A 54,585-nucleotide genomic window follows, 5' to 3' on the forward strand; every position below is an offset into this window, starting at 1 on the left:
GCGTGCGCTTGCGCGTCATCTCTACGAGCCCCAGCTGCGTGAAGCCGCCGACAGTGACCTTGGTGCGGTCACGCGCCAGCTGCTTCTTGAACTCGGCCAGCACGGCGGCCTTGTGCTCCTCGCGCGTCATGTCGATGAAGTCGACGATGATGATGCCGCCCAGGTTGCGCAACCGCAGCTGGCGGGCAATCGCGCCGGCCGCCTCCAGGTTGGTCTTGAAGATGGTGTCGTCGAAGTTCTTGGCGCCGACGAAGCCGCCGGTGTTGACGTCGATGGTCGTCATCGCCTCGGTCTGGTCGAACACCAGCGAGCCGCCGGACTTCAGCTCCACCTTGCGCGCCAGCGCGCGGGCGATCTCGGCGTCGACGTTGCACAGGTCGAAGATGGGCCGCTCGCCGCGGTAGTGCTCCAGCTTGGCCGTCGCCGCCGGCATGAAGGTCTCGCCGAACGCGCGCAGCACGTCGTACTGCATGCGCGAGTCGATGCGGATGTGGCCGGTGCGATCATTCGTCAGGTCGCGCAGCACGCGCTCGACGAGGCTGAGGTCCTGGTGCAGCAGGCTGGCCGGGGGCGTGGTCAGCGCCTTCTCGCGGATCTGCTGCCAGGTCTTGCGCAGGTAGGCGATGTCGGCGGCGAGCTCCGCGTCGCTCGCGTCTTCGGCGTTCGTGCGCAGGATGAAGCCACCGCCGCCGCCCGCCTCCTTGCTGCCCACCAGCGCGACCATGCGGGCCCGCAAGGCCTCGCGGGTCTCGGGCGAACCGATCTTCTGGCTGATGCCGATGTGCTCGTCCTGCGGCAGGTAGACCAGCATGCGGCCGGCGATGCTGATCTGGCTGGACAGGCGCGCGCCCTTGGTGCCGATCGGGTCCTTGATGACCTGCACCGTCAGCGGCTGGCCCTCGAAGACCAGGCGCTCGATGGGCGTCGGCGGTACCTCGGCGCCATGGGCGTTCTGGTGCCGGCCATGGCCGAACTGCGAGGCGCTGTGCAGGTCCGCCACATGCAGGAAGGCGGCGCGCTCCAGGCCGATGTCGATGAAGGCCGACTGCATGCCTGGCAGCACGCGCACGACCTTGCCGAGATAGACGTTGCCGACGAGGCCCCGCTCCAACGTGCGCTCGACGTGCAGCTCCTGCACGGCGCCGTTCTCGACCACGGCCACCCGCGTCTCCTGCGGGGACCAGTTGATCAGGATGTCTTCCATCTCTAATCCTTGAATGCTGATGCGTGCCGCCGCCCCCAGCGGCATGCATCAAAACTCAAAGCCGAATTTCTCCAACAGCTGCGCCGTCTCAAAGAGGGGCAACCCCATGATGCCCGAGTAGCTGCCGGCAATGTTCACGATCCAGGCGGCAGCCTGGCTCTGGATGGCATAAGCCCCCGCCTTGCCGAAGGGCTCGCGACTGATGATGTAACCGTCAATCTGCGCGGCAGTCAGCGGCGCGAACTCGACCTGCGACACACTCAGTGCCGCCACGCGCTGGCTTGCGTCAGCCACGGCGACGGCCGTGATGACGCGGTGCGTGCGGCCAGAGAGCAGCGACAGGATGCGCCGCGCATCGGCATCGTCCTCGGGCTTGCCGAGGATGAGATCGTCGACGGCCACCGTCGTGTCCGCGCACAGGATGGGCGCCGGTGGCAGGCCGCGCCCAGCAAGCCGCGCCAACGCGGCATCGAGCTTGGCGGCGGTCACGCGGGCGCAGTAGACCTCGGGCAACTCGCCGGGCCGGACGATCTCCAGCGCCTCGGCATCCTCGTCCGCGCCGGGCAGCAGCAACTCGTGGCGCACGCCGATCTGCGCCAGCAGCTGGCGGCGGCGCGGGCTTTGTGAGGCGAGGTAGACGTAAGCGGAAGCGGTCATTCGCGGTGGTAGGGATGGCCGGTCGTCACGGTCCAGGCGCGGTACAGGCCTTCGGCCAGCAGCACGCGGGCGAAGGCATGGGGCAGCGTGAGGTCGGACAGGCGCAGCGTCTCGTCGGCCGTGGCCTTGAGGTCGGGATGCAGTCCATCCGGTCCGCCGATGACGAGCGCCGCGTCGCGGCCCTCGCCCATCCACAGCTTCAGGCGCTCGGCGAGTTGGACGGACGTGCGACGCTCGCCGCGCTCGTCCAGGATGATGCGGCGCACGCCTTTTGGCAGCGCGGCCTCGATGCGCGCGGCTTCGGCGGCCATCAGCTGCTCGGCCGTCTTGCTACCGCGCGTCTCGGCCTTGATGGCCTTCAGCTCGAGCTTGAGCTCGGGCGGAAAGCGCTTGGCGAAGTCTTCGTACGCGGTATCCGCCCAGGCCGGCTGGCGCTGGCCCACGGCGACAAGGAAGAGGCGCATCAGCCCTTCTTGGCCGCCGTCTTCTTGGCCGGCGCTTTCTTGGCGACGGTCTTCTTCGCGGCGGGCTTTGCCGCGGCCGTCTTGGCCGGCGCCGCCTTCTTCACGCCAACCGTGCTCTTCACTGCGGCCTTCTTGGCCGCGGGCTTCTTCGCCGCCGGCTTCACGGCGCCGACCTTGATGGTCTTGGCTGCGGGCGTCTTGGCATCGACGACGCGCGCGGGGGTCTTCTTCGCTGCGGGCTTCTTGGCCGCAGGCGCCGCCTTCTTGGCCGGCGCTGCAGGCTTCACGCCGACCGGCCCCAGCGGCTTGGCCGACTTCTTCGCCGGCTTGGCGGGCGCTTCCTCGGAGGCCTTGACGAGCTTGGTCTCGCCGCTGGCGACCTTGAGCTTGACGGGCTTGTCGCCCCAGATCTCTTCAAGGTGGTAGTAGTCGCGGATGGCCGGCTGCATCACGTGCACGACGGCCGCGCCGCAGTCCACGATGATCCATTCACCGTTGTCCTCGCCCTCGGTGCGCATGACCTGCATACCGCGGCCCTTGACCGTTTCACGCACGCTGGAGGCCAGCGCCTTGGTCTGCCGGTTGCTGGTGCCGGACGCGATGATGACGCGCTCGAACAGCGGCGACAGGTGCTCGGTGTTGAACACGACGATGTTCTGGGCCTTGACGTCTTCCAGACCATCGACGATGGCGCGTTGCAGCTTGCGAATGTCCATTCAGGGCTTCTTCTCGTAAAGGCGGTGCGAGTCAATATAGCTCGCCACGTCGGGGCCCACCAAGGGGCGGATGTCGTCGCCGCGGGCGAGAGCCTCGCGCACGGCGGTGGAGGAAATGGGGATCTCCGGCAGCTCCAGCACCTGCAGGCGGTGCTGGGGCATGCCGGGCGGCGTGACGACGGCCTCGCCGGCACGCGGCACGACGACCAGCGTCGCCAGCGACGCGACGGTCTCGGCACGGTACCAGGTCGGCAGCCGCGCGTACTGGTCCTGGCCGATGAGGAACATCAGTTCCGCGTCCGGGTTCTGCCGCTTGAACTCGTTCAGCGTGTCGGCCGTGAAGCTGGGGCCGCGGCGGTGCAGTTCCCGGTCGTCGACGGAGAAGCGCGGCTCGTCGGCGGTCAGCCGCTTGAGCATCTGCACGCGGTGCACGCCGGCGGCCATGACCTGGTCGGGCTTCTGCCACTGACGGCCGGCCGGCAGCCACAGCAGACGGTCCGGCGCCAGCGCGTCCAGCGCGAAGCGTGCGAACGCCAGGTGGCCCAGGTGGGGCGGGTCGAAGCTGCCGCCGAAAAGCGCCAGCTTCATAGCCACAGTGCCGTGGGTGTTTCGTGCACCCAGTCGCGCGGGCGCAGGAAGTCGGTGTAGAGCCGCGCCTCGGGCGTGCCCGGCTCGGGCGCCCAGTCGTACCGCCACTTCACCTGCGGCGGCATGGACATCAGGATGGATTCGGTGCGCCCGCCGGACTGCAGGCCGAACAGCGTGCCGCGGTCGAAGACGAGGTTGAACTCGACGTAGCGGCCACGACGGTAGGCCTGGAAGTCACGCTCGCGCTCGCCATAGGCATAGCCGTGGCGGCGCTCGACGATGGGCAGATAGGCCGCGAGGAAGGCGTCGCCCACCGACTGGATCAGCGCAAAACCCCGGTCGAAGCCGCCTTCGGCATAGTCGTCGAAGAAAATGCCGCCGACGCCCCGCGGCTCATTGCGGTGCTTCAGGAAGAAATAGTCGTCGCACCAGGCCTTGAACTTCGGGTGCAAATCCTCGCCGTGCGGCTGCAGCGCGTCGCGGCAGACGCGGTGGAAATGCTGGGCGTCGCGCTCGTAGCCGTAGTAAGGCGTCAGGTCCATGCCGCCGCCGAACCAGGTGACGGCGGGGCCGTCCGCCGGCAGCGCGGCGAACATGCGCACGTTCATGTGCACCGTCGGCACGAAGGGGTTGTGCGGGTGGAGGACCAGCGACACGCCCATGGCCTCGAACGGCGCACCAGCCAGTTCGGGGCGGTGCTGCGTGGCCGAAGGTGGCAGCACGCGGCCCTTGACGTGCGAGAAGTTGACGCCACCACGCTCGAACACCGAGCCGCCTTCGATGAGGCGCGACAGACCGTCGCCCTCCAGCCGGCCGCCGGGCTCGCGGCTCCAGCCGTCGCTGACGAAGGCATTGCCATCGACGCCCTCCAGCGCGCTGACGATGCGCTGCTGCAGGCCGAGCAGATAGTCGCGGACGGCTTGAGAGTTCATGGGTGGCGGCTCTGGGGCTGGATGGGGCTGGCCAGCGCGGGGCGCTTGCCCACGCGATGGCCGAGGTAGTCGGCAAAGGCGGCGAAGTCGGTCTGGACATCGCCGGTCAGTTTGAGGAAGCGGGTCAGCGACACGATACGCCGCTCGAAGTCGAAGTAAGCCAACCCCACCGGCACGCCGGCCTGCACGGCTACCTGGTAAGCGCCGGTGCGCCAGCCGGTGGTCAGCGAGCGCGTCCCCTCCGGGGCGACGGCCAGCCAGAAACGCTCGCCGCGCGCAGCGGCGGCCTGCATCTGCGCCACCGTGTCGGCCACGATGCCGTGGCGGCTGCGGCGGTCGACGGCGACGCCGCCGACGTAGCGCATCCAGCGCCCGATCAGCGGCAGGCTGAACAGGCTGTCCTTGGCCCAGAAGCGCAGCTGCAGCCCCAGCGTCCACTTGGCCAGCAGGCCGACGACAAAGTCCCAGTTGGACGTGTGCGGGTAGACCAGGATGACGCCCTGCTCCGCCGGCAGGCCCGGCGCATCCACCGTCCAGCCGAACAGGCCCAGCACCCCACGGGCCAGCCGGCTCTCGCGGCCGGTGGGGTGCAACGGCCCGGTCAGGACGGTGGGGCTGCGGGTCAACGCTTGATGGCGCGGTGGCCGATGTCGCTGCGGTACTGGCGGCCGGCGAACTGGATGCCCGATGCAAGGTCGTAGGCGCTCTGCGCGGCCGTGCGGGCCGACTCGCCCAACGCCGTCACGCACAGCACGCGGCCGCCGCTGGTCAGCAGCTTGCCGTCCTGCTCCGTCGTGCCGGCGTGGAAGACCATGGCCTCGGCCTCGTCGGCGGGCAGGCCGGTGATGGCGTCGCCCTTGCGCGGGTTCAGCGGGTAGCCCTCGGCGGCGAGCACGACGCCCAGCGCCACACGGCGATCCCACTGCAGCTCGACCTGCTCCAGCGTGCCGTCCGTGGCGTGCATCAGCAGCTCGAACAGGTCGCTCTTCATCCGCATCATGATGGGCTGCGTCTCGGGGTCGCCCATGCGGGTGTTGAACTCGACGGTGCGCGGCTGGCCCAGCTCGTCGATCATCAGCCCGGCGTACAGGAAACCGGTGAACGGATGACCGTCCTTGGCCATGCCCGCGATGGTCGGCTGGATGATCTCGTGCATGACCTTGGCATGCACGTTGGGCGTGACGACCGGCGCGGGCGAGTAGGCGCCCATGCCGCCGGTGTTGGGGCCTTCGTCGTTGTCGAGCAGGCGCTTGTGGTCCTGGCTGGTGGCCAGCGACACGACATGCTTGCCGTCGCAGACGACGATGAAGCTGGCCTCCTCGCCGGCCAGGAAGTCCTCGATGACGACGCGAGCGCCACCGGCGTTGTGCGTCACGCCGAGCTTGTTGTCCTCAAGAATCCACGAGATGGCCTCGTGAGCCTCGGCCAGCGTCATCGCGACGACGACACCCTTGCCCGCCGCCAAGCCATCAGCCTTGATGACGATGGGCGCGCCGCGGCCATCCACGTAGGCGTGGGCGGCGGCCGGGTCGGAGAAGGTCTCGTAGGCCGCCGTCGGGATGCCGTGGCGCTTCATGAAGTCCTTGGCGAAGGCCTTGGAGCTTTCGAGCTGGGCGGCAGCCTTGGTCGGGCCGAAGATGCGCAGCCCGCGGGCGCGGAATTCGTCCACGACGCCGACGGCCAGCGAGGCCTCGGGGCCGACGACGGTGAGGGCGATCTTCTGATCCGCCGCGAAATCGGCCAGCGCCTTCGCGTCGGTGGCGGAGATGGCCACGTTCTCCAGCCGCTCGTCGCGCGCAGTGCCGCCGTTGCCGGGGGCGACGAAAACCTGGCTGACGCGCTCGCTCTGCGCCAGCTTCCAGGCCAGGGCGTGTTCACGGCCGCCGTTGCCGATGACAAGGACTTTCATGGATCAGCCCAGTTCGGCGTTGTGATAGACGGCCTGGGTGTCGTCGAGGTCTTCGATGACGTCCAGCAGCTTCTGCATGCGCTCGGCGTCTTCGCCGGTCAGCTCGATGGTGTTCTCGGGGCGCATCGTCACCTCGGCCAGCTCCGGCACCAGGCCGGCGGCTTCCAGCGCGGCCTTGACGACCTCGTAGTCGGCGGGCGACGTCAGCACCTCGATGGCGCCGTCGTCACCGGTCACGACGTCTTCGGCGCCGGCGTCCAGCGCCACCTCCATGACCTTGTCTTCCGACGTACCCGGCGCGAACAGCAGCTGGCCCACGTGCTTGAACTGGAAGGCCACCGAGCCGTCCGTGCCCATGTTGCCGCCGTACTTGCTGAAGGCGTGGCGCACCTCGGCGACGGTGCGGACGCGGTTGTCCGTCATCGTGTCGATCATGATGGCCGCGCCGCCGATGCCGTAGCCCTCGTAGCGGATTTCCTCGTACGTCAGGCCATCGATGTTGCCGCTGGCCTTGTCGATGTTGTACTTGATGCGGTCGGCCGGCATGTTGGCGGCCTTGGCCTTGTCGACGGCCAGCCGCAGGCGCGGGTTGTCCTTGATGTCCGGGCCACCCTGGCGAGCGGCGACCGTGATCTCACGGATGATGCGCGTCCAGATCTTGCCGCGCTTCTCGTCCTGGCGGCCTTTGCGATGTTGGATGTTGGCCCATTTGGAATGTCCGGCCATAAGGTTTGGCTCCCGGCGGCTGACGGTGCAGCGGCCTGATTTATCGTTGGCAGAAGAGTGATTTTAGAGGAGCGTCCATGACCGACCCGATCCTGCTGGCCCGCCATGGCGATATCGAGTGCCTGCTGCTGCCCGCGCTGGCCAACCGCCACGGCCTCATCACCGGTGCCACGGGCACCGGCAAGACCATCAGCCTGCAGAAGCTGGCGGAGAGTTTTTCCAGGCTGGGCGTGCCCGTCTTCATGGCCGACGTGAAGGGCGACCTGACCGGCATCAGCCAGGCCGGCGCGCCCGGCGAGAAGCTGCTCGCCACGCTGAAGGACCGCGGCCTGGACGCGCCCGAGACGCTGGCCTGCCCGACGACGCTGTGGGACGTCTTCGGCGAGCAGGGCCACCCGGTACGGGCCACCATCTCCCACATGGGCCCGCTGCTGCTGGCCCGCATGCTGGCGCTCAACGAGACGCAGGCCGGCGTGCTGCAGATGGTGTTCAAGATCGCCGACGACCAGGGCCTGCTGCTGCTGGACCTGAAGGACCTGCGCGCCATGCTGCAGTACGTGGGCGACAACGCCAGCCAGTTCACGACGCAGTACGGCAACGTGTCGGCCGCCAGCATCGGCGCCATCCAGCGCGGGTTGCTGCAGATCGAGGCCCAGGGTGGCGACAAATTCTTCGGCGAGCCCATGCTCAACATCGCCGACTTCATGCAAACCGACTCGGGGTTGGGTGTCATCAACATCCTGGCCGCCGACAAGCTGATGAACGCGCCGCGGCTGTACGCGACCTTCCTGCTGTGGATGCTGAGCGAGCTGTTCGAGACGCTGCCCGAGGTGGGCGACCTGGACAAGCCGAAGCTGGTGTTCTTCTTCGACGAGGCCCACCTGTTGTTCAAGGACGCACCGGACGCGCTCATCGAGCGCATCGAGCTGGTCGTGCGCCTGGTGCGCTCCAAGGGCGTGGGCGTGTACTTCGTGACGCAGAACCCGCTGGACATTCCCGATGCCGTGCTCGGCCAGCTCGGCAACCGCGTGCAGCACGCGCTGCGCGCCTTCACGCCGCGCGACCAGAAGGCCGTCAAGTCGGCCGCCGAGACGATGCGCGGCAAGCCGGGGCTGGACATTGCCGGCGCCATCACGGAGCTGGCGGTCGGCGAGGCGCTGGTCAGCCTGCTCGACGACAAGGGCCGCCCCAGCATCACCGAGCGCGTGTTCGTGCTGCCGCCGGGCAGCCAGATCGGGCCCATCACGCCGCCGCAGCGCCAGCAGCTCATCACCAGCTCGCTGGTGGCCGGCGTCTACGAGAAGCAACTGGACCGCGAATCGGCCTACGAGAAGCTGAGCGGCAAGGCGGCAACACCTGGCCCGTCCGCTGGTGGCGGCCTGGCGGCCGAGGCCGGCCAGGTCTTCAGAGGCGGGCCCGCCACACCGGCGCCGACCGAGGCGGGCGGCGGCATGCTCGACGGGCTCAAGGACATCGTCTTCGGCAGCACCGGCCCGCGCGGCGCGCACCACCCTGGCCTGGCCGAGCAGGCCGCGCGCTCGGCCGTGCGCAGCATCGGCTCCGCCGTGGGCCGCGAGATCATCCGCGGCGTGCTGGGCAGTATCCTCGGCGGCAGCAACAGCCGCCGCCGCTGACGCCGGCATCGTGATGCCTGCACAAGCGCTTCTCGCGCTCGGCCTGGGGGCCAAGGCGCCTCACTGGCATCGCTGAGCTACCTCTCTACTCGCAGGGTTTCCACGTCGACGCCACCAGTGGCGTTGCGGCAGACTGCACACACACCCTGAGAAGTCGAAGAGGAGACCCCATGAACGCTTTGAAGCAGTTGCGCATCGGGAACCGGCTCGCCGTCGCCTTCGCGATCGTGCTGGCGCTGATGCTGGTGGTGTCGGTCGTCGGCGTGCGCGGCATCTATCGCGTCGCCGCGGGGCTGGAGACGGTCTACAAAGACCGCACCGTGCCACTGGCGCAGCTCGGCGAGCTGAACAACCTGGCCACCCGCAACCGGCTCATCATTGTGGAGATGCTGCGCGCGCCGGGCTTCGACGAGATCAAGCGGCGCAGCGACGAGCTGAGCGCCAACCTCAAGCGCGGCCAGCAGTTGCTGGACAACTACCTCTCCACCCAGCTCAGCGCCGACGAAAAAATGCTGGCGGAGCGCTTCGCCGCCGCGCGCAAGGCCTACGTCGACGAGGGCCTGCTGCCGGTCAGCACGGCGCTGAGCACCGGCGGCATGAGCACGGCGCTGCAGATCTACGAGGAGAAGACGCTGCCGCTGGCGGCAAAGGCCAGCGAGCTGGCCAACCAGCTCGTCAAGCTGCAGGTCGATGTGGCCGCCGCCGAGTACGAGCAAAGCCAGGTGACGCGCACCATGGCCGTCGCCACGTCCGTGGGGTTGACGGCCGTGGCGCTCGCACTGGGCCTGGCGATGGCCTGGATGATCACCCGCTCCATCACCGTGCCGGTGCGCCAGGCCGCCGGCTTCGCCCAGGCGGTGGCCGGCGGCGATCTGACCGCCGACATCCGCACCCAGGGCCGCGACGAGATCGCCGAGCTGCTGGCCGCGCTGTCGGGCATGCGCGATGGCCTCGTGCAGATCGTGCAGCAGGTGCGCAGCGGCGCGGACTCCATCCTGACCGGCGCCGGCGAGATCGCAAATGGCAACGCCGACCTGTCGCAGCGAACGGAGCAGCAGGCAGCCAACCTCGAGGAGACGGCCGCGTCCATGGAGCAGATGAACGCCACCGTGCGCCAGAACGCCGACACGGCGCAGACGGCCACGCAGCTCGCCACATCCGCCAGCAGCGTGGCCGTGCGCGGCGGCGACGTCGTGCAGCAGGTCATCACGACGATGGGCGACATCTCGGCCAGCTCGAAGAAGATCGCCGACATCATCGGCACCATCGACGGCATCGCGTTCCAGACCAACATCCTGGCGCTGAACGCCGCCGTCGAGGCCGCCCGCGCGGGCGAGCAGGGTCGCGGCTTCGCGGTCGTGGCCGGCGAGGTGCGAGCGCTGGCGCAGCGCAGCGCACAGGCGGCGCGGGAGATCAAGGCGTTGATCGGCACCAGCGTGGACAACGTCGACGCCGGCTCCCGCCTCGTCGGCGAAGCCGGCGAGACGATGACCGAGATCGTGTCCCAGGTGAAACGCGTGGCCGACCTGATCGGTGAGATCGGCTCTGCCACGCACGAGCAGACCACCGGCATCGGCCAGGTCAGCGAGGCGATCTCGCAGCTCGACCGCGTCACGCAACAGAACGCGGCGCTGGTGGAAGAGGCCGCCGCGGCCGCGGACAGCCTGCGCGGCCAGGCGCAGCGCATGAACGAGGCGGTCAGCGTCTTCCGGCTCTCCGGCCGCGAGCGCTGAGCGCCGTTCGCGCCGCGACGATCCCGCCCGTCGCACCGCGCTGGCACACGGCGCGGCGCGGCATGATGCTGGCCCCATGAAACCGCTGCGTTCGCAATACAACTGGCGCGTCCACCTCGGCGGAACGGTCGGCATCTGCGTCGTCGTCGGCCTGCTGAACTACCTGTTCCGCGGCGAGGCCTTCTGGCTGGGCATGCTGTATTCGTTCGCCATCGGCGTGCAGATCTCGGTCTACGTGGCGTTGCTGCAGACCGCGGTGGCGTGGCTGCTGGTGCGCCGGTATGGCGACGTGTCCATCCTGCGCAGCGTCTGGGTCTCGTGGGGCTTGATGCTGCCCTGCCTGATGGTCGCATCCGTGATTGGCTACACGGGGGGCATCTGGCTGGCCGACTGGGTCAGCGGCCAGCAGTCGCTGGCGCCGTGGGAGCTTGCCGACCACCGCGTCACCCGCTCCATCGCCTTCACGCTGCTGGCGTCGGTGCTCGGCTCGATGGTCTTCGTCTGGACGTTCAAGCTCAACGCGCTGAAGCTCGACCAGGCCGAGGCCCTGCGCCAGGCCGCCGAGGCTCGGCTCGCGCTGCTGCAAAGCCAGCTCGAGCCGCACATGCTGTTCAACACGCTGGCCCATCTGCGCGTGCTGATCAAGCGGCAGCCCGACGAGGCGCAGCGCATGCTGGACCGCCTCATCGACTACCTGCGCGCCACGCTGCAGGCCAGCCGCGCGACCGAGCACGCGCTGGCCGACGAGTTCGAGCGGCTGTCGGACTACCTCGCGCTGATGCAGTTGCGCATGGGACAGCGCCTGCACGTGCGGCTGGACCTGCCGGCCGGCGTGGTCGGCACTGCCATCCCACCACTGCTGCTGCAGCCGCTGGTGGAGAACGCCATCAAGCACGGGCTGGAGCCACACGAGGCCGGCGGCGAGCTGCGCGTGTCGGCGGCGCGCGACGGCGAGCGGCTGGTGCTGGAGGTGGCGGACAGCGGCGCCGGGCTTGGCGACACCAGCGCGCTGGCCGACGTCGGCACCGGCTTCGGCCTGGCCCAGGTGCGCGAGCGCCTGGCGCACCGCTACGGCGACACGGCACGGTTCGAGCTGAAACCCAAGCCGGGCGGTGGCAGCGTCGCCCGCATCGAGATTCCACTGACATGACCACCGCCCTGATCGCCGAAGACGAACCACTGCTGGCCGACAACCTGCGCGCCGAGCTGACCACCGCGTGGCCGGCGCTGCGCCTCGTGGCGCAGGCGGGCAGCGGCACGGCGGCCGTGGAGCTGACGCTGCGGCACCGGCCGCAGGTCTGCTTCCTGGACATCCGCATGCCGGGCCTCACCGGGCTGGAAGCCGCCCAGGCCATCGCCGAGGACTGGCCGGCCGATGCCGGCGCCCTGCCCCTGTTCGTCTTCGTGACGGCCTACGACCAGTACGCGCTGCAGGCCTTCGATGCCGCGGCGGCCGACTACCTGCTCAAGCCCGTCACGCCCGAGCGGCTCGCTCAGAGCGTGGCTCGGCTGCAAGCCCGGCTCGCGCAGCCCGTGTCTCTGGCTGAAGGCGACGCGACGCTGTCCACGCTGCGTCAGCTGCTGAGCCAGGCTGCGCCCGCGCCGCAGCTGCGCCACCTGCAGGCGGCCGTGGGCGACGCCATCGAACTGGTGCCGGTGGACGATCTCGTCTACCTGGAGGCCGCCGACAAATACGTGCGCGCCGTGACGGCGACGCGCGACTACTGGGTGCGCGTGCCGCTGCGCGAGCTGGCACCGCAGCTGGACCCGACCCGCTTCTGGCAGGTGCACCGGGCCACCGTCGTCAACGTCGACGCCGTGGCCCGCGCGCTGCGTCAGGAGAACGGCACCGTGCTGCTGGAACTGCGTCAGCGTGCGGAAAAGTTGACCGTCAGCCGCGTGCACGCCTGCCGTTTCAAAGCCTTGTAGCTCCAAAACGATGGAAACTGTATAAACGGTTTTCATCGTTATGAGCCACAAACCCAAACCCGCCCCCGTCGAACGCGCCAGGCTCGTGCGCGACGGCTTCACTATGCCCGAGGCGGACTACGCCTTGATCGCCGAGCTGAAGCACCGCCTGCACGACGTCAAGCGCGAGGCCAAGAAGAGCGAGCTGCTGCGCGCCGGGTTGCAGGCGCTCGCCTTGCTGGACGCCAAGGGTCTGGCAGCCGCGCTGGACCGCCTGGAGCCCGTCAAGACTGGTCGCCCGCGCAAGACCGGCTGAGGAGACATCCATGAACGACGCAACCTACTGGTGGCACCTGCTGTGCGCCATCGCCGGCCTCAACCTCGTGGCCTGGACGGCTTCGACCGCCTGGCTGCACCGCAACCGGCCGGACGGCACGACCTGGCCCCACCAGCGCCTGCAGCTGCTGCTGTCGGCGCTCTACGTGCTGGGTTGCGGCTACCGGTCCTTCCTGCCGGTGTTCGACGTGCCGCGCGTCGTCATGGTGGACTCCTTCGCATCCAGCGTCATCGTCGGCCGCACGGTGGCCACCATCGCCGAGCTGAGCTTCGCCGCCCAGTGGGCGCTGCTGCTGCGCGGGGCGGCGCTGACGACCGGCCACCGCTTCAGCCTGCGGGTGGCGCACGCCATCGTGCCGCTGATCGCCATCGCCGAGATCAACTCCTGGAACGCCGTGCTGACCACGCGCAACATCGGCCACGTGGCCGAGGAGACGCTGTGGGGCACGGTCGCCGTGCTCAGCGTGCTGGCCATGCTGGCCATGTGGCCGCTGGCCACGGCGCGCGGGCGGCGCTGGCTGGGCATGGCCATCGTGGCCGGCGCCCTGTACGCGACCTACATGTTCACGGTCGACGTGCCGATGTACTGGGCGCGCTGGGTAGCCGACGAAGCCGCCGGCCGGGCCTACCCCACGCTGGCCGCCGGCATCATCGATGCGTCAGACCGCTGGACCGTCTCGCACGACTGGGCACACTGGCGCAGCGAGGTGGTGTGGATGACGCTGTACTTCAGCGTCGCCGTCTGGATCAGCATCGCGCTGGCGCATGTGCGGCTGCCGCTGCGGGTGGAGCGGCGCCCGCATCCTTAGAATCGGCGGCATCGCGGGCCTGGGACACGGCCCGCTTCCATTTCACAGCCGACGATGAGCAACAACGCCGCCGCCCCCGCGCCCGCCCCTGCGACGAACTTCCTGCGCCAGCGCATCGAGCACGACCTCGAGACCGGTGCCTTTGCCGGCCGCCACTTCGCCGGCACGCCGGGCGACGCCAGTCATCACGCCGCCGGACCGCTGGACGAGGCGCGCGTGCGCACCCGCTTCCCGCCCGAGCCCAACGGCTACCTGCACATCGGCCACGCCAAGAGCATCTGCTTGAACTTCGGCCTGGCGCGCGACTACGGCGGCGCCTGCCACCTGCGCTTCGACGACACCAACCCCGAGAAGGAGGAGCTGGAGTACGTCAACGCCATCAAGGAGATGGTGCAGTGGCTGGGCTGGAGCTGGGGCGACAATCTCTACGAGGCCAGCAGCTACTTCGACTTCATGTACCAGGCCGCCGAGGCGCTGATCACCGCCGGCCATGCCTACGTCGACGAGCAGAGCGCCGAGGAGATGCGCGCCAACCGCGGCGACTTCGGCAAGCCCGGCATCAACAGCCCCTTCCGCGGCCGCACGCCCGCCGAGAACCTGGCGCGCTTCCGAGAGATGCGCGACGGCAAGCACGCCGACGGCGCGATGGTGCTGCGCGCCAAGATCGACATGGCGTCGCCCAACATCAACCTGCGCGATCCGACGCTGTACCGCATCAAGCACGCCGAGCACCACGCGACGGGCAACAAGTGGTGCATCTACCCGATGTACACCTACGCGCACCCGATCGAGGACGCGCTGGAACGCATCACGCACAGCATCTGCACGCTGGAGTTCGAGGACCAGCGCCCGTTCTACGACTGGCTGCTGAACCAGCTCGCCGACCTGGGCCTGCTGGCCCGACCGCTGCCGCAGCAGATCGAATTCGGCCGTCTGAACCTGAACTACGTCGTCACCAGCAAGCGCAAGCTGCGCCAACTGGTCGAAGAGAACCACGTCAGCGGCTGGGACGACCCACGCATGCCCACCCTCGTCGGCCTGCGCCGCCGCGGCTTCACGCCCGCCAGCCTGCGCGCGATGGTGGAGGCCACCGGTGCCAGCAAGCAGAACGCGTGGATCGACGACACCGTGCTCGACCAGGCCTTGCGCGCCGACCTGGAGCCCCAGGCGCCACGCGCCTTCGCCGTGCTGCAGCCGCTCAGGCTCAAGCTGACGAACTACGCCGACGTGTTCGGCTCCGCCGACCACCGTGAGCCCTGCGAGACTGCGGCCCACCCGCACAAGCCGGAACTGGGCCTGCGCAAGTTCTCGCTGGGCCCCGAGCTGTGGATCGAGGCCGAGGACTTCGTCGAAGTGCCGCCCAAGGGCTATTTCCGGCTGTACCCGCCACAACGGCAGCCTGACGGCAGCCTCAGCCCGGGCAACAAGGTGCGCCTGAAGGCCGGCTACATCATCGAATGCACGGGCGCCGAGAAGGACGCCGACGGCAAGGTCACGGCCGTGCTGGCCACCGTCATCCCCGACACCAAGAGCGGCACGCCGGGTGCGGACGCCGTCAAGGTCAAGGGCACCATCGGCTGGGTCGGCGCGCACGAGGCCGTCGCGGCCGAGGTGCGCCTGTACGAGCGGCTCTTCGCCGAACCGCAGCCGGACGCCGGCGGCCGCGACTTCATCGAGTTCCTCAACCCCCACTCGCTGCGCGTCGTGCAGGGCTTCGTCGAGCCCTCGCTGGCCGGCGCCACCGCCGACCAGCGCTGGCAGTTCGAGCGCCACGGCTACTTCGTGACCGACCGCGTGGACCACCGCGCGGACAAGCCGGTGTTCAACAAGATCACCGGGCTGAAGGACAGCTTCGCCAAGTAGGACTCAGCTGTGCAGCACCGCCGACGTTTCGTCGGCGGCGCAGACCACCGGGCTGGCGTAGTCCCGTCCCACGACGGTACGCGCGAAGAAATAGTTCTCGCGCGCCTTGTCGCTCAGATCGTCGAGTTGCACGGCGCCCTGCGCATCGCAGGGGAAGGACAGCGCCCGGCCGCTCCGGAACAGCGACCTGAAGCGCAATTCGAAGTGGGAGGCGTTCATGTCTGTACCTCGTCGAAACCTGCTCCGACACCTTGAAAACGGGTGAAGGCGCAGGGGCGATGACCGTGGCACGGGTAAGTCTTGTATCGACAGCATCTGCCTCTGGGTTGAGGGGCGGTCGCTTCAGAAGCGCCGGGAAAACACGGCAATCCAGACCGCGCCGGCCGGCCCCCACCGGTCCGAAGGACAGCTTCTCCTGCTGATCAGACGGGCATGCGGTCATCGCCGAACTCTTCCAGCGCACGCTGGTAGAGCCGGGTGATGCTGCCATCACGGTGCAGGCTGTCGACCGCCTTCGTCAGCCGTTCGATCAACGCCGGCGTGGCGCTGCGCCGCGACAGGTGCAGCCAGAAGGTCTGCCGCTCCACGACCAGCGGGCGGGCGAACTCCTGCATGCGCAGGCCCACCCCCCGCGCGGCACCGAACAGTCCGAGGTTGCTGCCGTAGGCGGCGTCCACGCGCCGGCCCATCAGCATCTGGATGGCATGCTCGTTGCTGTTCACCCACTGCACGCGCAGGTACGGCACGCGGGCCAGGCTTTCGGGCATGGGGAAGCTGCGCGGCACGGCCAGAGAGAGGTGCGACAGATCCTCCAGCCGTTGCAGCGGCGCCTCCCGGCGGCTCACCAGCACGGTCGGCAACGGCAGCACCGGCGCTACCTGGTGGGCGACAGCCTTGATCTCGTCGTTGGTGAAGCGCAGCACCATGTCGGTACTGCCGTCCTGCAGGCTCAGCACCGTGCGGGCGTAGGGAACGACGCGGTTCTCCGCCGCCAGGCCGGCACGCTGGGCGATCAGCAGCCCGATCTCAACCATCAGCCCACTGGGGCCCTGGGGACCGACGCGCCCGAAAGGCTCGGACTGGATGGTATCGATGCGCAGCACGACCGGCTCGGCCGCCTGGGCGCTGCCGACCGGCAGGCAGGCGAACAGACTCGCCACGCACACGCTGCGCCGACGATCAGACATCACCTCGCGGGTCGGCCCTCCCATTCTTCTTGGCATGGGGAGATTGCATCACGGCCAGGCTCCCGGGCCGTTGACTTGCGACAACGCAGCAACTTCGGCGGAGGCTCAATCTCGAGCCCCGCCGCAACGCAGCACGATGGGCGTGGCGAATTCACGCCCGACGACGGCGCGGGCGAACAGGTAGTTCTGCCGCGCCCGGTCGCTCAGCGCGTCGAGCCTGACGCCGCCCTGCGCATCGCAGGGGAAGGCCAGCGCTCGGCCGGCCTGGAACAGGGACTCGAAACGCAGCTCGTAGTCGTCGCACATCAGGGGTAGGGGGCGTGAGTTCATGGCGGCACCTCGTCTGATTGCAGACTAGGCGCCGCCCCGCCCCCCTGCCCGTGAATACGTCGCAGCCGGCGCCCTCACCCCCCGCGGTTGACCGCCCGGGCGCCAAGATGTCACGCCATCAACGACCGCCTGGGCGCAGCAGGTCGACCTGGAACGGCCGGTCGTTCATCTCGACCCGGGCGGGACCGGGTGTCTGCAGCGTGATGAGGCGGCGCTGCGGCAGCCTCAACCGGGCCAGCGACGGCTGCAGGTAGCGGCGCAGCAGTGCCTGCAGCGAGCCGTCGGCAAACGCCAGCTTCAGGCCGCGCTCGACGCGGGCGATGGCCTCGCGGTTGTCCGGGTGGGTGTAGAGGTATTGCGGCAGGTCGTAGGACAGCAGCAGGCTGTCGTCGACGGCCAGGCCCTTCATGCCCGCGTGCGCACTGATCTCCTGTCCGATCTCCAGCACGCTGCGGCAGAACAGGTCGGCGCGACCCACGGCCACCAGCTCGAACAGCGCCTCGTAGGTCCCTACCTCGGCGACGGTGAAGCCGTTGGCGCGCATGACGGCCACATCGGCCCAGTCGCGTCCCTGCACGTGGCGCAGCCGCGCGACGTCGGCCAGGCTGCCGGCCGCGCGCACGGCCGCCTGCCTCGGCGCGTGCACGAAGCAGACTCGGTAGCGGTTGACGCCCAGATGGATGGGAAACAGCACCGGCACCAGCCCCGCGTCACGGCCCGTCTCGGGGCTGGTGACGAGCAGGAAATTGGGCACAGTGCGCTGCGCCGCCTCCAGCAGCGCGCGGCGCTTGTTCATCGCGGTGGACACCTGCAGCCGGTAGGGCCCGTCGGAGGGGCGGGTCTTGTCCAGCGCCAGCTGCACCGCGTCGTGGACGTAGGCGTTGCGCATGTCCGCATCGCTGTCGGGCGAACGCAGCGTGACGACCAGCTCCGCAGCGCGCGCAGGCACGGCCGCGAGCAACGCGGGCAGGCCCGTCAGCAGGCGGCGTCTGTTCAGCGTAGGTGAGGCAGACACCGGCGCAATGTAGCCCTGCCCCACGCGCCGGGGAAGCGCGCTTACTCGGCCAGGTCCGCCAGGCGCCGGACCTTGACCTTGCGGCCCTTGAGCTTGCCGGCCGACAGGCGCTTCACGGCCTCGACGGCGATGCTGCGCTGCACCGCAACATAACTATGGAAATCGGTGACATTGATCTTGCCGATCTGTGCCGCCGTGAAGCCGGCCTCGCCGGTCAGCGCGCCGAGGATGTCGCCGGGACGGATCTTCTCCTTGCGGCCACCGAGGATCTGCAGCGTGTCCATCGCCGGCAGCAACGGGCCGCCCGGGGCGTCCTTGAGGCTGTCCAGCGGCTGCCACTTGAACTCGGCCCCCTGCAGCAGCTCGATGCGGCCGATGCGGCCCATCTCGTCCAGGCTGGCCAGGCTCAGCGCCAGCCCTTCCGCGCCCGCACGGCCGGTGCGGCCGATGCGGTGCACGTGCTGCTCCACGTCGGCGCTGATGTCCACGTTGATGACGCAGGCGAGGTTGGCGATGTCCAGCCCGCGCGCGGCCACGTCGGTGGCAACCAGCACCGACGCGCTGCGGTTGGCGAACTGGATCAGCACCTGATCGCGGTCGCGCTGCTCCAGGTCGCCGTGCAGCGCCAGCGCGACGAAGCCCTGCGCGGCCAGCACGGCCTCCAGGTCGCGGCACTGCTGCTTGGTGTTGCAGAAGGCGATCGTCGACTCGGGCCGGAAGGCGCGCAGCAGCCGCGGCACGGCGTCCAGGCGCTGGTCTTCGGTCACCTCGTAGGCGATCTGGCGGATCGTCGACGCGGCAGCACTTGTCGCGCCGGCCACCTTCACGGTCTGCGGATCACGCATGAACCTGGCGGCGATGTCCTTCACGCCGTCCGGGAACGTGGCGGAGAACAGCAGCGTCTGCCGGTTGGCCGGCGCGCGCTTGGCGATCGCCTTGATGTCGTCCAGGAAGCCCATGTCCAGCATGCGGTCGGCCTCGTCCAGCACCAGCGTGTTCAGGGCCGACAGGTCCAGCGTGTCGCGCTCCAGGTGGTCCAGCAGGCGGCCCGGCGTGCCGACGGCGATGTGGGCGCCGAAGGACAGGCTTTCGATCTGCGGCTTCATGGGGTTGCCGCCGCACAGGCTCAGCACCTTGATGTTGTCGGCCGCGCGGGCCAGGCGGCGGATCTCCTGCATGACCTGGTCGGCCAGCTCGCGCGTGGGGCACAGCACCAGCGCCTGCACGCGCGTCAGCTCGGGCTTGAGCCGGTGCAGCAACGCCAGCGCGAAGGCCGCCGTCTTGCCGGAGCCGGTCTGCGCCTCGCCGATGACATCCTTGCCAGCGAGGGCCAGCGGCAGGCTGGCCGCCTGGATGGGCGTCATCTGCGCGTAGCCGAGCTGGTCGAGGTTGGCCAGCATGGCGGGGCTCAGCGGCAGTTGTGAAAAAGCGGTATCGGTCATGCGGTGATTGTCGAGGGTGTGACTTCCTTCTCGCTTCCGACCGCCTGTCGGCCGAGGTTTGCATTTGGTCACGGGTTCGCCGAACCTCGATCCTTAGCATCCTGGCTGGGCTCCAAAGCAGTCGCCCTAACTCAATGCCTACCGACACCCGATCGTTCCCGAAGACCCAGCCCATCGACCCGCCCACATCGGCGCGGCCGCGGGTGCTGGAAGGCGGGTCCACCCGGCTCGGGTCGGTACGAAAGACGGAGGCCGTCGAGGCCGCCACGGCGCGACGCCAGGCCACCGGCCCGCGCGCCCAGGGCGCCGCCACCAAGCCCGGCGCCCTGCCCCGCTGGGCCAAGGGCGTCGTCATCGGCGGTGTGCTGCTGGCGGTGGCCATGCCGGCGGCGGTGCTGTTGTCTCGTTCCATGCTCGTGCAGGAGGCCTTGGCCGCCGAGAGCGGCTCCAAGGCCGCGATGGTGTGCACCGCCGGCGAAGGCCGTGCGATCGACGACTCCAGCCTCACGGGCTGGCTGTTCGGCGGTTCCTACTTCCGCTGCGGCGACTGGGAGACCCGCGAGGCCCGTGTGCAGCGCGAGCGCACCCAGTACGAGGCCAACTACCTGGCCCGCGAGAAGGCCCGCCAGCAGGCTCAATAGCCCAGCAGCCTCCGGGCCGCCACCATCTCGGTGTCGACACCGGCCACGGCGTCGGCCCACCGCGGCACGACAAGCACGTCGGGCTGCACACCGGCATCCGGCGGATTCCCCGGCGGCAGGTGCGCCAACAACGGGATGTCCACCGCCACGCCCGACGCCGGCAGCGTGATCCAGGCCAGCTGCCCGCCGTTGAGCCCGCGCTGGTTGCCGCCCGTGGGCTGGCCGATCAACGTGGCCGCACGCGCAGCCTGCAGGTCGCGGGCGGTCAGGTAGCCCGCCGAGCTGTTCTGTGGCCCCACCAGCGCCACCACCCGCCCGGCGAAATGCGGGGCTGCTGGCTCGACACGCTGGGACGGGCTGTCCGGCAGCTGCCAGCGGCCGTTCGGCCCTCGCGTGACTCGGCCGGTACGGTCGAAGAAGGAGAAATCCCAGGTGTCGAGGTAGCGCGCCAGCGCGTAGGGCACACGCTCGTAGGCCGACTCGCGCCGGCCGCCCGGTGTCTCATAGGGCTCGGTGATCAGGTGCGCGAGCAGCGCCCGGCCCAGTGCATCGTCGCCACCCTCGTTGCGGCGCAGGTCGATGATGAGGCGCCGGATGCCGCGTGCCGCCAGCTCGGCGAACGCCCGGTCCAGGAAGGCCCGGCCGTCGAAGCCGTCCCGCCAGAAGCTGAAGGTGGGCAGCGTCAGCACCGCCACCTCGCCGTCGACGTGCAGCTGCCAGGCAGCATCGGGCGGCAGCCAGCCCGCCGCCAGCGCCCGCTCGCGCGCTTCGGCGCTCAACACGGGCACGACGACCTCGCGACCACCGGCCAGCCGCAGCCGCCAGCCGGCCTCGGAGGGCGGGAACAACAACGGGAACAGCCGCTGCATCGCGCCGCCGTTCTCGTCGTCGTCCAGTTGGGCCAGGCGCTTGCCGTCGGTGCTGCCGTCGGCGCGCAGGTAGGGCAGCAAGGCCTGGGCGATCCGGGCCGGCGACTGGCCCTCGATGGCCAGCAGCTCGCTGCCGGCCGGCACAGTGGGCGCGGCGCTGGCCCGCACGAGCAGCCGCCCCTCGACGAAGCGCAGCACCAGCGGCAGGGTCTGCCGGCCCGTCAGGGCCTGCACCGCGGGCGTCTGGTTGGCCGGGTTGGTCCAGGTGTGGCCGCAGCGCACGGTAGCTGCCAGCCGCGTGGCCAGCAGGTAGAGCTGGGCACGGCTGGCGCCGCCCGCCACCTCGGCGCGGGCGGTGTCGAAGGCCGCGTCGAGCTGCGCGGGCGTGGTGTAGCGGTACAGCCCCGGGTGCAGCGCCACCAGCGCCCGCTGCAGCAGGCGCAGGTCGCGCTGGGCCGCCTCGGCGCTCAGCTCGGGCGGCGGTGCGGCACCGGCCGCGGCAAAGGTGACGGACAGGGCGAGACCGAAGGCGATAAGCAGGTTTTTCATGCCCCGCAGCGTGACCGCAGGATGCTGGCCGCGCGACCCAGATTCCGGCAAACGCTTGCTGCAGAACGGATTTTCAGGATCTGGCACGCCGCCAGGCAGACGGCGTCTGCCCGGTCTGGGCCTTGAAGACGCGGTTGAAGCTGGTCTTGGAGCTGAAGCCCGCCAGCAGCGCGAGGTCGAGCAGGTCTTCGGCGCTGCCGGCTTCCAGGCGCTGCTGCACCCAGGCCACGCGCAGGCCGCCGATGACCTCGGCGAAGCCCTGGCCCAGCCCCTCGTTGAAGGCGCGTGACAGGTAGCTGCTGTTGGTGCCCAGGCGCCGCGCCAGGCCGTCCAGGGCCAGCTCGGGGTCGCGGAACCAGCCCTCGGCCTCGGTGCGCGCACGCCACGCGGCGCCCTGCGCGGCCCAGTCCGGCGCCGGCCGGGGCGCGGGCGGCTCCACAGGGCGGGCCGCCGGCTGCAGCGGATGGCGCTGCCCCGCGTGGCGCCAGGCCTCCAACCCGAGCGCGAAGACGAGGACGGTCAGCGCCAGGTAGAGGCCGAAGCGATCGAAGTAGTCCAGCCGCCAGATCGCCGTCGCCGCCTCGTAGGGCAGGCTCACGGCCAGCAGCAGGCCCAGCGCGACCAGCGTGCCGGCCAGCCCGCCGTAGCGGTGCTCCGCGGCGTTGCTGACGTGCTGGGCCAGCCAGGCCTGGAACTCGCAGTGCCGCCGCCAGGCCAGGGCCAGGTAGACGCCCAGCGAGATCAGCCCGGCCCAGGTCAGCACGGGGTCGACGAAGCGGGCATGCACCGTCTCGTCCCAATGGTTCTTCCACGCCAGCGGTTGCAGGAAGCAGGCCGTGTCGTACAGCGCCACCGCCGCAGCCGGCAGCAGGTGCCAGGCCCAGCGGGGCGGCAGCGCGGTGCGCGTGCGCTGCTGCACATGCAGCCACAGCAGCGGGCCGATGGCCAGCGCGTGGTCGAAGGGCGCGAAGCTCAGCCAGGGGTAGGCGTCGTAGAAGCCGGCGTAGCCGATCACGTAGGGCACCATCCGCAGCGCGATGACGGCCAGCAGCGCCGCCACCCAGCGGTTGGCGCGGCGCTGGGCCGGGTCGGCCAGCAGCGCCGCGGCCACGGCCAGCGCGAACAGCGCGCCCAGGCCCAGCGTGGTGCTCCAGGGGCCGAAGCGCACCATGCGCTCAGCCGCCAGCGCGCTTCACCGTCCAGCCCTCGGGCCGCGCCTGCAGCCAGGCCATCACCTTCTCGAGGTGGTCGCCCTGGATCTCGATCACACCGTCCTTGGCCGTGCCACCCGTGCCGCACAGCGCCTTGAGCTGCTTGGCCAGCGCCGTCAGCGCAGCATCGTCCAGCGGCAGGCCGTGGATGGCCGTCACGCCCTTGCCCTTGCGGCCCGCCGTCTCGCGGCGCACCCGCACGATGCCGTCGCCGGCCGGCCGCGCCTTGGCCTTGCAGGCGCACTGCGCGGCGGGTTGGCCGCAGCCGGGGCAGGCGCGGCCAAAGTCGGTGGAGTAGACGAGGCTCATGGCGCGGGCTTCAGGTGGCGCTCGAAGAATGCGTCCATCGTGCGGTACAGGTGCAGCCGCGCGGCACGGCCGGCAATGCCGTGGGCCTTGCCAGGGTAGATCTGCAGGTCGAAGGTCTTGCCGGCCGTCTGCAGCGCTTCGACGAGGCGCAGCGTGTGCTCGAACAGCACGTTGTCGTCGGCGGTGCCGTGAACGAGCAACAGCGGCTTGCTCAACAGCCCGGCGCGCGACGGCAGGTTGGCGCTCGCGTAGGTCGCGGCCTTGCCGCCGTCCGGCATGCCGAGATAACGCTCCGTGTAGGCGGTGTCGTAGAGCGTCCAGTCCGTCACCGGCGCCACGGCGACCGAGGCCGCGAACGGCGTGTCCGCGTCCAGCACGGCGCGTGCGCCGAGGAAGCCGCCGTAGCTCCAGCCGAAGAAGCCGATGCGCGCCGGGTCCACCACCGGCACGCGGGCCGGCAGCTGGCGCACAGCGGCGAACAGGTCGGCCACCTCGGTCTTGCCGAAGGCTCGGCTGTGAGCGCGCGTGAACTCACGGTCGCGGTGGGCCATGCCGCGCGTGTCCACGGTCAGCACGCCGTAGCCGCGCTGCTGCCAGTAGGCGATCAGCGGCAGATCGCGCCCCCAGCCCCAGTTGACGGTCGCGGCGCCCGGGCCGCCGTAGGCCATGACGATGACGGGCTTCTTGCCAGCGCGGCCGTCCAGCGCCGGGAAGAAGAACGCGTTCAGCGGCGTGCGGCCATCAGCGGCGGTGATGTCCAGCACCTGCGGCGCCGTCGTGATCTGGCGCAGCAGCGGGTCGGGCGCGTCGCCGGCCAGCGCGATGGCCGTGCCGTCGTTCACGCCGCGCAGCTCCAGCTGCGGCGGCTCGCCCCAGGCCGAGCGCGTGACGAGCAGCCGGCCGCAGCCGGCATCCGCTTTGGCGTCGCGCCACTGGCGGGCCGCCGCACCAGCCAGCGGCCGGGCCTTGCCGCCGGCCAGTGGCATGACGAACAGCTCCTGGGCCTTGCCCAGGTCGGCAAAGGCCGCGAAGACCAGCTGCTGCGCATTGGCGCAGACGACATGGGCCACCGGCTCGGCTGCCTGCGTCAGCGGCGTGCGACGGCCGCTGGCGCGGTCGATCAGCAGCAGCTGGCGCCGGCCCGTGGCCTCGCTGGACCACAGCAGGCCGCGTGGCGTCTCGACGAGGTCGTCGTGCACCTCGACCCAGGCCGGGTCGGTCTCGACGGTGATGTCGTGCGGCGCAGCGCCCGCCTTGAACTCGGTCAGCGTCAGCCGCGTCTGGTCGCGCGTGAACGACTGCAACCAGGGCGTGCCGTCTGCAAACCAGCCGGCACGGGCGATGTATTCGGCGTCCTTCGGCAGCGGCAGCTCGCGGCGCTGGCCGGTCACCGCATCGACGACGAAGGCCGTCACCTTGGCATTGGCCGCGCCGGCGGCCGGGTAGCGCTGCTGCGTCATGTCCGTGCGGTCGGCAAAGATCTGCGCACGCGTCTTCACGGCCACGCCGGACTCGTCCACCCGCAAGGCCAGCAGCGACTTGCCGTCCTTGCTCCACCAGTAGCCACGCTGGCGCGACAGCTCCTCGGCGGCGATGAATTCGGCCAGGCCCGAGCTGACGGTATCGCTGCCGTCGGTCGTCAGCTGGCGCGGCTGGGCGCCGGCGGTCAGCGCCAGCGTGAAGAGGTTGCCGCCCTGCACGTAGGCCAGGCTCTTGCCATCAGGTGTGCAGCGCGGGTCGAGCTTGGGCGCGCCGGGCGCCAGCGCGAGCTTCTGTGCCTGCGGGCCGGCGGCCGTCAGGCGCACGAGGTAGAGGTCGCCCGACAGCGGGAACAGCAGCGCGCTGTCGTCGCTGCCACACCACTGATAGCCCGTGATGCCGCGCTGCGAAATGCGCTGGCGCTCCAGCGCCATCTTCTCGGCCTCGCTGAGCTTCTGCTCGGCCCCACCCAGCAGGTCGGCCGCGGCGACCAGCTTGCGCGGCTCGCCGCCGGCGGCGGGCTGGGCCCACAGCTCCAGCACCTCGCTGTCGGCCTGCGAGGGCCGCAGGAAGCTGACCCACTGCCCGCCGGGCGAGACTTCCGCCTGTCGCGGCAGGCGGCCGGCCAGCGGCGGGTCGGCGGTGATGCGTTCGAGGGTGAGAGCGGGTGTCTGGGCCAGGGCAGCGCTTGTGGCGCAGGCACCGACCACCAGGGTCAGAAGGGTTTTCATGCGCGGATGCTAGGGCCTGTTTGACCCGGCAGCCGCCGCGCGCGTTCAGGCACTCCAGCGCATCAGGCCCACGGGCCGTCGGCCGTACAGGCGCAGCAGGCCCTGGCCGATGCGCTCCAGCTTCTCGGTGTCGCTCAGGCCGCGGTCGGCGGCCGGCGGCACCCAGAGGCCGGCCCGATGGGCGGCATGGGCCGCGAGGGCCTCCTCGACAGTGGCGGGGATCTTGTGGTGGTTCTCGTACCAAAGCTGGCCCAGCGAGCTGACGGTACTGACGACCGCCTGCAGTTCCAGCTCCTCCCGGCTCAGGCCGACGCTGACCTGCTCGGGGCCAAGGTTGGGCTGGGCTGGGTCCTGGATCAGGAAGGCGCGGTAGTCCAGGGCGTGTCCCTCGCGGTCGCTGAGCGGCTTGCCGGCCACGCCGAGGGCATGCCGTACGGTTGCGAGGATGGAGGTGTGGTCGTAGTCCGGCCCGGCACCGGGGCCGAAGCCGGGCGTGCCCACGGTGCCCGGGGCGATGCGTGGGGAGATCAGCAGCGTGGGCACGCGCACGCCGTAGCGGTCGAAGGCGAAAGACGGCACGCGGCCGTCCCAGCAGTCGGGCGTGCAGGCGGGCGGCATCACCGGGTCGAAGCAGCCACCGTGCTCGTCGTAGGTGACGATGAGCAGCGTCTTCTGGAACAGCGCCGGGTCGGCCCGCAGCGTGTTGTAGACCTCGGCCAGCAAGTACTCGCCCAGGTTGATGTCATGGGGCGGGTGGTTGTCCGTCGGGAACAGCTGGTAGGCCGGCTCGATCCAGCTGTAGCTGGGCAGCTGGCCCGCCGCCACGTCGGCCTTGAAGCGGTCGAAGAAATGGAAATGCTCCGGGTGCAGCCAGGTGTCGGCCATCAGCGCGGTCAGCGGGAAGTCGTTGAAGTAAACCTTCCAGCTCAGGCCCGGCGTCTCGCCGATCTGGTTGAAGATGGTCGGCGCGAAGTACGGCGCGTTGCTGACGGACTGGTTGTAGTCGCCCTCCGGGTAGCTGTCGTTGTTGACGTAGCCCATCGCCGTGCCGAGCTGGGCGAAGCAGCGGTTGGGCATCGTCTGGCAGGGGGCCGACGCGAAATGCCGGTCCACCACCGCGAAGGCCTGGGCCAGCGCCGTCGTCACCGGCATCTGCTCGGCCGAGTAGCCGTTCATGATGAGGGGCGTCAGCACGGTGGGGTAGTCGTAGTCCTGCAGCGTGCGGTGGTAGTTCTGCACGAAGCCGCCCATGGCCCCAAGCGGGCCGGGCTCCGTCGGGCTGGGTGCGTTCACCGGTGGCGGCTCCAGCAGGCCGAAGATCTGCTGGTTCATGGACTGCCACCACTCGCCGGGGTCGGGCGTCGGGATGGAGGACACCAGCACATTGCGCCCCGGCAGGTTGAAGCCCGGCACCGGGATCGGCACAAGGTGTTCCCAGCTGGGGAAGTAGCCGTTGACGCGCTTCGCGTGCGGCTCGAAGGTGCGGCCGAGGACGTTGTCGAAGGAACGGTTCTCCAGCATCAGCACGACGATGTGCTCGATGCCGTCGAAGCTGGGCGCGGTGGTGCTCATGTCGGTTCTCCCTGTGGCGTTTCGCCGGGTTCGACTCTGACATCCACCTGCCCCGCGTCAAGCGGTTAGCACCGGGCCCGTCCTACCGCGGTAGGGGCGCGTTCGCGAGCGCGAATCCCTCGTCCAGCCAGCCGGTGATGCCGCCGGCCATGATCTTCACCGGCCGCCCCAGCTTGGCGAGCCGCAGCGCGCCGCGGGCGGCACCGTTGCAATGCGGGCCGGCGCAGTAGGTGACGAACAGCGTGTCCATCGGCCACGCGGCGAGCTTGCTCTCGACCAGCTTGCCGTGCGGAAAGTGGATGGCGCCGGGCACGTGGCCGCGGGCGTAGAGCTCGGCCGAGCGCACGTCCAGCAGCACGAAGTCGGTCGCGCCGTGGCTGAGGCTGTCGTGGACGTCCCAGCAGTCGGTCTCGAACTGGAACTCGGCGGCGAAGTGGGCTTCAGCCTCGGCGGACGGGGCGGCGGGGATGGTGGCGACGGCTGACGGCATGACGGGTTCCCGTTGGTGGTTTGAAGATGAGCCATCGTCGGCGCACCCGCCCTCCGCCACAATTGGCGCCAATGACCAACATCGACAAGATCACGCCAACCACGACCGGGCCACTGGTCGTGACACTGGTCTACGACGGCCTGTGCACCTTCGAGTTCGCCATCGCCGCCGAGATCTTCGGCCTGGCGCGGCCGGAGATGGGCCCTGGCTGGTACCGCTTCGCCAGTGCAGCCATCGAGCCCGGCCCGCTGCGCGCGCACGGCGGGCTGACCGTGATGAGCGACGGCGGCATCGAGTTGCTGGACGAGGCCGACGTCATCGTCATGGCCGGCTGGAAGGGTGCCGACGTGCCGGTGCCCGATGCCCTGGCCCGCCACCTGAAGCGCGCCTGGCAGCGCGGCGCACGGCTGGCGTCGATCTGCTCCGGCGCCTTCGTGCTGGCCGCCACCGGCCTGCTGGACGGCCGCCGTGCCGCCACGCACTGGCGCTACGCCGACAAGCTGCGCCGGCGCCACCAGGCCATCGATGTCGACGCTGGCGTGCTCTACGTCGAGGAAGACCGCGTCTTCACGTCGGCCGGCAGCACGGCGGGCATCGACCTGATGCTGCACCTCGTGCGGCAGGACTTCGGCGTCGAGGCCGCCAACAGCGTCGCGCGCCGCCTCGTCATGCCGGCACACCGCAGCGGCGGCCAGGCACAGTTCATCGAGCGGCCCATGCCGCGCGACCGAACCCACCGCCTCGCCGGCCTGATGGAACAGGTGCGCGCCGACCTGGCCGCGCCGTGGACGCTGGAGCGCATGGCCGAGGCGGCTGCCATGAGCCCGCGCACGCTGCTGCGCCGCTTCACCGAGGCCACCAGCCAGCCGCCCGGCGACTGGCTCATCGCCGAGCGCGTGGCCGAGGCGCAGCGGCTGCTGGAGGCCAGCGCCCTGCCCGTCGAGCGCGTCGCGGCCGAGGCCGGCTTCGGCAGCGTGCAGGCGCTGCGCCACCACTTCCAGGCGCGGCTGGGGCTGGCGCCGCGTGCCTATCGCGCGTCATTCGGCCACCGCTCGACATAGACACTTTCCGAGCAAGCACATGCGGGACACGGTGCGTTCGCCTTCCTATCATCGACACCACCTTCCCTGCCCCTCCAAGGAGACACCCCATGTCCCTGCGCATCAACGACATCGCCCCCGACTTCACCGCCCAGACCACGCAAGGCGAAGTCAGGTTCCACGACTTCATCGGCGACCACTGGGTCGTGCTGTTCTCGCACCCCAAGGACTTCACGCCCGTCTGCACGACCGAGCTGGGCTACCTGGCCAAGATCGAGCCCGAGTTCACCAAGCGCAACACCAAGCTGATCGGCCTGTCCGTCGACCCGGTGGACAACCACCACAAGTGGGCCGCCGACATCGAGGAGACACAGGGCCACCTGCCCAAGTACCCGCTGATCGGTGACCACGACCTCAACGTCGCCAAGCTCTACAACATGCTGCCGGCCGACATCAGCGGAACGTCCGAAGGCCGCACCGCCGCGACCAACGCCACCGTGCGCTCGGTCTTCATCGTCGGCCCGGACAAGCGCATCAAGCTCATCCTGACCTACCCGATGACGACCGGCCGCAACTTCGACGAGATCGTGCGCGTGCTCGACTCGCTGCAGCTGACCGCCAGGCACAAGGTCGCCACGCCGGCGAACTGGAAGCAGGGCGAGGACGTCATCATCGCCGGCTCGGTGTCGGACGAAGACGCCAAGGCGCTGTTCCCGGCCGGCTGGAAGGCGCCCAAGCCCTACCTGCGCATCACGAAGCAGCCGGGCTGACCCGCCTGGCGCGTGACGACTTCTCGTCACGTTCCCAGGGCGGTACGCCACCGATCTTCTCGGCCATGAAGTCGACGAAGGCCGTCACGCGCGCCGGCACCAGCCGGCGCTGCGGCATCACGGCGTGGATGCCTGTCGCGGGCAGCTTGCAATCCGGCAGCACGACGGCCAGCCGCCCGGCGCGCAGGTCGTCGGCCACATGCCAGGTCGAGTGGATGGCGATGCCCATCCCGGCCACGGCCGCATCCCGCAGCACCTCGCCCTGGCTGCTGTCCAGCGGACCGTCCACGCGCACCGCGACCTCGCGGCCGCGCTTGTCCTTCATGCGCCACACATCCGCCCTGCCCCCGGTGCCAACGAGGATCAGGCAGTCGTGCTGCGCCAGCTCGTCGGGCCGCTGCGGGCTGCCGCGGCGGCGCAGGTAGTCCGGCGACGCGCACAGCACGCGGCGGTTCACGGCCAGCTGGCGCGCGACGAGGCTGGAGTCCTCCAGCGCGCCGATGCGCAACGCCAGATCGAATCCGGACGTGACGAGATCGTGCATCTGGTCCGACAGGTCCACACTGAGCCGCAGCTGCGGGTGCCGCTGCATGAACTCAGGCAGGTGCGGAGACACGTACTGCCGCGCGAACGTGGCCGACGTCGTCAGCCTCAGCGTGCCGCTGACCTGCGTGCCGGCCTGGCGCAGGCCCGACATCAGCGTCTGCAGGTCGTGCACCAGCGGCCGGCCCTGGTCGGCCAGCGCCTCGCCCTCGGGCGTCGGCGTCAGGCTGCGCGTCGTGCGGTGGAACAGCCGCACGCCCAGCGACTGCTCCAGCGCCCGCAACCGCTGGCTGGCCACGGCCACCGACAGGTCCAGGCTGCGCGCGGCGGCGCTGATCGAGCCCGAGTCGAACACGCGCAGGAACAGGTTCAGGTCGTCGACTCGGCTCATGCGTCCCGCTCGCTTTCAATGCTTTGTTGAATCTGATTGGTCGTTTCAGTGGTTTTTACATCGAATGCAAATCTCCACACTGCGGCCAACGTTCAACCGACTCCCGAAAGCACCACCATGCAAGCCTCACCTGCCGCCCCACCGGGCGCTTCTCCCAACCGCTCGCCGATGGCGCTGTACGCGCTGACCGTCGGCGCGTTCGGCATCGGCACGACCGAGTTCGTCATCATGGGCCTGCTGCTGCAGCTGGCCGGCGACCTGCAGGTCAGCGTCGCCACGGCCGGGCTGCTGATCTCCGGCTACGCGCTGGGCGTGTTCGTCGGCGCGCCGCTGCTGACGGCGGCCACCAGCCGCGTGCCGCGCAAGACCGCGCTGCTCGCGCTGATGGCCATCTTCACGCTGGGCAACATCGCCTGTGCGCTGGCACCGAGCTACGGGGTGCTGATGGCGGCACGCGTCATCACGTCGCTGGCGCACGGCACGTTCTTCGGCGTCGGCACCGTCGTCGCCACCAGCGTCGTGCCGGCCGACCGCAAGGCCTCGGCCATCTCGACGATGTTCACGGGCCTGACGGTCGCCACGCTGCTGGGCGTGCCGGCCGGCGCCTGGCTGGGCCTGCACCATGGCTGGCGCTCGACGTTCTGGGCCGTCAGCGCCATCGGCGTCATCGCGATGGCCGTCATCGCTCTGTTCGTGTCGGCCAAGGACGCCGGCAGCGGCAGCGCCGTCTCGCTGCGAGAGGAGTTCAAGGTGCTCAAGCGCGGCCATGTGCTGCTGGGCCTGGCGGCCACGGTGCTGGGCTTTGCCGGCGTGTTCGTCGTCTTCACCTTCGTGCAGCCGCTGCTGACGCGCGTCAGCGGTTTCAGCGACGCCGGTGTGTCGGCCGTGCTGCTGGTGTTCGGCGTCGGCATGATCGTCGGCAACATCGTCGGCGGCCGCTGGGCCGACCGGGCACCGGTGCGCGCACTGCTGGGCACGCTGGCCGTGCTGGCCGGCGTGCTGGTGGCGATGGGCTTCGCGATGCAGAGCCAGGTGCTGGCGGTGCTGTTCATCGGCCTGCTGGGCGCGGCCGGCTTCGCCACCGTCGCGCCTCTGCAGCTGCGGGTGCTGAGCAAGGCCGAAGGCGCGGGCCAGAGCATGGCGTCCAGCCTCAACATCGCGGCTTTCAACCTCGGCAATGCACTGGGCGCGTGGCTGGGCGGTGCCGTCATCGAGCACGGCCCCGGCCTGGGCGCCCTGCCCTGGGCCGCTGCGGTGCTGACCGTGGGTGGCCTGGCGGTGGCCTGGGTGAGCGTACGCCGGGACCGCCGTGCGGCACCGGCCGTGCCGCAAGCCGCGGCAGCCTGCGCCTGAGGGTCGGCCCCTCAGGCCTCGGCCGTCACCGGGTCGATGATGCGGCGCACCTGGGCCACCGAGTCCGCCGGGAAGCCGCCCAGCCGCGCGTGCTCGCGGATCTTGGCTTCGTCGGGCGCGTTGTAGACGCAGTAGATCTTGTCGTCGGTCACGTAGCTGTGCACCCACTGGATGCCGGGCCCCAGGTCGCGCAGCACGCCGCAGGACGTGGCCGAGATGCCTTGCAGCTGCTCGGCCGTCAGCTGGCCGGCGCCAGGGATGTTTCTCTCGATGACGAACTTGGGCATGACACTCTCCTTGGATGATAGCCGCCCGGGGATCGGGAGGCCTGGCGCCATGCTCGTTTCTGGGGGTGGGAGGCGTCCTTCAGGCGGGATGAAATCTGCATAAATTCCGCCTGCAATGTCCACGCCCCACTACCGCTTCGGCGACTTCAAGCTGCTGCCGGCCGAACGCCTGCTGTTCCGCCGCGGCAGCGAGGTGGCGCTGACGGCGCGCGCCTTCGAGCTGCTGGTGGCGTTCGTCGAGCGCGCCGGCCAGCTGCTGGCCAAGGACGAACTGCTCAAGCGCGTCTGGGCCGGCGTCGTCGTCGAGGAGAACAACCTCGCCGTGCAGGTCGGCACGCTGCGCAAGCTGCTGGGCGCGGACGCGATCACCACCATCCCCGGCTTCGGCTACCGCTTCGCGCTGCCGGTGCTGGACGTGGCTGCCGCCCCCGAGCCCACGCCGCACGGCCGCCTGCCCGTGCGGCTGCCGCCGCTCATCGGCCGCGAGGACGAGTTGCGCGAGCTGCAGGCCCTGCTGCGCGAGCACCCGGCCGTGACGTTGTGCGGCGGCCCCGGCGTGGGCAAGACGCGGCTGGCGCAGGAGCTGGCGTTGCGCCAGCGCGCCGAGCACGCCGACGGCACTTGGTGGGTGGACCTCACGCTGCTGCGCGACGATGAGCCCGTCGCCGCCGGCGTGGCGCGCGCGCTGGGCCTGCCGCCCGGCCCCGACCCGCTGGCCCTGCTGGCGGCCAAGCTGTCGGCCGTCGCGATGCTGATCGTGCTGGACAACGCCGAGCACCGCGCCGCCGACGTGGCCGAGGTCGTCACCACGCTCGTGCAGCACACCGAGCGCGTCAGCCTGCTCATCACCAGCCAGTTGCCGCTGCACGCGCAGGGCGAGCGTGTCCTCCGCCTCGCGCCGCTGCCGCTGCCCGACGCCGTGCGGCTGCTGGCCACGCGCAGCGGCGAAGCGGACGCGACGCGGGCCGAGGAGATCTGCGCGGCGCTGGACTGCAACCCGCTGGCCATCGAGTTGGCCGCGTCGCGCGTGGACGTGCTGGGGCTGGACGGCCTCGCCGCGCGGCTGAACGAGCGGCTCACGCTGCTGGCACCGGCCGACGCGCGCAGCCCGTCGCGCCGCAACGCGCTGGCCGAGGCGCTGAGCTGGTCGCACGAGCTGCTGGCCGAGCGCGAACGCCGCGTGCTGCGGCGGCTGGCCGTCTTCCCCGGCAGCTTCTCGCTGGAGGGAGCGGCGCTGGTGCTGTCGAACGACGAACTGCCAGCCGCCGCGGCCGTCGCGTCGGTGCTGGCCCTCGTCGAGCGCTCGCTCGTCAGCGTGGACCGTGGCACCGCGCAGCGCCGCTACCGCCTGCTGGAGACGATGCGACTGTTCGCGCTCGACAAGCTCGCCGCCGCCGACGAGACGGCGCTTGCCCAGGCGCGCCACTGCGACGGGCTGGGCTGGCTGTTCGACGACGCTTACGAGGAGTCCTGGCGCCTGCCCCACACCGCGTGGAAGGCTCGCTACGAGCCGGAGCTGCCGGGGCTGTGGGCGGCACTGGCATGGGGCCAGGAGCACGATCTCGCCAGCGCTACCGCGCTGTTCGGCGCTGCCGCGCCGCTGTGGATGCCGCGGGCCTTCCAGGCCCGGCCGCACGCGCTGGCGCTAGCCGCGCGGCTGGCCGACACCACCGCGAACATCCCCACGCCCGTGCTGGCACGCTTCTGGTGGGCCTGCGCGCGCTGCCACAGCGTCGTCCACCCCGGCCTGGCCCGCGAGGCCGCCGAGTGCGCCGCGCGGCTGTACCGCGCGCTGGGCGACGAACGCGGCGAGTACCTGGCCCTCGTCGAGTACGCCTTCAACTGGCGCGTGGACGGCCCCGAGGCGCGTGCCGCGCTGGCCGGCGCACGCATGCTGGAGAACCCCGCCTGGCCGGCCGCCGTGCTGGAGCGCGGCCTGACGACCGAGGCCGTGCTGCACCTGACGTCGGGCCGGCACGACGACGCACGGCGCTGCTACCAGACAGCGCTGGAGGTCTGCCGGCGCGGCGGTTACGACGCGGGCATGGCGCGGGCCCGGCTCAACCTGGCCGACGGCGCCCGCGCCGCTGGCAACCTGGCACTGGCCGTCGAGCTGGGCGAGACGCTGCTGGCCGAACCGGTCGATGCCAGCGACCTCATCGGCCAGTCGACGCTGATGAGCAACCTGATCGGTGCCCTCGTCGCGCAGGGCAACCTCGATCGCGCGCGCGAGGTGGCGCGGGAGTGCCCCAGGCGGCTGGGCCGGCTGGCGCTGGACGATCTGTGGGTGGGGCTGGACTCGCTGGCCCTGCTGCACCTGCACGGCGGCAACGCGGCATTGGCGGCCTGCCTGGCGGGCGTTGCCGACCGCGAGTTCGAGGCCCACGGCCAGATGCAGCGCCAACCCAACGAAGCGGCGGATCGAGCTGCACTCGCTGCAGGGCTGGCCCTTGTGCTGCCCGCCACGGAGATCGAGCGCCTGGCGCGCGACGGGCGGCGCATGAGCCTGGCGGACGCGATGCGGGCAGCGTTCGAGCTGTAACCACCTGAACCGATTCCGGCGCGCGTCGCAGCGCGTCGAAGCCTTGGTTGGCTTACAGCGCGAACGCGGGCGTAACAGTCCGGCCAGCACGCCTCGAATACGATGAGCCGCTCCTCCATCGGCAAAGGCGCAGCCCATGCGATGCCTCGGCATCATGATCATGCTCACCCTTGTGGCCACTGCTCATGCGGGCGCCCAGGAGTGCCAGCGACTCCGCAACACGCAGGCCCGGACCTCGCTCGCCCAGGACGGCAAGCCATGACCCCGATTCAGCAATGGCATGCCACCCGCAGCCTGCGCCTGCTGCTGCAGACGCTGCGCGACATGATGGTCTCGATGGGGCCGCTGCTGCTGCTTGGCGGAGGCCTGCTGGTCGCGGCCTACTGGTGGCTGGACCCGCAGCCCCCACGCCACGTGCGACTGGCCACCGGGCCGGCAGGAAGTGCCTACGCCGGCTTTGGTGAGGGCTATGCGAAGGCGCTGGCGCGTGAGCGCATCCAGGTGGACCTGATCGCCAGCGAGGGCGCGCAGGACGATCTGGCCCATCTGCGCGCGGGCACGGCGGATGTGGGCTTCGTCCGCGGCGGCATGGCCGATCCGGTGGCCGATACCGAGGCCGGCATCGTCTCGCTGGGCAGCCTGTTCTACGAGCCGATCTGGATCTTCTATCGCCGCGATCTCGGCATCGCGCGCCGCCAGCCCGGCGGCGAGCTGCAGCGCCTGACCCAGCTGCGCGGCCTGCGAGTCAACGTGGATCAGGACGGCAGCGGCGTACCGCAGATCGTCGAGAAGCTGCTGGCGCTGAACCAGCTGAAGCCGACCGACCTGCGGCTGTCCAACCTGGCACCAGACGACGCCGGTGCGGCCCTGCGCCAGGGCCGGCTGGACGCCGCGGTGCTGATCTCGGCGCCGCAGGCCGGCCTGATCCGCGCGCTGCTGCGCGACCCGGCCATCGCGCTGATGGCCTTCGAGCAGGATGAGGCCTATTCGCGCCACCTGCCCTTCCTGTCCACCGTGAGGCTGCCGCGCGGTGTGGTGGACCTGGCGGCCGATCTGCCGCCTCACGACGTGCCGCTGCTGGCCACCACCACCGCCCTGCTGGCGCGCGAGCAGACGCACCCTGCGCTGCGCCAGTTGTTCGCGCAGGCGGCCATTGGCCAGCACAGCGAGGCCGGCTGGTTCAATGGCGCACGCGACTTCCCCAACACCCGCACCAGCGAGCTGCCGGTCAGCGCCGAGGGCGACCGCGCGATCAACGGCACGCCGCCGGCCTGGGCGCGCTACCTGCCGTTCTGGGCCGGCAATCTGCTGGAACGCATGTGGCTGGTGGTCGGCGGCCTGCTGGTGCTGATGCTGCCGCTGTCGCGCGTGGTACCGCCGCTCTACACCTTCCGCGTGCGCTCGCGGGTGTTCCGCTGGTACGCGCGGCTGCGCGAGGTGGAAGCCCGGATGGAAACCGGCACGGGCGAGCGCGATGCCTTGCTCGACGAGCTGGATGAGCTCGACCGGGTCACCCACCGCATTGCGGTACCGCTTTCCTATGCCGAAGAGCTTTACGCGCTGCGCAACAACATCCATGCGGTGCGCAGGCGCCTGCTGGCGCAGCGGCCCCGGCCAACAGACGGACCGACCGACTGATTGGCGAGCGGCGCGGAGGCGTGCTGCCTGTCCATTCAACCATCTTGACCACCGGCTGGGCATGACCCGCCATATGCCGGCCCGCGCGATCCGCGTCGGACGCTCCGACCCGGGTGATTACGCTGCCGGCTCCTCGGCGCGCCGCGCCATCTGCACGGCCACGGCGGCCAGCACGGCCGGCACGGCGAGCAGCGAGACGATGGCGCCGAAGCCCCAGCCCAGCGACAGCAGCACGCCGCCGACCATCGAGCCGGTAATGCTGCCGAAGCGGCCCATGCCCAGCATCCAGCTGACACCCGTGGCGCGGGCCCGCGTCGGATAGCAGTTCGGTGCGAAGGCGTTCAGGCCGGTCTGTGCGCCGCTCATGAAGAAGCCGGCCACCGTCACCAGCAGGGCCAGCGAGCCCGACAGCGCGCCGCCCAGGCCCAGCGCCAGGATGACCACGGCGCCCAGCGCGTAGGCCGCGCCGATGACGCGTGTGGGCGCCTTGCGGTCCATCGCCCAGCCGACTAGCACCGCGCCGACGGTACCGCCGATCTGGAACATCGCGGTGATCGTGGCGGCCTGCGAGATCGGCAGGCCGGCGTCCTTGATCAGCGTGGGCAGCCAGCCGGTCAGCAGGTAGATGACCAGCAGGCCCATGAAGTAGGTCACCCACAGCGCGCCGGTCATCAGCCCATAGCCCTTGGCAAACAGCACACCGATGGACTGCTTGGCCTGCACCGGCGGTTCCGGCGCGAAGAACTCCGTGCCGGGCTCGAAGGTGGTGCCGCCGATGCGGCCCAGCACGCGGCCGATCTGGTCAGCGGCCATCCGGCGCACGACCATGAAGCGTGCCGACTCCGGCAGCAGCGCGATGAGCACCGGCACCAGCACCAGCGGCAGCACGCCGCCCAGCATCAGCACCGAACGCCAGCCATGCAGCGGGATCAGCGCGGCGGCAATGAAGCCGACGACGCCCGAACCCAGGTTGAAGCCCGTGAACATGACCGCGATCAACAGCGAGCGCGAACGCTGCGGCACGTACTCGGACAGCAGCGTCGTCGAGTTCGGCATCGCCGCGCCGAGGCCCACGCCCGTCAGCAGCCGCAGCACGGCCATCTGGCTCAGGTTCTCGGCGTAGGCCGTCGCGACCGTGAAGAGGCCGAACAGCAGTACCGAGGCGGTCAGCACGGTCTTGCGGCCGATGCGGTCCGAGGCCGGGCCGGCCAGCAGCGCGCCGATGACCAGGCCGAACGGCGCCGCGCTCATCACGACGCCGAAGGCAGCACGTGACGCGTTCCATTCCTGCAGGATGGACGGCGCCAGGAAGCCCATGATGGCCACGTCCATGCCGTCGAGGGCGACGATGGCGAAGCACAGCGCCAGCAGCAGCCATTGCATGCGGCCCATCGGGCGTTCGTCGATGAAGGCCTTGACGTCGACCTTCGTTGTTTCTGCACGGCTCACGGCAGTCTCCAATGTCATTGTTCGATGCGGGTGGTGGGAAGGCGGAGCCCGGGTCAGAAGCTGTGGCGAACGCCCAGGGCCAGGCCGGTCTGCCCACCACCTGCCGCGGGGCCATTGCCCGCCGCGCCGTTGGAGACGCCCAGTGCCAGCGTGCCCGAGTTGTCGATGCGGCCGGCCGTGGCGTAGACCGCGGTGCGCTTGGACAACGTGTAGACGCCGCGCACGGCGAACAGCGTGGCCTGGTTGGCGGAGCCCTTGTAGTCGAGCTTGAAGACCTCGCCGTCCAGCGTGAAGGCCTGCGTGACGGGATAGCTGGCGCCCAGGTACCAGAGCTGGCTCTTGGGCGTCGTGGCGCTGCCTTCGTTCCTGCGGTCGATGACGCCGGCGCCGAGCTTCACGTCGCCGAACCGGGCCCAGCCGGCCACCGTGGCGCGGCGGTCGGTCAGCGAGCTGTTGGTCAGGCCGGCGAAGGTGGCGGAGCTGCCGCCGCGCAGCTCGTCGACGGCGGCGGACACGCCCCAGGTCGCCGTGTCGTACTTGGCCAGCACGGACCACTGGCGGCAGGCCTTGGCGTCGCTGCTTTCGCCGGGGCAGTTGGTGGCGGACGGCGTGGCGGTCGCGACGCTGGTGGCGTCACGGCCGAAACTGTAGGTGGCGCCGACGGTCAGGCCGTTGAACGTGCCCTTGTAGGCGATCGAGTTGTCGACGCGCGAGTTGGGCAGGTAGCTGTCCAGCGAGCCGGAGCCGAACATGGCCGGGCCGAGGATGTCGGCCTCCAGCTGCGACCAGAACAGCATGGAGTACTGGCGGCCCAGCGAGACCATGCCCCAGCTGCCCTGCAGGCCGACGAAGGCCTGGCGGCCCCAGGCACGGCCGCCCTGGTTCAGCGTGCCGGTGTCGACGCCGAAGCCCTGCTCCAGCGTGAACACGGCCTTGAGGCCGTCGCCGAGGTCTTCGTTGCCGCGCAAGCCGATGCGCGACGGCGAGATGCCACCGGTGAGGCCGGGCATGCGCTTGATGCTGTCGCCGTTGGCACCGACGCCGTTCAAGGCCTCGACCGAAGCGTCGAGGATGCCGTAGATGGTGACGTTGCTCTGGGCGTGGGCGCCGGTCGCGGCGAGTGCGGCGGCGAGCACGGCGGGTGCGAAGGGGTTCTTGGTCATGCGTGTGTCTCCTCGGGAGGTATGTTTTTGAGAGGTGGGAACGGGATCAGGTGGCAGGCGGCGGATTCCAGTCCAGCGGGCCGGCGTCCCTGCCGGCCACTGAATAGAGGGCCCGGGTGTTGCGGGTGCGCTGGAAGTCCTCCAGCGTCTGGCCGCGCATCGCGGCGTAGATGTGCAGGTTGGACACGCCGATGACGGCGCCCAGCTTTTCCAGCATGAAGAAGATCGCGCCGTAGTGGATGAGGCCACGCCAGTCGCGCCGGCGCACGAGGTCGCGCTCGGTCTGGGTCAGCCCCCCAAGCTCGTAGGCAACCTCCTCGTCGGCGAGGAAGGCGGCGCGCACGTCGGGCCTCACGAGGCCGTGCAGGAAGCGGTTCAGCCGGTAGCCCTTGACGCTGCGCTCCAGCGTGAACGGGTAGGTGCCGGGCAGGTGCTCGGCACCGGCCAGCTGTGCGGCCATGTGCGAACGGTGGCGGGCCACCACCGACGCGGGCAGCGCCTGCTGCACGGGTTCGTAGATGGCGGTGGCGATGCCGGTCATGGACGGCAGGTAGTAGTCGCGGTGCAGGCAGTTCACCTGCGCCGCCAGCGCGCCGCGCATGACCAGCCACATGATGACCTCCGCGCCTTCGAAGCCGCCCAGTTCGGCGTACTCGGCGTGCGTCATGTCGGCCAGCGCCTCGGGGTCGTTCTGGAACAGGTCCATGAAGCGCGCGTCCCACCCGGTGTTGTTGAAGCCGGCGCGCTCGCCATGCACCTGGTGCGACAGGCCACCGGTGGCGACGATGGCGACCTTCAGGTCCTCGGGGTAGCTCTCGATGGCGCGGCGCAGCGCCTGGCCCAGCCGGTAGCAGCGCCGCGCGCTCGGGATGGGGAACTGCAGCACGCCCATTTGCAGCGGCACCATCTGCACGGGCCACTGCGGCTCGTGGGGGCACATGACGGAGAGTGGCGAGAAGCAGCCGTGGTCCAGCCCGCGGTCCTGGAAGAAGGACATGTCGAACTCGTCGGCCATCAGCGACTGGCCGATGTGCGCCGCCAACGCCGGGTGGCCCTGCACGGCCGGCAGGTCGCGCGCGCCGCCGCCCTCGTCGGCCACGGCCCATCGCTCGCCCACGCCTAGGGCAAAGGCCGAGTAGTGGTCGAAGAAGAACGACGTGACGTGGTCGTTGTAGATCAGCAGCAGCACATCCGGCTTGCGCTCGGCGATCCACTGCTGCACCGGCTCGAAGGCCTTGAAGATGGGCGACCAGGCCGGGTCGTCGCGCTTGTCGCGATCGAAGGCGAAGCCGATGGTCGGCGTGTGGGAGGCGGCGATGCCGCCGATGATCTGGGCCATGGGTCTACTGCTCGAAGCCGACGACGGACCCCGGCCCGTCGACGCGTTGTGGGGAGCCGCCAGGGACAGGCGGAATGAGGGGCGCGAGGCAGGCTCGGCGGACGGCGATGGCGTCGCCGTGCAGCCCGGGACGGCGCATCGATGGCTGCGCGCCGGCATCAGGTCGGTCCAACAAAAAGTCTCCTCGCGTGGCCGCTGCGTCGGCGGCTGAATCCCGTGGACTTGATTCAGGTCAAGTCATGCGGCGGCAGTCTAGGAATCGACCTGAAGGCCCAAAAGATGCTGCGCGCGGGGTCGCGATAACCGGTCGTTATCATCAAGCCATGAAGCTGACCAACCTTCGTGCGCTGGTCGCCGCCATCGAGCAGGGCAGCCTGCGGGCAGCGGCCCGCCAGATCGGCGTCTCCCAGCCGGCGCTGACGAAGATGATTCGCGAACTGGAACGCGAGCTCGCCACCACGCTGCTGATCCGCTCGACGACCGGGGTGCTGGCCACGGCGCAGGGCATGGTCCTCTACGAGAGAGCCCTCGCCGCGGACCGTGAGCTGACACAGGCGGTCGACCAGATCCAGCAGCTCGGCGGCCGCATGACGGGCACGCTATCCATCGGCGCCGTGCCGCTGGCCGTCATGCTGCTGGTGCCCGAAACGCTGCGCACCTTCGGCCGCGAGTTTCCCGACATCCAGCTGCGCATCAGCGAGGAGCTCTACATCGCGCAACTCACGCGGCTGCGCAAGGGCGAGGTGGACATCGCGCTGGGCCCGTTGCCCGAGCATCTGCCGGCGGGCGAGTTCGCCGTCGAGGAGCTGATGCCCATCGACATGGTCATCGTCGTGCGCCGCGGCAACCCGGCGGCACGCGCGCGGCGCCTGGCCGACCTGGCCGAGCTGCCCTGGGTCTACACCGGCGCCACGGCCGACGCGGGCTACGCCAAGACGCTGTACGAAGCCCACGGCATGAAGCCGCCGCCGGCCGGCGCCCTCGTCAACTCGACGCTGGGGCTGCTGTCCATCGTCGCCAGCGGCAACTGCATCGGCCTGCTGCCACGCCAGATCGCCGTGCATGCCTTCGCCAGCCAGCATCTGGAAATCGTGCCTGTCGAGGAAGGCCCGCTGAAGCTGACGCTGGTGGCGCTGGCCCGGGCGGACACCGCCATCAAGCCCAGCGTGCGCCACTTCCTGGCCCACCTGCACCGCGCGGCCCATCACCTGACGACGGGCGCCAACAGCGGGTGAACCCCAACGGAAATGCCGGCATCGAATAGCAGCTAGACGACGCATCGCGTGGCCTGCGGAACACACCGGGCTCGCCAAGACCGGCCTCCGCGAACGCGCCGCCGAATCAGCCCATCGCGCCGATGCGATCCACCGGGCCAAAGGGCCCAAACAGCCGCGCCTCCAGCTCGTCTGCCGAGTTGACGGTGCGCAGCTCGGCGTACGCTGCGTCGGCCTCCGGGTAGGCGCGCTTCAGGTAGTGCAGCCACTGCTTGAGCCGCCCGCCCTGGTGGCGCGGCGCGACGGTGGCGCGCACCTGCGCGAAGAAGACCTGCATCAGCGGCAGCAGTTCGGCCCAAGGCAGCGGCGTCTCGCGCCGGCGGGCCACGCGCAGCGCGAGCCCCGGGTCGGCCACCATGCCGCGGCCCAGCATCAGGTGCTCGCAGCCACTGCGCTCGCGCGCCAGCTCTGCGTGCTCCACGGTCCAGATCTCGCCGTTGGCGATGACGGTGAGGGGAACGGCCTCGCGCACCGCGGCGATGCGCTCCCAGTAGGCCGGCGGCTTGTAGCCATCAGCCTTGGTGCGGGCGTGCACGACGATCTCGCTGCCGCCCGCCGTGTGGATGGCGCGGGCCACGTCCAGCGTGCGGTGGCTGTCCATGTAGCCCAGCCGCATCTTGGCGGAGACCATCACGTCGGCCGGCACCGCGCGGCGCACGGCCGCGACGATGTCGTGGATCAGCTCCGGCTCGTCCAGCAGCACGGCACCGCCGCGGTGGCGGTTCACGCACTTGGCCGGGCAGCCGAAGTTCAGATCGATCCCCTCGGGCTTCAGCTCGGCCAGCCGTGCGGCGTTCTCGGCCAGGCAGCTCACATCGGAGCCCAGCAGCTGCGGGTGCACCGGCACGCCGGCCCGCGTGCGGCCGCCGTTCTTCAGCTCCGGCACGATGCGCGTGAACACGCGGGGGGGCAGCAACTGGTCGGTCACGCGGATGAACTCGCTGACGCAGCGGTCCACACCGCCGACGCGGGTCAGCACGTCGCGCAGGATGTGGTCCAGCAGGCCTTCCATCGGGGCGAGAAGGATCACTTCTGCTCCTCTTGATTCATGAGGTACAGCCGCAGATCAAACTCAAGCTGGAAGTAGTCCGGCTCCATGTGCTGGCACAGCTTGTAGAACGGCTTGTTGTGCTCCAGCTCGCGCAGGTGGGCCAGCTCATGCACGACGATCATGCGCAGCAGCGCGGCCGGCGCCTCCTTGAACAGCGTCGCGACGCGGATCTCGCGGCGCATCTTCAGCTTCGATCCCTGCACCTGCGTGCGCCGCGTGTGCGTGCCCAATGCATGCTGCAGCACGCGCAGCTTGGCGTCGTAACCGACGAAGTTCAGCGGCTCGGCGTTGCGCAGGTGGCGGGTCTTCAGCTCCTGCACGTAGGCGAACAGCGCGGAGTCGCTGCGCACGTCGTGGCGCTCGGGCAGGCGGCGCGCGAGGTGGTCGGCGAGGCGACCATCCAGGCGCAGCTGTTCGGCCTGTTGGATGAGTTCGGGCGGATAGCCGGCGAGGTAGCGGGCGGCGAGCATGGAAGGAGTCAAAAGGCGCGGCGCGCTCGCCAGGGAGCGCGCCGCGCCGGGGTCAGGTGGCCAGCGCTTCGAGCCGGCTCAGGCTCTCGATTGTCGCCACGCAGGCGCGCGCCACCTCCACGCCCTTGGTGACGAAGTGCTCGGCGAAGAAGCGCTTGTGCTCGCCATGCTCGTGGAACTGGTGCGGCGTCAGCACGGCGGAGAACACCGGCACGTCGGTCTCCAGCTGTACCTGCATCAGCGCGCTGATGACGGCCTGGCCGACGAAATCATGCCGGTAGATGCCGCCATCGACGACGAGACCGCAGGCAATGATGGCGTCGAAGCGGCCGGTGCGCGCGAGGCGCCTGGCATGCAGCGGGATCTCGAACGCGCCGGGAACGTCGATGACGGTGACCTGCTCGGCGGTGATCCGACATCGGTCGAACTCGTGCCGGATGGCCGACACGGCGACGCCGACGATGTCCTTGTGCCAGCTGGCGGCAACGATGGCCACGCGAGGCGGCCTGGCGAGAGGAGGAAGGGTCTGATTCATGGTGTCCTCTTGAAAGACGGTTTTTCCAGAATCAGGGCAAGCGCACGCAGCAGCGGCGCACCTGCTCGACGCGGGTACGCCACGGCAAACGCCGGACAAGCCCGCAAAGGCTGCCCGGCGTTTCCGCCACGCGATCTCTTTCATCCGGACTGTGACCGTCGGCCCTGGCATCGCACCAGGTCTGCTGACCCTTTGCCACTGGCGTGGCGAAGGCGCTCGCGGGCTCGTGCTTGCGCACATACCGCCGGTGGGGAATTCCGCCCCGCCCTGAGAACGCTGCCGGCTTCTCGGCCGGCGGGGTGCATCCTAGGGCCTGTTAACGCTACGGCAGCAGACCGCGTTGGAGCCCGAAAGCCCGCGGGCAAGGCGCAAACCGCAGCCGGGTTGGGCACCCGGCGAGGATTTGCAACGCCGCGCGCGGGCTTTTTGGTTACAACCCTACGGGAAGGCCATTCGCCAGGGGGCACTCCGCGTTGCACCGCTGGCCCGCATATCAATGCGGGCTGCGCGTTGCGCCTTGATTGCCCCCTGGCGAATGGCCTTCGCGGCCTACTGCCGTAGCGTTAACAGGCCCTAGCGCGGGCGGCATGATGGCGGTCATGTCCGAGACAGCCCCGATTCCGCTGTACCGCGTCACGCTGCTGCCCGGCGGCGAGACGTTCAACTGCGCAGCCGACCAGCCGCTGCTGCTGGCGGGGCTGGCCGCCGGCGTCACGCTGCCGTGGTCCTGCCGCAACGGCACCTGCCGCAGCTGCATCTCGCAGCTCGTAGACGGCCGCATCGAGCATCGCATCCCGTGGCCGGGCCTGTCGGCCGAGGAAAAGGCCGAGGGCTGGGTGCTGCCCTGCGTGGCCGAGCCGCGCAGCGACGTGACGCTGCGCGTATCAGCCGTCTAGAGCTTGCGCGGCATCACCAGCGTCTGGCCGCCCTGCGTCAGCGTCGCCGAGCCGGCCTTGCCCTCCTCGGCACCGAAGTCCAGCTGCGCCCCGACCTGCGGCACATGGACCTGGCGCGGCGTCGTGGCCAGCAGCTCGAACGCAGGCTGCCCCGGCGCCTGGCCCATCAGGCGGCCCTTGTCGTTGATGAAGACCTTGATCGAGAACTGCGGCGCGCTGTACTCGCCCACCAGCGCCCCCATCTGCGCGGCACTCAGCTGGATGAACTCGCGCTCGGGCGGCAGCTCGCCGCTGCGCGTCCAGCGCTCGCCCTGCTTCTCGCCGTTGTTGAAGACTGTCAGCGCCGAGACCTTGCCGTCAGCGCCGCGCTCCAGCTGCAGCTGGGCCACCGATTCAGGGAAGGCGAAACGATCACCCCCCAACGGGACCAACGGCACGACTGGGCCCCCGCTGCGCTGGCTCTGCAACACGCCATCCTTGACCCGCAGCGTCCGTGTCTGATTGCCTTCGCGACCGAAGAGTCCCTCGGCGACCCTGAGTTGCTCGACCGGCACGGCGACGGGCACGGTGTCCGGGAACGGCTCGCCGATCGCAAACGCCGCCAGCTTCTGCGCCACCATGTCTTGGGCGAAGCCGCCGCTGTCGCTGTTGCGCAGGATGACGACGGTGGTCTGGCTGGCCGGCAGGTAGTTCAACAGCGACGAGAAGCCAGGGATGCCGCCGTTGTGGGCCAGCACGACCTGGTCGCGCAGCCTGACGCTGGCGATGCCGAAGCCGTAGCTGTGCGGCTTGGCGGCGCCTTCGGGCGTCGTCATGCGTTGGTAGCTGGCCTGGCTGATGAGCTTGCCGCCGTGCAGCGCCTGGTTCCAGCGCCACAGCCCTTCCGTGTTGGCGATCAGCGCGCCGGCCGCGTGCGGCTGCGTCATGCTGAGCATGCTGGCCGGCGCCACCTCGCCCGAGCCGTTCAGCGTGTAGCCACGCGCCATGCCCTTGAAGAGCTTGTCGCCGGCCTCGTAGGTCACGTTCGTGATGCCGGCCGGCTTCAGCAGCAGCTCGTCCACGCTCTGGTACCAGCGCTTGCCGGAGATGGCCTCGACGACGGCGCCGACCAGCACGTAGCCGGAGTTGTTGTAGGCCCACTTCTCGCCGGGCGCGAAGTCGACGGGCAGGTCCTTGAACTCCTTGATCAGCTCCGCCGTGCTCAGGTCGCGCTTGATGGGCTCGGCCATGTAGCCGGGGATGCCGGTGTAGCTCTTCACGCCGGACGTGTGGTTGAGCAGCTGCGCCAGCGTGATCTTGCTGCCGTTGGGATAGTCCGGCAGGAACCTGGACAGCGGGTCGTCCAGCTTCGCCTTGCCCTCGTCGATCTGCTTGAGCAGCGCCGCGGCGGCGAACTGCTTCGTGATGGAGCCGATGCGCAGCAGGTTGTCCGGCTGCATGGGCACACCCAGCTCGATGCTGGCCGCGCCACGGGCGCCCTTGTAGAGCAGCTGGTCGCCACGTGCGACAAGCACGGTGACACCGGGGCCGTCGCGGCTGACCTTCTGCTCGTCGAGCAGTTTGTCAGCGTAGGCCGCCATCGTTGCGGGCGTGGCGGGCTGGCCGGCGTGGGCTGCGCCGATCAACAGGGACAGCAGGACGGCGACGGGCATCTGGACTTGGCGCATGGGTGCAAACGGGTGGGTTGAACGGCGCGCAGCATCGCGGCGGTGTGGCGCGAAAGCATGCGCCATGCGACGGACTGCAGGAACACAGGCATGAGCCGCTCGGACCATCCACAGCGCCTGTGGACAAACCCGTGAACAGCCTGCGGGCGGAGTCGCCAAGTGCTTGGTGCCACAAGGCTTTTCCTACCCTGCCTCACTTTGAGGCAGTTCCGTGACAGGGAAACCCACAGCACGGGAACCGCCATCCACAGCATCTGTGGACAAACCCGTGAACACCCTGCGGGCGAAAGCGGCAAGTGCTTGGCACGAAAGGCGTTTTCTTGCGCTGCCTCAGATTGAGGCAGCAGCGTGACACGGGACAATCGCGGCCATGCACCGCACCATCTTCACGACGCCCGTCGTCAGTACCTTGTTGCGCGGCTTCTCACTCGCCTGGCTCAAGGCAGCCGGCTGGACGGTCCAGGGCGAACTGCTGCCCGAAGCGCGCAAGAGCGTCTTCATCGCCGCGCCGCACACCAGCAACTGGGACCTGCCGTACACCCTCTTCGCCGCCTTCGCGCTGCGGCTCACGCCGTACTGGATGGGCAAGGCGTCGATCTTCAAGTTCCCGTTCGGCGGCCTGATGCGCTGGCTGGGCGGCATCGCCGTGGACCGCAGCAAGTCGACCAACCTCGTCGCGGCCTCCGCAGCCGCGCTGGAGGCGGCCGACGGCCCGGTGCAGCTCATCGTGCCGCCCGAGGGCACGCGCAGCAAGACCATCTACTGGAAGACCGGTTTCTACTGGATTGCCGTCACGGCGAAGCTGCCCATCGTGATGGCCTACATGGACTATCCGCGCAAGCTCGTGGGGCTTGGCCCGCTGTTCACACCCACCGGCGACGTCGAGGCCGACATGGCCGAGATCAAGCGCTACTACGCCCAGTTCAAGGGCAAGAACTCGGACCAGTTCACACACGAATGAACACGACGACCGCATCCAAAGACCCGCTGCACGGCATGACGCTGGAGGCCATCGTGAACGCGCTGGTCGAGTATTTCGGCTGGGCCGAGTTGGGCCAGCGCATCGAGATCAAGTGCTTTCGCATCGACCCGAGCGTGTCATCGAGCCTGAAGTTCCTGCGCAAGACGCCGTGGGCGCGCGCCAAGGTCGAGAGCCTGTACCTGTTCATGCGACGCGAACAGGCCCGCAGCGCTCGCGAGTGATTCGGCAGGGCCCAACCCGCCCGGGTGCTGACGGCCGCGAGGCCGGCGCGCAATAGTTCACAGCCCGCCTTCCCAGAAATCCAAGGGTTTTCACGGAAGTGCGCGAGCATGCCGCCTTCGCGAAACAGGAAGGTGCGGCAATGTTCAAACTCAACCAATGGCAATTGCGGTCGCGCGTGCTGACCGGCTTTGCGCTGGTCATGCTGCTGATGACCGTGGCGTCGGCCGTCGGCGTGCTGCGCGTCTCGATGCTGAGCCAGCGCATCGACCATCTGGTCGAGGTGGACATGCACGCGCTGGAGCTGTCGCGCCAATGGGCCGGCCTGACCGAGGGCAACATCCAGCGCCGCATCGTCGCGCTGATCGTCGAGGATGAGGGCTTCGTCAAGGCGTTCACCGCCCGCTCCAAGGAGATCTCGGCTCGCATCGACAAGATCCAGAGCGAGCTCGACGAGATCAGCAAGACGTCCGAGTCCGACCGCCTGATGGAGGTCATCAACGCCGCCCGCAAGAGTTACCAGGAGGCTCGCGAATCGGTCATCAAGGGCAAGGCGGCCGGAGACAACATCAACGAGCGCAGCGCCAAGGAGCTCATCCCGGCCATGGAGCGCTATCTCACGGCCATCGACCAATACGCCGAGCACACCCGCACGGTGCTGCACACGGCGCGAGACGAGGCCCAGCAGGAGGCCCGCACGGCCAAGCAGGTCGTGCTGACGCTGCTGGTTGTCGCGCTCGCGCTGGGTGTGACCATCGCGCTCATCATCACGCGCTCCGTGACCGCGCCACTGGCCCAGGCCCAGGCGTTGAGCCACGCGATCGCCAGTGGCGACCTGAGCCAGCGCACGGCGGTCGAGGGCCGTGACGAGATGGCTGCACTGGGCCAGGCCCTGGTCGACATGCAGGGACGCCTCGCGGGCACGATCGCCGGCGTGCGCCGCGCCGCCGACCAGGTGCAACTGGCCGCCGCGGAGATCGCGACCGGCAACACCGACCTGTCGCAGCGCACCGAGCATGCCGCCAGCAACCTGGAGGAAACCGGCGCCGCGATGGCCACGCTGAGCGACAGCGTGCGACTGAATGCCGACTCGGCGCGCGAGGCCAACACGCTGGCGCAGACCGCGTCGCAGGTGGCCGATCGCGGCGGCGAGATGGTCGAGCGCGTCATCAGCACGATGAACGACATCCAGCAGTCGTCCGGCAAGATCGCCGACATCATCGGCGTCATCGACGGCATCGCGTTCCAGACCAACATCCTGGCGCTCAATGCCGCCGTGGAAGCGGCCCGCGCGGGCGAGCAGGGCCGGGGCTTCGCCGTCGTGGCCGGCGAGGTGCGCTCGCTGGCCCAGCGCAGCGCCGAGGCGGCCAAGGAGATCAAGAGCCTGATCACTGCGAGCGTCGAGCGTGTCGACGCCGGCAGCCGCCTGGTCACCGACACCGGCGAGACGATGCGCGAGGTGGTCGGCAGCGTGCAGCGTGTGCGCCGCATCATCGGCGAGATCTCCGAGGCCAGCGCCAACCAGTCGACGACGCTGGGCGAGATCGGCCAGGCGGTGCAGCAGCTCGACCAGATGACGCAGCAGAACGCCGCGCTCGTCGAGGAGGCCGCCGCGGCGGCCGAGAGCCTGCGCGAGCAGGCCTCCGGCCTCGTGCAGTCGGTCGCGAGTTTCAGGCTGCAGTGAGCCCCTCGTCCAGCCGCACGCCGCTGAACGCGGTGCGTCTGGCCGGTCCCCCGAGGGGACGGCGATGTCCGCGGCTTCTAGCCGCGAACACATCGCCAACGCGGGCCGGCTTGGGGCGGCCCGGCGCCCGGCCCGCGTGGGGCACTACGGTTACCCGGGATCGCAATCCGCAGGCGCTCTAGCGCCCCGGCGCAGCCTCCGGGAGTTCGATCTTCACCTCGAGCACCTCCAGGTCGCCCTGGCGCTCCATGTGGACCTTGATGTCGTCGGGGTTGATCGACACGTATTTGCTGATGACGGCCACCAGCTCGCGCTGCAGCTGCGGCAGGTAGTCGGGGCTGGCGCTGCGGCCGTTGCGTTCGTGCGCGAGGATGAGCTGCAGCCGCTCCTTCGCGACGCTGGCGGAGCTCTTTTTCTCGCCGAGGAAGAAGTTCAGGAATCCCATCGCTCGGCCTCCTTACTTCGCCCCGAAGACGCGCTTGAACCAGCTCTGCTTCACGGCCTCGGTGAAGCGCATCGGCTTGTCCTCGCCGAGGAATCGCGCCACGACGTCCTTGTAGGCCTCGGCCACGTCGGTGCCGGCCAGATGGATGGCCGGCGTGCCCTGGTTGGACGCCTGCAGCACGCTCTCGCTTTCCGGGATGACGCCGATCAGCGGCGTGCGCAGGATCTCGTGAATGTCGTCCAGGCTCAGCATCTGGCCGCCTTCGACGCGATTCGGGTTGTAGCGCGTGATGAGCAGATGCTCCTTCACGGGCTCGCCGCCCTCGATGGCGCGCTTGGTCTTGCTGCTCAGCATGCCGAGGATGCGGTCGCTGTCGCGCACCGACGAGACCTCGGGGTTGGTCACCACCAGCGCCTCGTCGGCGTAGTGCATGGCCATCAGCGCACCGGTCTCGATGCCGGCCGGCGAGTCGCAGACGATGTAGTCGAACTCCATCTCCTTCAACTCGTTGAGCACGCGCTCGACGCCTTCCTGCTTCAGCGCGTCCTTGTCGCGCGTCTGCGAGGCGGCCAGGATGTAGAGCTTGTCGAGCTGCTTGTCCTTGATCAGCGCCTGCGTCAGCTTGATCTCTTCGTTGACGACGTTGATGAGGTCGTACACGACGCGGCGCTCGACGCCCATGATGAGGTCGAGGTTGCGCAGGCCCACGTCGAAGTCGATGACGCAGGTCTTGAAGCCGCGCATCGCGAGGCCGGTGGCGAAGCTCGCGCTGGTGGTGGTCTTGCCGACCCCGCCCTTGCCGGAGGTGACGACGACGATCTTGGTGGTCATCTGGAGCTTTCCTGTTCGTTCAATTCAATCGGGGTTCGGGGCTCAGAAAACGAGCGGCTGCATCAGCAGCTTCTCGCCGTCGAGATAGACCTGGGCCGGCTTGCCGGCGACGTCGGCGGGCAGCGGGTTCTCGGTCGTGCGGTAGATGCCGGCGATGGACAGCAGCTCCGCCTCCAGGCTGTGCGCGTAGATGCGCGCCGACGTGTCGCCGCGCGCGCCGGCGATGGCCTTGCCACGCAGCGGTGCGTAGACGTGCACGCTGCCGTCGGCGATGACCTCGGCGCCATGGTTCACGAGCGCCAGCACGACGAGGTCGCCGCCCTTGGCGTAGATGCGCTGGCCGGAGCGCAGCGGCTTGTCGACAACCAGCGTCGGCGCGGGCGACGCAACGGGAACCGGGCGCTCGATGATCTTCTCGACGGTGATCTCGCGCACCACTTCGCGCACGGTCTCGGCTGGCGCGGCCGGCGCCGCGACGGCGGGCTCGTCGGCCGCATCGGCCAGGCCCAGCTCGCGCGCCAGCGCCAGTTCCTCGGCCGTCGCACCGGCCACGGCCACAGGCTGCAGCTGGCTCGCGCGCAGCAGCGCGACGATGGCCTTCAGATCCACCGGTGCCGGGCCGTCCAGCGCCAGCGCGGCCTGGCCTTCCGCCGCGGCGGCTGCCGGCGCGCGGGGCACGTTGCTGAGGTCGATGACGACGGGCTCATGCTCGAAGCCACCGGCACCGGCCCGCTCGGCCCAGTCGGCGGCGAGTTCGGCCATGTCGGCGCTGTGCAGCACCAGCCCCAGCAGGCTGAAGCGGCGCGACTTCAGTTCGAAAGTACCGGTGCGTGAAGCGCTCCTGCGCCCGCCGCCCTCCCTCGTCATGTCCACCATCTGCGCCGCTGCCGCCCGTTCAAAAGGCCGCGAGTTTAGCCGCCGCGCCGAAACAGGCCCCTAGGGGACTGACCCCAAGCCTGCCGTGCGCGATCGCCTCAAAAACGGGCAGCGCAAGTCCGGCACTGGCCGATCAAGCACTTAGCGCCGCTGTCGTCAGCCGGCCCACAGACTTGTCCACAGTTGGCGGGGACAAACGACATCGATCTGTCATCCGGACCCGTGACATCGGTCCGCGGCGGCTTGACTTATCCCCACTTCTGGCAGGCGTCAAGCTTTTTAGACCCTGAGTCCTCTCGTTCGCCCACCGAACCCAGCAACATCGCTAAGTTATTGATTTATATAGCCCGCCTGGATTTGCTTAAAAAAACAGCAACCTAAGCGGACCCGCATCACACAAGGGCTTGGCGTCGATGCGAGGGGGTTCTCCACAAAGTTTTCCACAGACTCAGTGGATAGCTTGCAGAAGCATTACGAATCAGTGACTTAACGGCGATCCTTGAGGCGCAGTGGAGCTTTCGGCGCCAACTTGGGAGCACCCGGAGGCCCGACGCAAGCTACATTGGGCCAGCCGCACCGCTCAAAGGAGAGTCCATTTGGCCACCCCGAACTACAGCTACGAGAAACGCCAGCGCGAGCTGGCCAAGAAGCGCAAGGCCGAAGAGAAGCGCCAGCGCAAGCTCAACGGCAAGCCTGGCGACGACACGGCACCGGAGGAGCCCCAGGCCGAAGACGGTGCCGCCGCCCCGGCCGAACCCGCCGATCCGCAAACCTAGAATCCAAGGTTTTCCCGTCCCGTCCCGTCGCGTCCAATGCCCCGCCAGCTCTTCGTCACCACCGCCCTGCCCTACGCGAACGCCGGTTTCCACATCGGCCACATCATGGAGTACACCCAGGCCGACATCTGGGTGCGCTTCCAGCGCATGGCGGGCTCGCAGGTGCACTTCGTCTGCGCGGACGACGCCCACGGCGCGCCGATCATGATCGCGGCCGAGAAGGCCCAGAAAACGCCGCAGGAGTTCGTTGCCGGCATTGCGGCCGGCCGCAAGCAGTACCTCGACGGCTTCCACATCAGCTTCGACAACTGGCACTCGACGGACGGCCCGGAGAACCATGAGCTGTCCAAGGCCGTCTACCTGTCGCTGCGTCATAACGAGCTGATCTCGACGAAGACCATCGAGCAGTTCTTCGACCCGGCCAAGTCCATGTTCCTGCCGGACCGCTTCATCAAGGGCGAGTGCCCGAAGTGCGGCGCGAAGGACCAGTACGGCGACTCCTGCGAGGTCTGCGGCGCCGTCTACGCGCCGACCGAACTGAAGAACCCGTACTCGGTGCTGTCCGGCGCCACGCCGGTGCTCAAGACCAGCGAGCACTACTTCTTCAAGCTCAGCGACCCGCGCTGCGTCGACTTCCTGACGCAGTGGACGCAGGAGCCCGGTCGCCTGCAGCCCGAAGTGCTGAACAAGATCCGCGAATGGTTCGAGCCCGACGAGGAAGGCAACAACCGCCTCAGCGACTGGGACATCAGCCGCGACGCGCCCTACTTCGGCATCGAGATCCCGGACGCGCCGGGCAAGTACTTCTACGTCTGGCTGGATGCGCCCATCGGCTACCTGGCTTCGCTGAAGAACTACTTCGGCAAGATCGGGAAAGACTTCGATGCCTTCATGGCCGACGAGTCGGTGGAGCAGATCCACTTCATCGGCAAGGACATCACCTACTTCCACACGCTGTTCTGGCCGGCGATGCTGCACTTCAGCGGCCGCAAGACGCCCAACCACGTGTTCGTGCACGGCTTCATGACCGTCAATGGCGGCGAGAAGATGAGCAAGAGCCGCGGCACCGGCCTGGACCCGCTGAAGTACCTGAGCCTGGGTCTCAATGCCGAATGGCTGCGTTACTACATCGCCGCCAAGCTCAACGCCAAGGTCGAGGACATCGACTTCAACCCCGAGGACTTCGCGGCCCGCATCAACAGCGACCTGGTCGGCAAGTTCATCAACATCGCGTCGCGCGCGGCCGGCTTCCTGACCAAGCGCTTCGACGGCCGGCTCAGCGCCGACCTCGGCGTCGAGGGCCGCATGCTGCTGGACGCGCTGCGCGGCCAGAGCGCCGCGATCGCCGAGCTCTACGAGACGCGCGAGTTCGGCAAGGCGCTGCGAGAGATCATGGCGCTGGCCGACAAGGTCAACGAGTTCGTCGACCAGCACAAGCCCTGGGAGCTGGCCAAGCAGGAAGGCATGGATGCGGCGCTGCACGACGTCTGCAGCGTCTGCATCGAGGCCTTCCGCCTGCTGACGATCTACCTCAAGCCCGTGCTGCCCGCGCTGGCCGTGCAGGTCGAGGCCTTCCTGAAGGTCGAGCCGCTGAAGTGGAGCGACAGCGCCCGCGCGCTGGGCGCCCACCAGATCGGCGCCTACCAGCACCTGATGCAGCGCGTCGACACGGCCAAGGTCGAGCAGTTGTTCGAGGCCCCGCCCGCGCCCAAGGTCGTGCCCGGTGGCGAGGACATCGCGGCCGAGATCAAGATCGATGACTTCGCCAAGGTCGACCTGCGCATCGCCAAGATCGTCAAGGCCGAGCACGTCGAAGGCTCGGACAAGCTGCTGCGCCTGACACTGGACGCCGGTGAAGGCCGCACACGCAACGTCTTCAGCGGCATCAAGTCCGCCTACAAGCCCGAAGACCTCGAGGGCAAGCTGACCGTGCTGGTCGCCAACCTCGCGCCGCGCAAGATGAAGTTCGGCATCAGCGAGGGCATGGTGCTGGCCGCCAGCCACGCCGACGAGAAGGCCCACCCCGGCATCTTCGTGCTGGAGCCCGGCCCCGGCGCGCAACCCGGCATGCGCGTGCGCTGACGCGGCCTTCGGGCGTGGCGACAATCGTCCCCACCGCAGACCGCCCGGATCGCGCCCATGCCCACTGACTACGCCCGCCGCCTGCTGGCGGTCGAACGCACTGCCGACGGCAACGCCCACCTGGGCTGGATGCTGGCCTTCGTGGCCGGCGCCACCAATGCCGGCGGCTTCCTGGCCGTGCAGCAGTACACCTCGCACATGACCGGCATGATCTCGGCCGCGGCCGACGGCCTGGTGCTGGGCCAGTCGCAGGCGCTGATCACGGCCCTGGGCGCCCTGCTCTTCTTCACCACCGGCGCGGCGACGACCGCCGTGCTGGTCAACATGGGCCGGCAGCGCCAGGCACACAGCATCTTCGCGCTGCCGCTGCTGGTCGAGGCGGCCGCACTGCTCGTCTTCGGCCTGCTGGGCACCTGGCTGGCCGGGCTGCACGCGCTGTTCGTGCCGGCCACCGTGTCGGTGCTGTGCTTCACGATGGGCCTGCAGAACGCGCTGATCACCAAGGTCTCGCGCTCCGAGATCCGCACCACCCACGTGACGGGCATCGTCACCGACCTGGGCATCGAGATCGGCCGCGCCCTGTACGGCATGGGCGGCACGCCGGTCGCGGTCAATACCGTCAAGCTGCGCCTGCTGGGCGGCCTGCTGCTGGCCTTCGCCGTCGGCGGCGTCGCCGGCGCCTGGGCTTTCAAGGCCATCGGCTACGCAGCCACGCTGCCGCTGGCAGGACTGCTCGCCTTCCTCGGCGCCGTGCCGGCACTCGACGATCTCGGCCGGCTGCGTGCCCGATAATCCCGTGATTAGATTGCGAGACCCGCCATGCCCTTGTTCTGGAAGCCCTACAAGTCCGAAGTCACCAACTTCATCGAGCAGCTGAAGGCCCAGCGCCCCACGCTGGAAGCCGAACAGCGCGCCGGCCGCGCGCTGCTGTGGGACAAGGAGCAGGACCGCACCGCCCAAGCCGGCTTCAACGAGGCC

General features: G+C 69.6%; 54 protein-coding genes and 1 riboswitch (2 of these 55 only partly in view). Of the genes, 22 read left to right on the forward strand and 32 right to left on the reverse strand.

Features of this window, described 5'->3' with window-relative positions; genetic code table 11:
* The 9 genes in view from rng to ACG04R_RS11405 are tightly spaced (at most 48 nt apart) and all read right to left on the reverse strand, a layout consistent with a single transcriptional unit that may run on beyond the window.
* Positions 1–1,204: the 5' portion of a ribonuclease G gene (gene rng, locus ACG04R_RS11365; RefSeq protein WP_394409794.1), read on the reverse strand. 290 nt of this gene lie to the left of the window's left edge; only the first 1,204 of its 1,494 coding nucleotides appear in the window; it begins with the start codon at positions 1,202–1,204; its stop codon lies beyond the left edge, outside the window.
* A 48-nt stretch (positions 1,205–1,252) separates the two neighbouring features.
* Positions 1,253–1,861 carry a Maf family protein gene (locus ACG04R_RS11370; protein WP_394409797.1) on the reverse strand — a complete coding sequence of 203 codons (609 nt, stop codon included), beginning with the start codon at positions 1,859–1,861 and terminating at the stop codon, positions 1,253–1,255.
* Positions 1,858–2,325: a 23S rRNA (pseudouridine(1915)-N(3))-methyltransferase RlmH gene (rlmH, locus tag ACG04R_RS11375; protein WP_394409800.1), complete on the reverse strand. Its 468-nt coding sequence runs from the start codon at positions 2,323–2,325 to the stop codon at positions 1,858–1,860. The genes ACG04R_RS11370 and rlmH overlap by 4 nt, the downstream gene beginning before the upstream one ends.
* Entirely contained in the window at positions 2,325–3,041 is a 717-nt protein-coding gene (rsfS, locus tag ACG04R_RS11380; protein WP_394409803.1) for a ribosome silencing factor, read from the reverse strand. Before rsfS ends, rlmH begins: the two co-directional genes overlap by 1 nt.
* The gene (nadD, locus tag ACG04R_RS11385; RefSeq protein ID WP_394409806.1) at positions 3,042–3,629 is read right to left on the reverse strand and encodes a nicotinate-nucleotide adenylyltransferase; all 588 of its coding nucleotides are present in this window, start codon (positions 3,627–3,629) and stop codon (positions 3,042–3,044) included. It abuts the gene before it with no gap.
* A complete protein-coding gene (hemF, locus tag ACG04R_RS11390) occupies positions 3,626–4,561 on the reverse strand; it encodes an oxygen-dependent coproporphyrinogen oxidase (protein WP_394409809.1) in 936 nt (311 codons plus the stop codon). Before hemF ends, nadD begins: the two co-directional genes overlap by 4 nt.
* Entirely contained in the window at positions 4,558–5,187 is a 630-nt protein-coding gene (locus ACG04R_RS11395) for a 1-acyl-sn-glycerol-3-phosphate acyltransferase (RefSeq protein ID WP_394409812.1), read from the reverse strand. Before ACG04R_RS11395 ends, hemF begins: the two co-directional genes overlap by 4 nt.
* Positions 5,184–6,470, reverse strand: coding sequence for a phosphoribosylamine--glycine ligase (gene purD / locus ACG04R_RS11400; RefSeq protein ID WP_394409815.1), 1,287 nt, complete (start codon positions 6,468–6,470; stop codon positions 5,184–5,186). Before purD ends, ACG04R_RS11395 begins: the two co-directional genes overlap by 4 nt.
* A 3-nt stretch (positions 6,471–6,473) precedes the next feature.
* Positions 6,474–7,196 (reverse strand): YebC/PmpR family DNA-binding transcriptional regulator, encoded by a 723-nt coding sequence (locus ACG04R_RS11405; RefSeq protein WP_394409818.1) that lies wholly within the window; start codon positions 7,194–7,196, stop codon positions 6,474–6,476.
* Positions 7,197–7,273: 77 nt separating this feature from the next.
* Between ACG04R_RS11405 and ACG04R_RS11410 the strand changes: the two genes are divergently transcribed.
* The 7 genes from ACG04R_RS11410 to ACG04R_RS11440 all read left to right on the forward strand — a co-directional run bounded on the left by ACG04R_RS11410 (position 7,274) and on the right by ACG04R_RS11440 (position 15,479).
* Positions 7,274–8,830 carry a helicase HerA-like domain-containing protein gene (locus tag ACG04R_RS11410; protein WP_394409821.1) on the forward strand — a complete coding sequence of 519 codons (1,557 nt, stop codon included), beginning with the start codon at positions 7,274–7,276 and terminating at the stop codon, positions 8,828–8,830.
* 170 nt (positions 8,831–9,000) lie between these two features.
* Positions 9,001–10,563 (forward strand): methyl-accepting chemotaxis protein, encoded by a 1,563-nt coding sequence (locus ACG04R_RS11415; protein ID WP_394409824.1) that lies wholly within the window; start codon positions 9,001–9,003, stop codon positions 10,561–10,563.
* Between the two features lie 76 nt (positions 10,564–10,639).
* The gene (locus tag ACG04R_RS11420) at positions 10,640–11,713 is read left to right on the forward strand and encodes a sensor histidine kinase (protein WP_394409827.1); all 1,074 of its coding nucleotides are present in this window, start codon (positions 10,640–10,642) and stop codon (positions 11,711–11,713) included.
* The gene (locus ACG04R_RS11425; RefSeq protein ID WP_394409830.1) at positions 11,710–12,492 is read left to right on the forward strand and encodes a LytR/AlgR family response regulator transcription factor; all 783 of its coding nucleotides are present in this window, start codon (positions 11,710–11,712) and stop codon (positions 12,490–12,492) included. Before ACG04R_RS11420 ends, ACG04R_RS11425 begins: the two co-directional genes overlap by 4 nt.
* A gap of 40 nt (positions 12,493–12,532) precedes the next feature.
* Entirely contained in the window at positions 12,533–12,787 is a 255-nt protein-coding gene (locus ACG04R_RS11430; protein ID WP_394409832.1) for a hypothetical protein, read from the forward strand.
* 10 nt (positions 12,788–12,797) lie between these two features.
* Complete coding sequence (locus ACG04R_RS11435) at positions 12,798–13,616, forward strand: hypothetical protein (protein ID WP_394409835.1); 819 nt, start codon at positions 12,798–12,800, stop codon at positions 13,614–13,616.
* A 54-nt stretch (positions 13,617–13,670) separates the two neighbouring features.
* Positions 13,671–15,479 carry a glutamine--tRNA ligase/YqeY domain fusion protein gene (locus ACG04R_RS11440; protein ID WP_394409838.1) on the forward strand — a complete coding sequence of 603 codons (1,809 nt, stop codon included), beginning with the start codon at positions 13,671–13,673 and terminating at the stop codon, positions 15,477–15,479.
* 3 nt (positions 15,480–15,482) lie between these two features.
* Here ACG04R_RS11440 and ACG04R_RS11445 read toward each other — a convergent pair whose 3' ends face one another.
* From ACG04R_RS11445 to dbpA, 5 genes are all read right to left on the reverse strand, one after another.
* Positions 15,483–15,698 carry a hypothetical protein gene (locus tag ACG04R_RS11445; RefSeq protein ID WP_394409841.1) on the reverse strand — a complete coding sequence of 72 codons (216 nt, stop codon included), beginning with the start codon at positions 15,696–15,698 and terminating at the stop codon, positions 15,483–15,485.
* Between the two features lie 203 nt (positions 15,699–15,901).
* Positions 15,902–16,639, reverse strand: a complete 738-nt coding sequence (locus ACG04R_RS11450) for a substrate-binding periplasmic protein (protein WP_394409844.1) — start codon at positions 16,637–16,639, stop codon at positions 15,902–15,904.
* A gap of 132 nt (positions 16,640–16,771) precedes the next feature.
* Positions 16,772–16,996: a hypothetical protein gene (locus ACG04R_RS11455; RefSeq protein WP_394409847.1), complete on the reverse strand. Its 225-nt coding sequence runs from the start codon at positions 16,994–16,996 to the stop codon at positions 16,772–16,774.
* Positions 16,997–17,114: 118 nt separating this feature from the next.
* On the reverse strand, positions 17,115–18,011 hold the full coding sequence (locus ACG04R_RS11460) for a hypothetical protein (RefSeq protein WP_394409850.1): 897 nt from the start codon (positions 18,009–18,011) through the stop codon (positions 17,115–17,117).
* Between the two features lie 41 nt (positions 18,012–18,052).
* Positions 18,053–19,453 carry an ATP-dependent RNA helicase DbpA gene (gene dbpA / locus ACG04R_RS11465; protein ID WP_394409853.1) on the reverse strand — a complete coding sequence of 467 codons (1,401 nt, stop codon included), beginning with the start codon at positions 19,451–19,453 and terminating at the stop codon, positions 18,053–18,055.
* A gap of 134 nt (positions 19,454–19,587) precedes the next feature.
* Here dbpA and ACG04R_RS11470 point away from each other — a divergent pair, with 134 nt between their 5' ends.
* Positions 19,588–20,094 carry a hypothetical protein gene (locus tag ACG04R_RS11470; RefSeq protein ID WP_394409856.1) on the forward strand — a complete coding sequence of 169 codons (507 nt, stop codon included), beginning with the start codon at positions 19,588–19,590 and terminating at the stop codon, positions 20,092–20,094.
* Here ACG04R_RS11470 and ACG04R_RS11475 read toward each other — a convergent pair.
* The 6 genes from ACG04R_RS11475 to ACG04R_RS11500 all read right to left on the reverse strand — a co-directional run bounded on the left by ACG04R_RS11475 (position 20,088) and on the right by ACG04R_RS11500 (position 27,304).
* Complete coding sequence (locus ACG04R_RS11475; protein WP_394409859.1) at positions 20,088–21,512, reverse strand: S41 family peptidase; 1,425 nt, start codon at positions 21,510–21,512, stop codon at positions 20,088–20,090. The genes ACG04R_RS11470 and ACG04R_RS11475 overlap by 7 nt on opposite strands.
* 73 nt (positions 21,513–21,585) lie before the next feature.
* Positions 21,586–22,683, reverse strand: coding sequence for a helix-turn-helix domain-containing protein (locus ACG04R_RS11480; protein WP_394409862.1), 1,098 nt, complete (start codon positions 22,681–22,683; stop codon positions 21,586–21,588).
* 4 nt (positions 22,684–22,687) lie between these two features.
* The gene (locus ACG04R_RS11485) at positions 22,688–23,032 is read right to left on the reverse strand and encodes a translation initiation factor Sui1 (RefSeq protein WP_394409865.1); all 345 of its coding nucleotides are present in this window, start codon (positions 23,030–23,032) and stop codon (positions 22,688–22,690) included.
* A complete protein-coding gene (locus tag ACG04R_RS11490; RefSeq protein WP_394409868.1) occupies positions 23,029–25,242 on the reverse strand; it encodes a S9 family peptidase in 2,214 nt (737 codons plus the stop codon). The genes ACG04R_RS11485 and ACG04R_RS11490 overlap by 4 nt, the downstream gene beginning before the upstream one ends.
* A 45-nt stretch (positions 25,243–25,287) precedes the next feature.
* Positions 25,288–26,814 carry an alkaline phosphatase family protein gene (locus ACG04R_RS11495; RefSeq protein ID WP_394409871.1) on the reverse strand — a complete coding sequence of 509 codons (1,527 nt, stop codon included), beginning with the start codon at positions 26,812–26,814 and terminating at the stop codon, positions 25,288–25,290.
* Positions 26,815–26,896: 82 nt separating this feature from the next.
* Positions 26,897–27,304, reverse strand: coding sequence for a rhodanese-like domain-containing protein (locus tag ACG04R_RS11500; protein ID WP_394409874.1), 408 nt, complete (start codon positions 27,302–27,304; stop codon positions 26,897–26,899).
* Between the two features lie 71 nt (positions 27,305–27,375).
* Between ACG04R_RS11500 and ftrA the strand changes: the two genes are divergently transcribed.
* Entirely contained in the window at positions 27,376–28,365 is a 990-nt protein-coding gene (ftrA, locus tag ACG04R_RS11505; RefSeq protein ID WP_394409877.1) for a transcriptional regulator FtrA, read from the forward strand.
* Between the two features lie 89 nt (positions 28,366–28,454).
* Complete coding sequence (locus ACG04R_RS11510; RefSeq protein ID WP_394409880.1) at positions 28,455–29,114, forward strand: peroxiredoxin; 660 nt, start codon at positions 28,455–28,457, stop codon at positions 29,112–29,114.
* Here the strand turns inward: ACG04R_RS11510 and ACG04R_RS11515 are convergent.
* Positions 29,095–30,048: a LysR family transcriptional regulator gene (locus ACG04R_RS11515; RefSeq protein ID WP_394409884.1), complete on the reverse strand. Its 954-nt coding sequence runs from the start codon at positions 30,046–30,048 to the stop codon at positions 29,095–29,097. The genes ACG04R_RS11510 and ACG04R_RS11515 overlap by 20 nt on opposite strands.
* Before the next feature lie 117 nt (positions 30,049–30,165).
* Between ACG04R_RS11515 and ACG04R_RS11520 the strand changes: the two genes are divergently transcribed.
* Entirely contained in the window at positions 30,166–31,401 is a 1,236-nt protein-coding gene (locus ACG04R_RS11520) for an MFS transporter (protein ID WP_394409887.1), read from the forward strand.
* Between the two features lie 11 nt (positions 31,402–31,412).
* On the opposite strand, the gene ACG04R_RS11525 is transcribed toward ACG04R_RS11520, so the two are convergent.
* Positions 31,413–31,688, reverse strand: a complete 276-nt coding sequence (locus tag ACG04R_RS11525) for a DUF4242 domain-containing protein (RefSeq protein WP_394409890.1) — start codon at positions 31,686–31,688, stop codon at positions 31,413–31,415.
* Between the two features lie 115 nt (positions 31,689–31,803).
* Between ACG04R_RS11525 and ACG04R_RS11530 the strand changes: the two genes are divergently transcribed.
* On the forward strand, positions 31,804–34,230 hold the full coding sequence (locus tag ACG04R_RS11530) for an ATP-binding protein (protein ID WP_394409893.1): 2,427 nt from the start codon (positions 31,804–31,806) through the stop codon (positions 34,228–34,230).
* A 258-nt stretch (positions 34,231–34,488) separates the two neighbouring features.
* Complete coding sequence (locus ACG04R_RS11535; RefSeq protein WP_394409895.1) at positions 34,489–35,868, forward strand: TAXI family TRAP transporter solute-binding subunit; 1,380 nt, start codon at positions 34,489–34,491, stop codon at positions 35,866–35,868.
* A gap of 117 nt (positions 35,869–35,985) precedes the next feature.
* On the opposite strand, the gene ACG04R_RS11540 is transcribed toward ACG04R_RS11535, so the two are convergent.
* Genes ACG04R_RS11540 through ACG04R_RS11550 form a run of 3 tightly spaced genes read right to left on the reverse strand, consistent with a single transcriptional unit; the run spans position 35,986 to position 39,819 of the window.
* Complete coding sequence (locus ACG04R_RS11540; RefSeq protein ID WP_394409899.1) at positions 35,986–37,335, reverse strand: MFS transporter; 1,350 nt, start codon at positions 37,333–37,335, stop codon at positions 35,986–35,988.
* 35 nt (positions 37,336–37,370) lie between these two features.
* Positions 37,371–38,480 carry a porin gene (locus ACG04R_RS11545; RefSeq protein WP_394409902.1) on the reverse strand — a complete coding sequence of 370 codons (1,110 nt, stop codon included), beginning with the start codon at positions 38,478–38,480 and terminating at the stop codon, positions 37,371–37,373.
* Between the two features lie 46 nt (positions 38,481–38,526).
* Positions 38,527–39,819 (reverse strand): gallate dioxygenase, encoded by a 1,293-nt coding sequence (locus tag ACG04R_RS11550; RefSeq protein WP_394409905.1) that lies wholly within the window; start codon positions 39,817–39,819, stop codon positions 38,527–38,529.
* A 323-nt stretch (positions 39,820–40,142) separates the two neighbouring features.
* Between ACG04R_RS11550 and ACG04R_RS11555 the strand changes: the two genes are divergently transcribed.
* Positions 40,143–41,054, forward strand: coding sequence for a LysR family transcriptional regulator (locus tag ACG04R_RS11555; protein WP_394409908.1), 912 nt, complete (start codon positions 40,143–40,145; stop codon positions 41,052–41,054).
* A 106-nt stretch (positions 41,055–41,160) separates the two neighbouring features.
* Here the strand turns inward: ACG04R_RS11555 and ACG04R_RS11560 are convergent, their stop codons facing one another.
* Genes ACG04R_RS11560 through ACG04R_RS11570 form a run of 3 tightly spaced genes read right to left on the reverse strand, consistent with a single transcriptional unit; the run spans position 41,161 to position 43,149 of the window.
* The gene (locus ACG04R_RS11560) at positions 41,161–42,105 is read right to left on the reverse strand and encodes a tRNA dihydrouridine synthase (RefSeq protein WP_394410895.1); all 945 of its coding nucleotides are present in this window, start codon (positions 42,103–42,105) and stop codon (positions 41,161–41,163) included.
* Between the two features lie 14 nt (positions 42,106–42,119).
* Positions 42,120–42,614, reverse strand: coding sequence for a YgjP-like metallopeptidase domain-containing protein (locus ACG04R_RS11565; protein WP_394409911.1), 495 nt, complete (start codon positions 42,612–42,614; stop codon positions 42,120–42,122).
* Positions 42,615–42,666: 52 nt separating this feature from the next.
* Entirely contained in the window at positions 42,667–43,149 is a 483-nt protein-coding gene (locus ACG04R_RS11570) for a 6,7-dimethyl-8-ribityllumazine synthase (RefSeq protein WP_394409914.1), read from the reverse strand.
* A gap of 128 nt (positions 43,150–43,277) precedes the next feature.
* A riboswitch (FMN riboswitch) is annotated at positions 43,278–43,428 on the reverse strand.
* 320 nt (positions 43,429–43,748) lie between these two features.
* On the opposite strand from ACG04R_RS11570, the gene ACG04R_RS11575 reads away from it, so the two are divergent.
* Positions 43,749–44,045 carry a 2Fe-2S iron-sulfur cluster-binding protein gene (locus ACG04R_RS11575; RefSeq protein ID WP_394409917.1) on the forward strand — a complete coding sequence of 99 codons (297 nt, stop codon included), beginning with the start codon at positions 43,749–43,751 and terminating at the stop codon, positions 44,043–44,045.
* On the opposite strand, the gene ACG04R_RS11580 is transcribed toward ACG04R_RS11575, so the two are convergent.
* Complete coding sequence (locus tag ACG04R_RS11580; protein ID WP_394409920.1) at positions 44,042–45,712, reverse strand: serine hydrolase domain-containing protein; 1,671 nt, start codon at positions 45,710–45,712, stop codon at positions 44,042–44,044. The two genes, ACG04R_RS11575 and ACG04R_RS11580, sit on opposite strands and share 4 nt — an antisense overlap.
* 370 nt (positions 45,713–46,082) lie before the next feature.
* On the opposite strand from ACG04R_RS11580, the gene ACG04R_RS11585 reads away from it, so the two are divergent.
* The 3 genes from ACG04R_RS11585 (at position 46,083) to ACG04R_RS11595 (ending at position 48,597) form a co-directional block, all read left to right on the forward strand.
* Complete coding sequence (locus ACG04R_RS11585; protein ID WP_394409923.1) at positions 46,083–46,673, forward strand: 1-acyl-sn-glycerol-3-phosphate acyltransferase; 591 nt, start codon at positions 46,083–46,085, stop codon at positions 46,671–46,673.
* Positions 46,670–46,915, forward strand: coding sequence for a VF530 family protein (locus tag ACG04R_RS11590; protein ID WP_394409926.1), 246 nt, complete (start codon positions 46,670–46,672; stop codon positions 46,913–46,915). The genes ACG04R_RS11585 and ACG04R_RS11590 overlap by 4 nt, the downstream gene beginning before the upstream one ends.
* A 140-nt stretch (positions 46,916–47,055) precedes the next feature.
* Positions 47,056–48,597 carry a methyl-accepting chemotaxis protein gene (locus tag ACG04R_RS11595; RefSeq protein ID WP_394409929.1) on the forward strand — a complete coding sequence of 514 codons (1,542 nt, stop codon included), beginning with the start codon at positions 47,056–47,058 and terminating at the stop codon, positions 48,595–48,597.
* A 178-nt stretch (positions 48,598–48,775) separates the two neighbouring features.
* On the opposite strand, the gene minE is transcribed toward ACG04R_RS11595, so the two are convergent.
* Genes minE through minC form a run of 3 tightly spaced genes read right to left on the reverse strand, consistent with a single transcriptional unit; the run spans position 48,776 to position 50,740 of the window.
* The gene (gene minE / locus ACG04R_RS11600; RefSeq protein WP_394409932.1) at positions 48,776–49,042 is read right to left on the reverse strand and encodes a cell division topological specificity factor MinE; all 267 of its coding nucleotides are present in this window, start codon (positions 49,040–49,042) and stop codon (positions 48,776–48,778) included.
* Between the two features lie 12 nt (positions 49,043–49,054).
* Positions 49,055–49,873 carry a septum site-determining protein MinD gene (gene minD, locus ACG04R_RS11605; RefSeq protein WP_394409935.1) on the reverse strand — a complete coding sequence of 273 codons (819 nt, stop codon included), beginning with the start codon at positions 49,871–49,873 and terminating at the stop codon, positions 49,055–49,057.
* Positions 49,874–49,915: 42 nt separating this feature from the next.
* Complete coding sequence (minC, locus tag ACG04R_RS11610; RefSeq protein ID WP_394409938.1) at positions 49,916–50,740, reverse strand: septum site-determining protein MinC; 825 nt, start codon at positions 50,738–50,740, stop codon at positions 49,916–49,918.
* 605 nt (positions 50,741–51,345) lie between these two features.
* Between minC and ACG04R_RS11615 the strand changes: the two genes are divergently transcribed.
* The 4 genes in view from ACG04R_RS11615 to ACG04R_RS11630 are tightly spaced (at most 57 nt apart) and all read left to right on the forward strand, a layout consistent with a single transcriptional unit that may run on beyond the window.
* A complete protein-coding gene (locus ACG04R_RS11615; protein ID WP_394409941.1) occupies positions 51,346–51,525 on the forward strand; it encodes a hypothetical protein in 180 nt (59 codons plus the stop codon).
* A gap of 36 nt (positions 51,526–51,561) precedes the next feature.
* Positions 51,562–53,607, forward strand: coding sequence for a methionine--tRNA ligase (gene metG, locus ACG04R_RS11620; RefSeq protein ID WP_394409944.1), 2,046 nt, complete (start codon positions 51,562–51,564; stop codon positions 53,605–53,607).
* 57 nt (positions 53,608–53,664) lie between these two features.
* Positions 53,665–54,399 carry a YoaK family protein gene (locus ACG04R_RS11625; protein WP_394409948.1) on the forward strand — a complete coding sequence of 245 codons (735 nt, stop codon included), beginning with the start codon at positions 53,665–53,667 and terminating at the stop codon, positions 54,397–54,399.
* A gap of 27 nt (positions 54,400–54,426) precedes the next feature.
* Positions 54,427–54,585 carry the 5' portion of a DUF3460 family protein gene (locus tag ACG04R_RS11630; RefSeq protein WP_394409951.1) on the forward strand. The gene runs 42 nt beyond the window's last position, so only the first 159 of its 201 coding nucleotides appear in the window; it begins with the start codon at positions 54,427–54,429; its stop codon lies beyond the right edge, outside the window.

This window comes from Pelomonas candidula (genome assembly GCF_043555985.1).
Classification (GTDB): domain Bacteria; phylum Pseudomonadota; class Gammaproteobacteria; order Burkholderiales; family Burkholderiaceae_C; genus Pelomonas; species Pelomonas candidula.

Bases quoted from the DNA above. Each gene is read 5' to 3' on its own strand.
- ACG04R_RS11370 (WP_394409797.1), bottom strand. From the start codon at position 1,861: ATGACCGCTTCCGCTTACGTCTACCTCGCCTCACAAAGCCCGCGCCGC.
- rlmH (WP_394409800.1), bottom strand. From the start codon at position 2,325: ATGCGCCTCTTCCTTGTCGCCGTGGGCCAGCGCCAGCCGGCCTGGGCG.
- rsfS (WP_394409803.1), bottom strand. From the start codon at position 3,041: ATGGACATTCGCAAGCTGCAACGCGCCATCGTCGATGGTCTGGAAGAC.
- nadD (WP_394409806.1), bottom strand. From the start codon at position 3,629: ATGAAGCTGGCGCTTTTCGGCGGCAGCTTCGACCCGCCCCACCTGGGC.
- hemF (WP_394409809.1), bottom strand. From the start codon at position 4,561: ATGAACTCTCAAGCCGTCCGCGACTATCTGCTCGGCCTGCAGCAGCGC.
- purD (WP_394409815.1), bottom strand. From the start codon at position 6,470: ATGAAAGTCCTTGTCATCGGCAACGGCGGCCGTGAACACGCCCTGGCC.
- ACG04R_RS11405 (WP_394409818.1), bottom strand. From the start codon at position 7,196: ATGGCCGGACATTCCAAATGGGCCAACATCCAACATCGCAAAGGCCGC.
- ACG04R_RS11410 (WP_394409821.1), top strand. From the start codon at position 7,274: ATGACCGACCCGATCCTGCTGGCCCGCCATGGCGATATCGAGTGCCTG.
- ACG04R_RS11415 (WP_394409824.1), top strand. From the start codon at position 9,001: ATGAACGCTTTGAAGCAGTTGCGCATCGGGAACCGGCTCGCCGTCGCC.
- ACG04R_RS11420 (WP_394409827.1), top strand. From the start codon at position 10,640: ATGAAACCGCTGCGTTCGCAATACAACTGGCGCGTCCACCTCGGCGGA.
- ACG04R_RS11425 (WP_394409830.1), top strand. From the start codon at position 11,710: ATGACCACCGCCCTGATCGCCGAAGACGAACCACTGCTGGCCGACAAC.
- ACG04R_RS11430 (WP_394409832.1), top strand. From the start codon at position 12,533: ATGAGCCACAAACCCAAACCCGCCCCCGTCGAACGCGCCAGGCTCGTG.
- ACG04R_RS11435 (WP_394409835.1), top strand. From the start codon at position 12,798: ATGAACGACGCAACCTACTGGTGGCACCTGCTGTGCGCCATCGCCGGC.
- ACG04R_RS11440 (WP_394409838.1), top strand. From the start codon at position 13,671: ATGAGCAACAACGCCGCCGCCCCCGCGCCCGCCCCTGCGACGAACTTC.
- ACG04R_RS11445 (WP_394409841.1), bottom strand. From the start codon at position 15,698: ATGAACGCCTCCCACTTCGAATTGCGCTTCAGGTCGCTGTTCCGGAGC.
- ACG04R_RS11455 (WP_394409847.1), bottom strand. From the start codon at position 16,996: ATGAACTCACGCCCCCTACCCCTGATGTGCGACGACTACGAGCTGCGT.
- dbpA (WP_394409853.1), bottom strand. From the start codon at position 19,453: ATGACCGATACCGCTTTTTCACAACTGCCGCTGAGCCCCGCCATGCTG.
- ACG04R_RS11470 (WP_394409856.1), top strand. From the start codon at position 19,588: ATGCCTACCGACACCCGATCGTTCCCGAAGACCCAGCCCATCGACCCG.
- ACG04R_RS11475 (WP_394409859.1), bottom strand. From the start codon at position 21,512: ATGAAAAACCTGCTTATCGCCTTCGGTCTCGCCCTGTCCGTCACCTTT.
- ACG04R_RS11480 (WP_394409862.1), bottom strand. From the start codon at position 22,683: ATGGTGCGCTTCGGCCCCTGGAGCACCACGCTGGGCCTGGGCGCGCTG.
- ACG04R_RS11485 (WP_394409865.1), bottom strand. From the start codon at position 23,032: ATGAGCCTCGTCTACTCCACCGACTTTGGCCGCGCCTGCCCCGGCTGC.
- ACG04R_RS11490 (WP_394409868.1), bottom strand. From the start codon at position 25,242: ATGAAAACCCTTCTGACCCTGGTGGTCGGTGCCTGCGCCACAAGCGCT.
- ACG04R_RS11495 (WP_394409871.1), bottom strand. From the start codon at position 26,814: ATGAGCACCACCGCGCCCAGCTTCGACGGCATCGAGCACATCGTCGTG.
- ACG04R_RS11500 (WP_394409874.1), bottom strand. From the start codon at position 27,304: ATGCCGTCAGCCGTCGCCACCATCCCCGCCGCCCCGTCCGCCGAGGCT.
- ftrA (WP_394409877.1), top strand. From the start codon at position 27,376: ATGACCAACATCGACAAGATCACGCCAACCACGACCGGGCCACTGGTC.
- ACG04R_RS11510 (WP_394409880.1), top strand. From the start codon at position 28,455: ATGTCCCTGCGCATCAACGACATCGCCCCCGACTTCACCGCCCAGACC.
- ACG04R_RS11515 (WP_394409884.1), bottom strand. From the start codon at position 30,048: ATGAGCCGAGTCGACGACCTGAACCTGTTCCTGCGCGTGTTCGACTCG.
- ACG04R_RS11520 (WP_394409887.1), top strand. From the start codon at position 30,166: ATGCAAGCCTCACCTGCCGCCCCACCGGGCGCTTCTCCCAACCGCTCG.
- ACG04R_RS11525 (WP_394409890.1), bottom strand. From the start codon at position 31,688: ATGCCCAAGTTCGTCATCGAGAGAAACATCCCTGGCGCCGGCCAGCTG.
- ACG04R_RS11530 (WP_394409893.1), top strand. From the start codon at position 31,804: ATGTCCACGCCCCACTACCGCTTCGGCGACTTCAAGCTGCTGCCGGCC.
- ACG04R_RS11535 (WP_394409895.1), top strand. From the start codon at position 34,489: ATGACCCCGATTCAGCAATGGCATGCCACCCGCAGCCTGCGCCTGCTG.
- ACG04R_RS11540 (WP_394409899.1), bottom strand. From the start codon at position 37,335: ATGACATTGGAGACTGCCGTGAGCCGTGCAGAAACAACGAAGGTCGAC.
- ACG04R_RS11545 (WP_394409902.1), bottom strand. From the start codon at position 38,480: ATGACCAAGAACCCCTTCGCACCCGCCGTGCTCGCCGCCGCACTCGCC.
- ACG04R_RS11550 (WP_394409905.1), bottom strand. From the start codon at position 39,819: ATGGCCCAGATCATCGGCGGCATCGCCGCCTCCCACACGCCGACCATC.
- ACG04R_RS11555 (WP_394409908.1), top strand. From the start codon at position 40,143: ATGAAGCTGACCAACCTTCGTGCGCTGGTCGCCGCCATCGAGCAGGGC.
- ACG04R_RS11560 (WP_394410895.1), bottom strand. From the start codon at position 42,105: ATGGAAGGCCTGCTGGACCACATCCTGCGCGACGTGCTGACCCGCGTC.
- ACG04R_RS11565 (WP_394409911.1), bottom strand. From the start codon at position 42,614: ATGCTCGCCGCCCGCTACCTCGCCGGCTATCCGCCCGAACTCATCCAA.
- ACG04R_RS11570 (WP_394409914.1), bottom strand. From the start codon at position 43,149: ATGAATCAGACCCTTCCTCCTCTCGCCAGGCCGCCTCGCGTGGCCATC.
- ACG04R_RS11575 (WP_394409917.1), top strand. From the start codon at position 43,749: ATGTCCGAGACAGCCCCGATTCCGCTGTACCGCGTCACGCTGCTGCCC.
- ACG04R_RS11580 (WP_394409920.1), bottom strand. From the start codon at position 45,712: ATGCGCCAAGTCCAGATGCCCGTCGCCGTCCTGCTGTCCCTGTTGATC.
- ACG04R_RS11585 (WP_394409923.1), top strand. From the start codon at position 46,083: ATGCACCGCACCATCTTCACGACGCCCGTCGTCAGTACCTTGTTGCGC.
- ACG04R_RS11590 (WP_394409926.1), top strand. From the start codon at position 46,670: ATGAACACGACGACCGCATCCAAAGACCCGCTGCACGGCATGACGCTG.
- ACG04R_RS11595 (WP_394409929.1), top strand. From the start codon at position 47,056: ATGTTCAAACTCAACCAATGGCAATTGCGGTCGCGCGTGCTGACCGGC.
- minE (WP_394409932.1), bottom strand. From the start codon at position 49,042: ATGGGATTCCTGAACTTCTTCCTCGGCGAGAAAAAGAGCTCCGCCAGC.
- minD (WP_394409935.1), bottom strand. From the start codon at position 49,873: ATGACCACCAAGATCGTCGTCGTCACCTCCGGCAAGGGCGGGGTCGGC.
- minC (WP_394409938.1), bottom strand. From the start codon at position 50,740: ATGACGAGGGAGGGCGGCGGGCGCAGGAGCGCTTCACGCACCGGTACT.
- metG (WP_394409944.1), top strand. From the start codon at position 51,562: ATGCCCCGCCAGCTCTTCGTCACCACCGCCCTGCCCTACGCGAACGCC.
- ACG04R_RS11625 (WP_394409948.1), top strand. From the start codon at position 53,665: ATGCCCACTGACTACGCCCGCCGCCTGCTGGCGGTCGAACGCACTGCC.